The sequence below is a fragment of the Escherichia sp. WS1451 genome, from assembly GCF_046487365.1.
In the GTDB taxonomy this organism is placed as follows: Bacteria; Pseudomonadota; Gammaproteobacteria; order Enterobacterales; family Enterobacteriaceae; genus Escherichia; species Escherichia coli.
In genome coordinates, this window is record NZ_JBJQJP010000003.1 from 230,686 (window position 1) to 286,841 (window position 56,156).

Here is a 56,156-nt window from a genome sequence, read left to right on the forward strand (position 1 = left end):
GTGTATGAAGATCAGAGCATTGGCGCGGAGCTGACGAAAAAAGATATCAACCGCGTCGCCTGGCGTTCCATGTTGTTACAGGCTTCTTTCAACTACGAACGTATGCAGGCTTCCGGCTGGCTGTACGGCCTGCTGCCAGCACTGAAAAAGATCCACACTAATAAACGCGACCTGGCGCGCGCTATGAAGGGGCATATGGGTTTCTTCAATACCCATCCGTTTCTGGTGACGTTTGTTATCGGCATTATCCTTGCGATGGAGCGTTCTAAGCAGGACGTTAACAGTATTCAGAGCACCAAAATTGCCGTCGGTGCGCCGCTCGGCGGGATTGGCGATGCGATGTTCTGGCTAACGCTACTGCCGATTTGTGGCGGGATAGGTGCAAGCCTCGCGCTACAAGGCTCTATTCTTGGCGCTGTCGTCTTTATTGTGCTGTTCAACGTGGTGCACCTGGGGCTGCGTTTTGGTCTGGCGCATTATGCTTACCGCATGGGCGTGGCGGCGATTCCACTCATTAAAGCAAATACCAAAAAAGTCGGCCATGCGGCATCTATCGTTGGGATGACGGTAATCGGCGCGCTGGTGGCAACCTATGTTCGTTTAAGCACCACGCTGGAAATCACCGCGGGCGACGCAGTGGTTAAGTTACAGGCTGATGTTATCGACAAACTGATGCCAGCCTTCTTACCGCTGGTCTACACCCTGACCATGTTCTGGCTGGTACGCCGCGGCTGGAGTCCGCTGCGCCTGATTGCGGTTACCGTGGTTCTCGGCATCGTCGGTAAATTCTGCCATTTCCTTTAAATACAATGAGGTATTAGATGTTAAGTATTATTTTGACAGGGCATGGCGGATTTGCCAGCGGCATGGAAAAAGCAATGAAGCAAATTCTCGGTGAGCAATCGCAGTTTATCGCCATCGATTTTCCGGAAACCTCAAGCACCGCGCTGCTTACATCGCAGCTTGAAGAGGCCATCGCCCAACTGGATTGTGAAGACGGCATTGTTTTTCTGACGGATTTGCTGGGCGGCACGCCGTTTCGCGTAGCTTCAACGCTGGCGATGCAAAAACCGGGCTGTGAAGTGATCACCGGCACAAATTTGCAACTATTACTGGAAATGGTGCTGGAACGCGAAGGGTTAAGCGGTGAAGAGTTCCGTGTGCAGGCGCTGGAGTGTGGACACCGTGGGCTGACCAGTCTGGTGGACGAACTTGGTCGCTGCCATGAGGAATGTCCGGTCGAGGAAGGAATATGACACACGTTCTGCGCGCCAGAAGGCTGCTGACTGAAGAGGGATGGCTCGATGACCATCAGTTGCGTATTGCTGACGGTGTAATCGCAGCAATCGAACCGATTCCAGTGGGCGTGACTGAACGCGATGCGGAACTGCTCTGTCCCGCTTACATCGACACCCATGTACACGGTGGTGCGGGCGTTGATGTAATGGATGACGCGCCGGATGCGCTCGACAAGCTGGCAATGCACAAGGCACGCGAAGGTGTCGGCAGTTGGTTACCGACCACCGTAACCGCGCCGCTTAATACCATTCATGCGGCGCTGAAACGTATTGCTCTACGCTGCCAGCGTGGCGGACCTGGTGCGCAAGTGCTGGGGAGTTATCTCGAAGGACCGTACTTCACGCCGCAGAATAAAGGCGCGCATCCGCCGGAGCTGTTTCGCGAGCTGGAAATTGCCGAGCTGGATCAATTGATTGCCGTTTCTCAGCACACCTTGCGCGTAGTAGCGCTGGCACCAGAAAAAGAAGGGGCATTGCAGGCCATCCGCCATCTTAAACAGCAAAACGTACGGGTGATGCTGGGGCATAGCGCGGCGACCTGGCAACAAACCCGTGCCGCGTTTGACGCTGGTGCCGACGGCCTGGTGCATTGCTATAACGGGATGACAGGTTTACATCACCGCGAACCGGGGATGGTTGGCGCGGGATTAACGGACAAGCGCGCCTGGCTGGAACTGATAGCCGATGGTCATCATGTACATCCGGCGGCGATGTCGCTGTGTTGTTGCTGTGCGAAAGAGAGAATCGTGCTGATCACCGACGCGATGCAGGCAGCCGGGATGCCGGATGGTCGCTATACGTTATGTGGTGAAGAAGTGCAGATGCACGGTGGCGTTGTCCGTACCGCGTCCGGTGGGCTGGCGGGCAGTACGCTGTCTGTCGATGCGGCAGTGCGCAACATGGTCGAGTTGACGGGCGTAACGCCTGCGGAAGCCATCCATATGGCATCGCTGCATCCGGCGCGTATGCTGGGTGTTGATGGTGTTCTGGGATCGCTTAAACCGGGCAAACGCGCCAGCGTCGTTGCGCTGGATAGCGGGCTGCATGTGCAACAAATCTGGATTCAGGGTCAATTAGCTTCGTTTTGATGGTTTGCTCCTTTATTGGGCCTTCACTTCCCCCGTAAGGCCTTTCTTTTTCTTTCGTTGTGCTCTGTGCAGGGTGTCGGATGCGACGCTGACGCGTCTTCTTCGACCTACGGTACGCCGCATCCGGCAATCGGTGAACATAGCGACGTTATCACGCAATCCTTTAATCTTCCCTTGTCTTTTCTTTCAATGATCACAAATTTCGTTTTATTTCTTTTTTCTCCATTGAACTTTCAATTTCTTTTCTATAGATTTTAATCAACGAAAGACATCACCAAGTGAAATGAAACGAAAGGTAAGCGAAAGCGACAACGCCCGACGTCAAGTTCATCAGACTAAGGATTGAGTTATGCCAGAAAATTACACCCCTGCTGCTGCCGCAACCGGTACATGGACTGAAGAAGAGATCCGCCATCAGCCTCGCGCATGGATCCGTTCACTCACCAACATCGACGCGCTACGTTCCGCGCTCAATAACTTCCTTGAACCGTTACTGCGCAAAGAAAATCTGCGGGTAATCCTGACCGGAGCCGGAACCTCGGCATTTATCGGTGACATCATCGCGCCGTGGCTCGCCAGCCATACCGGTAAAAACTTCAGCGCCGTACCGACCACCGATCTGGTCACTAATCCGATGGACTACCTGAATCCAGCTCATCCGCTACTGTTGATCTCCTTCGGTCGATCCGGCAACAGCCCGGAAAGCGTCGCCGCCGTGGAACTGGCGAATCAGTTTGTACCGGAATGCTATCACCTGCCGATCACCTGCAACGAAGCGGGCGCTCTTTACCAAAACGCGATCAACAGCGACAACGCGTTTGCCCTGCTGATGCCCGCAGAAACGCACGATCGCGGCTTTGCGATGACCAGCAGCATTACCACCATGATGGCCAGCTGCCTCGCGGTTTTCGCACCTGAGACGATCAATAGCCAGAGCTTCCGCGACGTGGCGAATCGTTGCCAGGCGATCCTGACCTCACTGGGCGATTTCAGCGAAGGTGTGTTTGGTTACGCACCGTGGAAACGGATCGTTTATCTCGGCAGCGGTGGCTTACAGGGCGCAGCACGCGAGTCGGCGCTGAAAGTACTGGAACTGACGGCGGGTAAACTGGCGGCCTTTTATGATTCCCCGACCGGATTCCGCCATGGACCAAAATCGCTGGTCGATAACGAAACGCTGGTGGTGGTATTTGTCTCCAGCCACCCTTACACCCGTCAGTATGATCTTGATCTGCTGGCTGAACTTCGCCGCGATAACCAGGCGATGCGCGTAATCGCTATCGCCGCGGAAAGCAACGACGTTATTACCGCCGGTCCACATATCATCCTGCCGCCGTCCCGTCACTTTATCGACGTTGAGCAGGCATTTTGCTTCCTGATGTACGCCCAGACGTTTGCACTGATGCAGTCGCTGCACATGGGCAATACGCCGGATACCCCATCAGCCAGCGGCACCGTTAACCGCGTGGTGCAAGGCGTAATCATTCATCCGTGGCAGGCATAAGAGGATCGCATTATGAGCATTATCTCCACCAAATATCTGTTACAGGACGCCCAGGCCAATGGCTACGCGGTGCCTGCCTTTAACATTCATAACGCCGAGACGATCCAGGCGATCCTCGAAGTGTGCAGTGAAATGCGATCGCCGGTGATCCTCGCCGGGACGCCGGGGACCTTTAAACATATCGCGCTGGAAGAGATCTACGCCCTGTGTAGTGCCTATTCCACAACCTACAACATGCCACTGGCGCTGCATCTCGACCACCACGAATCGTTGGATGATATTCGCCGTAAAGTCCACGCAGGCGTGCGCAGTGCGATGATCGACGGCAGCCACTTCCCGTTTGACGAGAACGTGAAGCTGGTGAAATCGGTTGTCGACTTCTGCCACTCACAGGATTGCAGCGTGGAAGCAGAACTGGGCCGCCTGGGCGGTGTTGAAGATGACATGAGCGTTGACGCCGAAAGTGCATTCCTGACCGATCCACAAGAAGCTAAACGCTTTGTCGAACTGACTGGCGTCGACAGCCTGGCGGTAGCGATTGGTACGGCGCACGGCTTATACAGCAAAACGCCGAAGATTGATTTCCAGCGGCTGGCGGAAATTCGTGAAGTGGTGGATGTTCCTCTGGTGCTGCATGGTGCCAGCGATGTCCCGGATGAATTTGTCCGTCGCACTATTGAACTTGGCGTCACAAAAGTGAACGTTGCCACAGAATTAAAAATAGCCTTCGCTGGCGCGGTTAAAGCCTGGTTTGCGGAAAATCCGCAGGGTAATGATCCTCGTTATTATATGCGCGTCGGAATGGATGCGATGAAAGAAGTTGTCAGAAATAAAATTAATGTCTGTGGTTCAGCGAATCGAATTTCAGCATAATCATTAGTTTTTTATGATTTATCCCAATGTACTTCCCGATTAATATCGGGGAGTGCCTTAATGGAAAAGGAGATGACTAAACCTTAATAAATACATCAGTACAATATCGCAACAATAATATATTTAAAAAAATTATATTATTCAACTTTATGGTGAGGATTACACAATGAGCAGTCCAAATATTCTCTTAACCCGTATTGATAACCGTCTGGTTCACGGTCAGGTTGGCGTGACCTGGACATCCACCATCGGTGCGAATCTGTTGGTAGTCGTGGATGATGTTGTCGCTAACGATGATATTCAACAGAAATTAATGGGTATTACCGCAGAAACCTACGGCTTTGGCATTCGTTTCTTTACTATCGAAAAAACCATTAACGTCATCGGCAAAGCTGCACCGCATCAGAAGATCTTCCTGATTTGCCGTACGCCACAAACGGTACGTAAATTGGTAGAAGGTGGTATTGACCTGAAAGATGTCAACGTCGGCAATATGCATTTCTCGGAAGGGAAAAAGCAAATCAGCAGTAAAGTTTATGTCGATGACCAGGATCTCGCGGACTTACGTTTTATTAAACAACGTGGCGTGAATGTTTTCATTCAGGACGTCCCTGGCGATCAAAAAGAACAAATCCCTGACTAAATCTAAAATCGCCTTAATATTGGTTTGAGGTAATAAAAATGCATGAAATAACCCTACTCCAGGGATTATCCCTGGCGGCGTTAGTTTTCTTTCTGGGGATTGATTTTTGGCTGGAAGCCTTATTTTTATTCCGCCCGATAATCGTTTGTACCCTTACAGGTGCTATTCTCGGTGATATTCAGACTGGCTTAATTACCGGTGGCCTGACAGAGTTGGCTTTCGCCGGATTAACCCCTGCAGGTGGTGTTCAGCCGCCCAACCCTATTATGGCGGGTCTGATGACCACTGTCATTGCATGGTCTACGGGCGTTGATGCCAAAACGGCAATTGGTCTTGGCCTGCCGTTTAGTTTGTTAATGCAGTACGTCATTCTGTTCTTCTATTCCGCTTTCTCATTATTTATGACCAAAGCCGATAAATGCGCAAAAGAGGCGGATACGGCAGCATTTTCCCGACTTAACTGGACAACGATGCTCATCGTCGCTTCAGCGTATGCGGTGATTGCTTTCCTCTGTACTTACCTGGCACAAGGGGCGATGCAGGCGCTGGTGAAAGCGATGCCCGCCTGGCTGACCCACGGCTTTGAAGTGGCTGGCGGTATTCTGCCTGCCGTTGGTTTTGGCTTGCTGCTGCGCGTGATGTTCAAAGCGCAATATATCCCTTACCTGATCGCCGGCTTCCTGTTCGTTTGCTACATCCAGGTCAGCAACCTGTTGCCGGTTGCCGTGCTGGGTGCAGGCTTTGCGGTGTATGAGTTTTTCAATGCGAAATCCCGGCAGCAAGCGCAACCGCAGCCCGTTGCCAGTAAAAATGAAGAAGAGGACTACAGCAATGGGATCTGAAATCAGTAAAAAAGATATCACCCGTCTGGGCTTTCGTTCGTCACTGCTGCAAGCGAGCTTTAACTACGAAAGGATGCAGGCGGGCGGTTTTACCTGGGCGATGTTGCCGATCCTGAAAAAGATTTATAAGGACGACAAACCGGGCCTAAGCGCGGCGATGAAAGATAACCTCGAATTTATTAATACCCACCCGAATCTGGTCGGATTCCTGATGGGGTTATTAATTTCGATGGAAGAAAAAGGAGAAAACCGCGACACCATTAAAGGCCTCAAAGTGGCACTGTTTGGCCCAATCGCCGGGATTGGCGATGCGATTTTCTGGTTTACCTTATTGCCGATTATGGCGGGAATTTGCTCATCATTTGCCAGCCAGGGAAACTTGCTGGGGCCGATTCTATTTTTCGCCGTTTACCTGCTTATCTTCTTCCTGCGCGTCGGCTGGACCCACGTCGGTTATTCAGTCGGCGTGAAGGCTATTGATAAAGTGCGAGAGAACTCGCAGATGATTGCTCGTTCGGCAACCATCCTCGGGATCACGGTAATCGGCGGGCTGATCGCTTCGTATGTGCATATTAACGTGGTGACATCGTTTGCCATCGACAGTACCCACAGCGTCGCACTGCAGCAGGATTTCTTCGATAAAGTCTTCCCGAACATTTTACCGATGGCCTACACCCTGCTGATGTATTACTTCCTGCGGGTGAAAAAAGCGCATCCGGTGCTGTTAATCGGCGTGACTTTTGTGCTCTCTATTGTTTGTTCCGCATTCGGCATTTTGTAAATGGAACGAGGCACTGCGTCTGGCGGTGCCTCTTTACTTAAGGAATTTCATCCTGTGCAAACCCTTCAACAAGTTGAAAACTATACGGCGTTAAGTGAACGTGCCAGCGAATATTTATTGGCCGTGATCCGTAGCAAACCGGATGCCGTGATTTGCCTGGCGACCGGAGCCACACCATTACTGACGTATCATTATTTGGTAGAAAAAATCCACCAGCAGCAGGTTGATGTCAGCCAGCTTACCTTCGTGAAGCTCGACGAATGGGTGGATCTGCCATTAACGATGCCTGGTACCTGCGAAACTTTCCTACAACAGCATATCGTGCAGCCGCTGGGGCTGCGTGAAGACCAGCTCATCAGCTTTCGCTCTGAAGAGATAAATGAGACAGAGTGCGAACGGGTAACGAACCTGATTGCGCGCAAAGGCGGTCTGGATTTATGCGTTCTCGGATTGGGGAAAAACGGTCATCTTGGGCTGAACGAACCGGGAGAAAGCCTGCAACCGGCCTGCCATATCAGTCAACTTGATGCCAGAACACAGCAACATGAGATGTTAAAAACCGCGGGCCGTCCTGTGACTCGTGGGATCACCTTAGGCCTGAAGGATATTCTCAATGCCCGCGAAGTTTTGCTACTGGTGACTGGCGAAGGAAAGCAGGATGCGACAGAACGTTTTCTCACGGCTAAAGTCTCTACCGCTATCCCGGCTTCATTTTTATGGCTGCATAACCATTTCACATGCATGATTGATGAGATGTGTCGTCGTTAACTCGCCTGCTACAGGCGTTGTAGCGCTATTCCTGCTGCAACGCCTGTAATCACTCTCCCTGCTGCTCCAGTGCATACTTATACAGCGCATTTTTCTTCACGCCGTGAATTTCTGCTGCCAGCGCCGCCGCTTTTTTCAGTGGCAGTTCTGCCTGCAACAGCGCCAGCGTGCGCAGGGCATCGGCGGGTAAGTCTTCTTCCTGTGCTTTATGGCCTTCGACAATCAGTACCATTTCGCCTTTGCGACGGTTTTCATCTTCTTTGACCCACGCCAGCAGCTCGCCAACGGGCGCGCCGTGAATGGTTTCCCAGGTTTTGGTCAGCTCACGCGCCAGAACGACGTAGCGGGATTCGCCTAATACCGCAACGATATCTTCCAGGCTATCTAACAGACGGTGGGTAGATTCATAAAAAATCAGCGTGCGCGGCTCCGCTTCAATGGCTTTTAGCGCATCACGGCGGCCTTTTGATTTGGCAGGTAAAAAGCCTTCATAACAAAAACGATCGGATGGTAAACCCGCGGCGCTTAACGCAGTGATAGCAGCACACGGCCCGGGTAGCGGCACCACGCGAATCCCCGCTTCACGGCAGGTACGCACCAGATGGTAGCCAGGATCGTTAATTAGCGGCGTTCCGGCATCGGAAACCAGCGCAATGTTTTGCCCCTCTTGCAGCTTCGCCAGCAGCGTTTCGGCTTTTTGTTGTTCGTTATGGTCGTGCAGCGCAAACAACCGGGCATTAATCCCAAAATGTTGCAGCAATAAACCGGTGTGACGCGTATCCTCGGCGGCAATCAGATCAACGGCCTGTAATACCTCCAACGCACGCTGGGTGATATCCGCCAGATTGCCGATTGGCGTCGGTACAATGTAAAGCTGGCCCTGAGAATTATCCGCCGATTGGTGTTGTTTCATTGTGTCGTCCGTATTGCCGATTTAATATTGAGCATTGCGTAAAAAAAATATCACTGGATACATTATGGTACCCTCAACATTTTCTCGTTTGAAAGCCGCGCGTTGTCTGCCTGTTGTTCTGGCAGCCCTGATTTTCGCCGGTTGTGGCACCCATACTCCCGATCAGTCCACTGCTTATATGCAGGGCACGGCGCAGGCTGATTCTGCCTTTTACCTGCAACAGATGCAGCAAAGTTCTGATGATACCAGGATCAACTGGCAATTACTCGCCATTCGTGCACTGGTGAAAGAAGGTAAAACCGGACAGGCGGTGGAGTTGTTTAACCAACTACCGCAAGAACTGAACGATTCTCAGCGTCGCGAGAAAACACTGCTGGCGGCAGAGATTAAACTGGCGCAGAAAGATTTTGCTGGCGCGCAAAACTTGCTGGCGAAAATCACACCTGCAGATTTAGAACAAAACCAGCAAGCGCGTTACTGGCAGGCAAAAATCGATGCCAGCCAGGGGCGTCCTTCCATTGATTTACTGCGCGCGTTAATTGCTCAGGAACCGCTGCTCGGCGCGAAAGAAAAGCAGCAGAATATTGACGCCACCTGGCAGGCGCTCTCCTCCATGACTCAGGAACAGGCGAATACGCTGGTGATCAATGCCGACGAAAATATTCTGCAAGGCTGGTTGGATCTGCAGCGCATCTGGTTTGATAACCGTAACGATCCCGACATGATGAAAGCCGGGATCGCCGACTGGCAGAAACGTTATCCGAACAACCCGGGCGCGAAAATGCTGCCAACGCAGTTGGTTAACGTAAAAGCGTTTAAACCCGCATCGACCAACAAAATCGCCCTGCTGTTGCCACTGAATGGCCAGGCAGCGGTATTTGGTCGCACTATTCAGCAAGGCTTTGAAGCGGCGAAAAATATCGGCACTCAGCCAGTGGCGGCCCAGGTAGCTGCCGCACCTGCCGCAGACGTAGCAGAACAACCTCTGCCGCAAACCGTGGATGGCGTTGCCAGCCCGGCACAAGCCTCGGTTAGCGATCTGACCGGTGAACAACCTGCGGCCCAGCCGGTGCCTGTAAGCGCCCCGGCGGCAACCACCGCAGCGGTAAGCGCACCCGCGAATCCATCCGCAGAGCTGAAAATCTACGATACATCATCACAACCACTTAGCCAGATCCTCAACCAGGTTCAACAGGATGGCGCGAGTATTGTGGTCGGTCCGTTGCTGAAAAATAACGTTGAAGAGTTGCTGAAGAGCAACACCCCGCTGAACGTGCTGGCACTGAACCAGCCGGAGAATATCGAAAACCGCGTCAATATTTGTTACTTCGCGCTTTCACCGGAAGACGAAGCGCGCGATGCAGCGCGTCATATTCGTGACCAGGGTAAACAAGCGCCGCTGGTGCTGATCCCACGCAGTTCATTGGGCGATCGCGTAGCCAATGCGTTTGCGCAAGAGTGGCAGAAACTGGGTGGCGGCACCGTTCTGCAACAAAAATTTGGTTCCACCAGCGAATTACGCGCAGGTGTTAACGGCGGTTCGGGTATTGCTTTAACGGGTAGCCCGATTACTCCCAGAGCGACAACCGACTCCGGCATGACGACCAACAATCCAACGCTGCAAACCACGCCAACCGATGACCAGTTCACCAATAATGGCGGCCGTGTCGATGCGGTGTACATTGTGGCAACGCCGGGCGAAATCGCTTTTATCAAACCGATGATCGCCATGCGTAACGGTAGCCAGAGCGGTGCAACGCTGTACGCAAGCTCCCGAAGCGCACAAGGCACCGCGGGTCCGGATTTCCGTCTGGAAATGGAAGGTTTGCAATATAGCGAAATCCCGATGCTGGCGGGCGGTAATCTGCCATTAATGCAGCAGGCGCTCAGCGCGGTGAACAACGATTATTCGCTGGCTCGCATGTATGCGATGGGCGTTGATGCCTGGTCGTTGGCAAATCATTTCTCACAAATGCGCCAGGTTCAGGGTTTCGAAATCAACGGTAATACCGGAAGTCTGACGGCTAACCCGGATTGCGTGATTAACAGGAAGTTATCATGGCTACAGTACCAACAAGGTCAGGTAGTCCCCGCCAGTTAACCACCAAACAGACCGGCGATGCGTGGGAAGCACAAGCGCGTCGCTGGCTGGAAGGCAAAGGACTGCGGTTTATCGCCGCTAACGTGAACGAGCGTGGCGGCGAGATCGATCTGATAATGCGTGAAGGCCGGACCACCGTTTTTGTCGAGGTGCGTTACCGCCGCTCTGCGCTTTATGGCGGCGCGGCTGCCAGTGTGACCCGCAGCAAACAACACAAATTATTACAGACTGCCCGCTTGTGGCTCGCGCGTCATAATGGGAGTTTTGATACTGTGGATTGCCGGTTCGATGTGGTAGCCTTCACCGGGAATGAGGTTGAGTGGATTAAGGATGCCTTTAATGACCACTCATAATTAAGGTTTAAGGATTAGCGTGCAAGAAAGAATTAAAGCTTGCTTCACTGAAAGCATTCAAACTCAAATTGCGGCGGCAGAGGCGCTTCCGGATGCCATCTCGCGTGCAGCTATGACGCTGGTTCAGTCTCTGCTCAATGGCAACAAAATCCTCTGTTGTGGTAATGGAACTTCCGCTGCCAATGCACAGCATTTTGCTGCCAGCATGATCAACCGTTTCGAAACGGAGCGGCCCAGCTTACCTGCCATTGCACTAAATACTGATAATGTTGTCTTAACGGCAATTGCCAACGATCGCTTACATGATGAAGTGTATGCAAAACAGGTGCGGGCGCTGGGTCATGCGGGAGATGTATTGTTAGCCATTTCCACCCGTGGCAACAGCCGCGATATTGTAAAAGCGGTAGAAGCTGCCGTTACGCGTGATATGACCATTGTGGCATTAACCGGCTATGACGGCGGTGAACTTGCAGGTTTGTTAGGGCCACAGGATGTGGAGATCCGCATTCCTTCGCATCGTAGTGCTCGCATTCAGGAGATGCATATGCTGACGGTAAATTGCCTGTGCGATCTGATCGATAACACGCTTTTCCCTCACCAGGATGTTTAAGGAGAATACATGAAGGCATTATCGCCAATCGCAGTCCTTATTTCCGCGCTGCTGTTGCAAGGTTGTGTTGCTGCTGCCGTAGTGGGTACTGCTGCTGTGGGTACCAAAGCCGCAACTGACCCACGCAGTGTCGGCACCCAGGTAGACGATGGTACCCTGGAAGTGCGCGTGAACAGCGCATTGTCGAAAGACGAACAAATTAAGAAAGAAGCGCGCATTAATGTAACGGCCTATCAGGGCAAAGTGCTGCTAGTTGGGCAGTCACCAAACGCTGAACTTTCGGCTCGCGCTAAACAAATTGCGATGGGCGTAGACGGTGCCAACGAAGTGTATAACGAGATTCGTCAGGGCCAGCCGATTGGTCTGGGCGAAGCGTCTAACGATACGTGGATCACCACCAAAGTGCGTTCGCAGCTCTTAACCAGCGATCTGGTGAAATCGTCCAACGTGAAAGTGACCACCGAAAACGGTGAAGTGTTCCTGATGGGGCTGGTGACTGAACGTGAAGCGAAAGCGGCGGCAGATATTGCCAGCCGGGTAAGCGGCGTGAAGCGGGTAACCACGGCGTTTACGTTTATTAAATAAGCCATTGATCGGTCGTTGAAGTAAATATTCACACCTTAGCCGACCTGTTCCCCTCACCCTAACCCTCTCCCCAAAGGGGAGAGGGGACCGTCCAGTGCTGTATTCAGGAGCATCCAACATCTTAGGCCAACAGCGCCAACCCGCCGACAATCACACCAGACACTGCCACCATCGCCCCTGTCAGCCATAAGGCTTTCGCCGGGAACGCTTTGCGCAGCATAATCAGTGACGGCAAACTCACCGCCGGGAGCGTCATCAACAATGCCAGCGCCGGAGCGGTTCCCATGCCTGCCAGTATCATCGTTTGTACAATCGGAATTTCTGCTGCCGTGGGAATGACAAACAAGCATCCTGCCACCGCCATCGCCACCACCCACATCAGGCTGTTATCGACAGCACCATCGGCATGGGGGAATAGCCAGACGCGAGCGGCACCCAACACCAGTACTGCAAGGATGTAAACCGGGATTGTACTCCAGAAAAGCGTCCATAGCGCCCTGCCCCAGCGGCTAAAAAATCCTCCCTGTGCTTCCGGTATGTCAATTTCGACCGGTGCCTGCGTTTGCGGTGTTTCACGCACCCATTTTTGCACCAGCGTCGCAATCAGCAACACCATCACCAGCCCCGCCACCAGACGAATCGCCGCAAAACCCCAGCCGAGGACGAACCCCATAAACACCAGCGTCGCCGGGTTTAACAACGGATTCCCCATCCAGAATGCCAGCGCACCGCCCATCGACACCTGTTGGCGACGCATTCCCGCCGCGACCGGAGCCGCACAGCAGGTACACATCATGCCCGGCAGCGAAAACAGCGTTCCCAGCAGCGTGCCGCGAAAGCGCGATTGCCCAAGCGTACGCAATAACCAGTCACGCGGGATCAGCACCTGAATCAACGACCCGAGCAGTACGCCCAGCACCGCCGCTTTCCATACCGCGAGGAAATAGATCATCGCGTAATCCAACGCCGCCTGCCACGGATTAGCATCCGCCTGCGCAAGGATAGATTTACCGATACTGTGGGTTTCGGCAGCAGTAAACGCTTTGCCGTAGTAAGGTTGCCATTTCACATACCAGAGACCAGCAATGACAACGAGAAAGAAAAGCGCGGGTTTCCACCACTGAATGGGCGTTGCCGCCTGAGATGAAGACTGACCAGTCATAGCATTCCCCAGGAATAAGATATGATAATTGAGCGCGTGAATATTACGCTCACTATCATTTCTTGGGAATAATTATTCAGCTCTTTTGCGTAATTCTGAAGAGCTTAAAATCGTCACGCCTTCATGCTCAGGCCGCATCGCCTCTGCCAACATGACCCGCGCCACGTCTCTCGCATCAATGGATTTCCAGTTACCTGGTAACAAACGGAACAGCGGCGCAAAAAGCGTTTCGTTCATCCGCTGTTTGCTACGATCGCCCAGTAACATCGACGGGCGAGCAATGGTCAATTTCGGCCAGTTCTGGGCGATTAATGCTTCTTCCATCTCCCCTTTGACGCGGTTATAGAAAAACGGCGAGTGGGCATTGGCACCCATCGCACTGACTACCAACATATGCTGCGCACCGAGCCGCCGCCCGGTTAAGGCGGTATCCACCACCAGCGTGTAATCGGCATGAATAAACGCCTCTTTGCTCCCCGCTTCTCGCCGCGTGGTGCCGAGACAACAAAACACAATGTCGATGGGATCGGTGACCTGCGCCAGCGCGTCAGTCAGTTGCGGATCATGGGGATTAAACACCCCGGGCATATCGCCCAACGGACGTCGCGTCGGCGCAGCAATGGCGTTAACTTTCGGTTCATTAATCAACATCCGCAGCAGGTGACCGCCCACCAGCCCCGTTGCGCCTGTAATCAGTACCTGACTCATCTTCGCTCCTTTACAGAATTGTCTGCCTTGCGCTCCCCGGCTCATGCACCAGGCTTAATAGACCATGAGGTAATTATCCCCGATTGTGGAAAATTCGCCTCATCCAATGCAACAACGCGGAGGAAGCATGAGTAAGAAAATCGCCGTTTTAATCACTGATGAATTTGAGGATTCAGAATTTACTTCACCCGCAGACGAGTTCCGTAAAGCCGGACACGAAGTGATTACCATTGAAAAACAAGCGGGTAAAACGGTGAAAGGCAAAAAAGGAGAAGCCAGCATGGCCATCGATAAATCCATCGATGAAGTGACGCCCGCAGAGTTCGATGCCCTGCTGCTACCGGGCGGTCATTCACCAGATTATCTGCGTGGCGACAACCGTTTTGTCACCTTCACCCGCGATTTTGTGAACAGCGGCAAACCTGTTTTCGCCATCTGTCACGGTCCCCAGTTGCTGATCAGCGCCGATGTGATCCGTGGTCGTAAGCTGACCGCCGTTAAACCAATCATTATTGATGTTAAAAACGCGGGCGCGGAATTTTACGATCAGGAAGTGGTGGTCGATAAAGATCAGCTGGTTACCAGCCGGACGCCGGACGATCTGCCAGCGTTTAACCGCGAGGCGTTACGCCTGCTCGGTGCCTGAGCCGCGTAGCCATACCAGTTTTTTACCAAAGCCCAGCGTGTTGTCGGTGAATTTGATTTCATCGAGCCGGATTTCCCACACCGGTGCCGACAGCATTCTGGCAACCGGAAAGCGACGATTGTACGCCTGGCGCGCAAGGTCGCTTTCCTCACCTTCAAGCCTGCGGATCTCGCCTTTAAATTGCACGCCGCGAATTAACGCTACCGTTTTCAGCTGACCGTTTACCGTTCCGGCAACTGCCGCCTGCGGCCCACTCATCTGCGCGTGGCGCGTTTTTTCTTCCGTCAAAATGTAGAAGGCGACTTTCTGCGCATCAAAAAGATAAAAGGCATTAGCGCACCACAGTTCCCCTTCCTGCTGCACACACCAGGTGACAACATGTTGTTTTGCCAGCCAACGGCTGATGGCGGTGAGTGTTTCCATTGCTGTTCTCTTTTATACTGTGGGCCTGACCTTAACATGCGACGCAGACGATGACACCCTGGTTTCTTTACTTGATCCGTACCGCCGACAATAAGCTTTATACCGGGATCACCACAGATGTCGAACGCCGCTATCAGCAGCACCAAAGCGGCAAAGGGGCGAAAGCACTGCGCGGGAAAGGAGAACTAACGCTGGCGTTTTCCGCGCCAGTGGGCGATCGTTCGCTGGCACTACGGGCGGAATATCGCGTTAAGCAACTGACCAAACGGCAAAAAGAGCGTCTGGTAGCGGAAGGCGCAGGGTTTGCAGAACTGTTGAGCAGCCTGCAAACCCCAAAGATTAAAAGCGATTGAAGTGCTCGTGATACTCAACCAGACCAGTTACACCGTTCAGCGCGTCATCCGCTAAACGATGTACCTGGAAGGCACTTTCAGTGCCCGGCCAGCGGCAACGCAGATCGTGATGTGCCGCCAGTTCAAAGCCGAAACGGCTGTACAGCGCCGGATCGCCCAGCGTCACCACTGCGGCATAGCCGAACTCATTAAGCGAATCGAGTCCTTCATAGACCAGTTGGCGTGCCAGCCCCTGTCCACGGTATTTTTCATCTACCGCCAGCGGTGCCATGCCGACCCATTGCAGGTCTTCGCCCTGCACATCAACCGGACTAAATGCCACATAGCCAATGACCTGACCTTCGTCATCTGTCGCCACCAGCCCCAGCGTCAGAAAGCCATCTTCACGCAGATCGTGAACCAGCTTCGCTTCCGCATCACTTTCGAATGAACGACGCAGCAGGGCATCAATACCCGGCGCATCAATGGGAATTTCTACTCGAATTAGCATGGTTCACCTACCGATGTCTGTTTGGTTTCAGGCGCGGTTTTCATTCCCGCCTCAACAAAATCCGCCAGTTGCAGCAGCATCATGCGTAAGGCTTTCGGCATTTGCTCCAGTTCAATGGCGTCCATCAGGTTTTTCACATACAGCCCCAGCTCCGTATCGCCTTCAATCACCAGCCGACGCTGGAAGAAGAGCGTATCCGGATCTTGTTTACGCGCCGCAATCATCAGCAGATCGCTGGCGTCGGCACTAAAACTCACATCAGCTTGCGCGTTCTGGCTAACGACCAGTTTGCCATTCACCACCGAGGTAAACCATTGCAGGTCAATATCACGCACATGAATACTTAACCAGCGGCCTTCAAGAAACTCCAGCTCGCCATCATCCAACGCCTGGCGGAATTGCCAGCTTAAGACCTGCTCAAGAACCTGGCGTTTTAGCGCAAATGGCGTCAGTTTTACCGGTACACTCAACAGAGATGGCCCCAAATGCACAATACGGGAACGCAGTTTATCCAACACGAGTTTTACTCCCTGTTTCAACAATCATCCTATTTTGCCATATCAGAAAAATAACATAGCGGTATAAATCAACAATTCCATATGAAATTGCTGCTACCACCAATACAACTTTAACTGCCTTAAATCAAAAATTGTCGCAGCAAGGTTAACTAAAATCCCAGTTCGTTAACATTTTTGCGTTTTGATAGCGCAACCTTCAGGAAAAATTATGGAGCTGCTCTGCCCTGCCGGAAATCTCCCGGCGCTTAAGGCGGCCATCGAAAACGGCGCAGATGCTGTTTATATCGGGCTAAAAGATGATACCAATGCCCGTCACTTCGCCGGCCTTAACTTTACCGAGAAAAAATTGCAGGAAGCGGTGAGTTTTGTCCATCAACATCGCCGCAAACTTCACATCGCGATTAACACTTTTGCGCATCCGGACGGTTACGCCCGCTGGCAGCGCGCCGTGGATATGGCGGCGCAGCTGGGTGCCGACGCGCTGATCCTCGCCGACCTCGCCATGCTGGAGTACGCCGCCGAGCGTTACCCGCATATTGAGCGTCATGTGTCAGTGCAGGCTTCGGCGACCAATGAAGAGGCGATTAACTTTTATCATCGCCATTTTGACGTTGCCCGCGTGGTGCTGCCGCGCGTGTTGTCGATTCATCAGGTGAAACAACTGGCACGGGTCACACCTGTACCACTGGAAGTCTTTGCTTTCGGCAGCCTGTGCATTATGTCGGAAGGTCGTTGCTATCTGTCGTCGTATTTGACGGGTGAGTCTCCCAACACCGTGGGCGCGTGTTCTCCGGCCCGTTTCGTGCGCTGGCAGCAAACGCCGCAGGGGCTGGAATCCCGCCTGAACGAAGTGCTGATCGACCGTTATCAGGACGGCGAAAACGCAGGTTATCCGACGCTGTGTAAAGGGCGTTATCTGGTGGACGGCGAGCGCTATCACGCGCTGGAAGAACCCACCAGTCTCAATACCCTGGAACTGCTGCCGGAGTTAATGGCAGCGAATATTGCTTCGGTGAAAATTGAAGGCCGCCAGCGTAGCCCGGCGTATGTCAGCCAGGTGGCGAAAGTCTGGCGTCAGGCTATCGACCGTTGTAAGGCCGATCCGCAAAACTTCATACCGCAAAGCGCGTGGATGGAGACGCTCGGGTCGATGTCCGAAGGCACGCAGACCACCCTTGGCGCGTATCACCGTAAATGGCAGTGAGAAAAGCAATGAAATATTCCTTAGGGCCAGTGCTGTGGTACTGGCCAAAAGAGACGCTGGAAGAATTTTATCAGCAGGCCGCCGCCAGCAGCGCCGACGTGATTTATCTCGGTGAAGCGGTCTGTAGCAAACGCCGGGCAACCAAAGTTGGCGACTGGCTGGAGATGGCAAAATCGCTCGCCGGAAGTGGCAAGCAGATTGTGCTCTCCACGCTGGCGCTGGTGCAGGCATCCTCCGAACTGGGCGAACTGAAACGCTATGTTGAGAACGGTGAGTTTCTGATTGAAGCCAGCGATCTCGGCGTGGTGAATATGTGCGCTGAACGCAAACTGCCGTTCGTCGCCGGGCACGCGCTGAACTGCTACAACGCGGTGACACTGAAAATATTGCTCAAACAGGGCATGATGCGCTGGTGTATGCCGGTGGAGCTTTCCCGCGACTGGTTGGTGAATCTGCTTAATCAGTGCGATGAGCTGGGCATTCGCAACCAGTTTGAAGTGGAAGTCCTGAGCTACGGTCATCTGCCGCTGGCCTACTCCGCCCGCTGCTTTACCGCGCGTTCGGAAGACCGCCCGAAAGATGAGTGTGAAACCTGCTGCATTAAGTATCCGAACGGGCGCAACGTGCTATCGCAGGAAAACCAACAAGTGTTTGTACTCAATGGCATTCAGACCATGAGCGGCTACGTTTACAACCTCGGTAACGAGCTGACATCCATGCAGGGGCTGGTCGATGTGGTCCGCCTGTCACCGCAGGGTACTGACACTTTCGCAATGCTCGATGCCTTCCGCGCTAATGAAAATGGCGCTGCGCCACTACCGTTGACGGCAAACAGCGACTGTAACGGCTACTGGCGGCGGCTGGCCGGGCTGGAGCTGCAAGCGTAAGTATATAGCTCACTTTGTTAACAACTTTAACTACTCTTTAATGCAGTATTAAAGATCAATCGGTAACAAAGTGAGCTGTTATGACTGATAAAACCATTGCGTTTTCGCTACTCGATCTGGCCCCCATCCCCGAAGGCTCTTCAGCGCAGGAAGCGTTCTCCCACTCTCTCGACCTCGCCCGTCTGGCTGAAAAGCGCGGCTATCATCGCTACTGGCTGGCGGAACACCACAATATGACCGGCATTGCCAGTGCTGCAACGTCGGTGTTAATTGGCTATCTGGCGGCGAATACCACCACGCTGCATCTGGGGTCTGGCGGCGTGATGTTGCCTAACCACTCACCGTTGGTGATCGCCGAACAATTCGGCACGCTCAATACGCTCTATCCGGGGCGAATCGATTTGGGGCTGGGCCGCGCGCCGGGTAGCGATCAGCGAACCATGATGGCGCTGCGTCGTCATATGAGCGGCGATATTGATAATTTCCCCCGCGATGTCGCGGAACTGGTGGACTGGTTTGACGCCCGCGATCCCAATCCGCATGTGCGCCCGGTACCAGGCTATGGCGAGAAAATCCCCGTGTGGTTGTTAGGCTCCAGCCTTTACAGCGCGCAACTGGCGGCGCAGCTTGGTCTGCCGTTTGCGTTTGCCTCACACTTCGCGCCGGATATGTTGTTCCAGGCGCTGCATCTTTATCGCAGCAACTTCAAACCGTCGGCACGGTTGGAGAAACCGTATGCGATGGTGTGCATCAATATTATCGCCGCCGACAGCAACCGCGATGCCGAATTCCTGTTTACCTCAATGCAGCAAGCCTTTGTGAAGCTGCGCCGCGGCGAAACCGGGCAACTGCCGCCACCGATTCAAAATATGGATCAGTTCTGGTCGCCGTCCGAACAGTATGGTGTGCAGCAGGCGCTGAGTATGTCGCTGGTGGGCGATAAAGCGAAAGTGCGTCATGGCTTGCAGTCGATCCTGCGCGAAACCGACGCCGATGAAATTATGGTTAACGGGCAGATTTTCGACCACCAGGCGCGCCTGCATTCGTTTGAGCTGGTGATGGATGTGAAGGAAGAATTATTGGGGTAGTGTGTTTTAACGTAGGAAGCCTTATCCGAGATGGCAACGCTGTCCTACACAATGCCTGATAAGCGAAGCGCATCAGGCATTGTGTAGGCAGCAGAAATGTCGGATAAGGCACCGCTGATTACTGATACACCGGCAGCAAATTAAAGCTCGATAAGATATGGACCAGTGCGTTGCCAACGCCAAATACCAGAATCAGCATAATCATCGGCTTGCCGCCCCAGACGCGGAATTTCGGGCTACCAAAGCGTTTACGCGATGCGCGGGCCAACAGCGCCGGAACAATTGCCGCCCAGATGGTAGCCGCTAAGCCAGCATAACCAATGGCGTACAGGAATCCGTTAGGAAACAGCAGGCCACCCACAACAGGCGGGGCAAAGGTCAGCAACGCTGTTTTCAAGCGGCCCATAGCCGAGTCATCGAAACCAAACAGATCTGCCAGATAGTCAAACAAACCCAGCGTAACGCCGAGGAACGAACTCGCTACCGCAAAGTTTGAGAACACAACCAGCAGCAGATCCAGGCTACGGCTGTTCAGCACGCCGCTTAACGCCTGTACCAGCACATCAATATTACCGCCCTTCTCGGCGATGCCGATAAACTCCGGACGAGGGATGTTGCCCATCGTCGCCAGCAACCAGATGGTATACAGCGCCAGCGCCATCAGCGTACCGTACACCAGGCATTTCACGATGGTTTTCGGATCTTTGCCGTAATACTTCATCAGGCTCGGCACGTTACCGTGATAACCAAAAGATGCCAGACAGAATGGCAGTGTCATCAGCAGATACGGCGCATAAGACGCATTGCTTTCGGCAACGTTGAACAAGGTCGTTGGCTGCACATGTCCCAGCAGGCTACCGAAGGTGAGGAAAAACGTAATGACTTTCGCCCCCAGCACAATCGCCGTCATCCGGCTGACCGCTTTGGTGCTCAACCACACCACAAACGCCACCAGTAGTGCAAAACCAAATCCAGCTGCCCGTGCAGGGACGTTCAGCGACATCTCCGCGAAGGTGTGATGCAGAATCGAACCGCTGGCAGAAATATAGGCGTAAGTCAGGATATAGAGCACAAAGGCAATGGAAATGCCGTTGACTACGTTCCAGCCTTTGCCGAGCAGGTCTTTGGTGATGGTGTCAAAGCTCGAACCGATTCGATAATTCAGGTTAGCTTCCAGAATCATCAAGCCGGAATGCAGCATACAGAACCAGGTAAAGATCAGCGCCGCCATTGACCAGAAGAACCACGCCCCGGACATGACCACTGGCAGAGAAAACATCCCTGCGCCAATAATGGTGCCGCCGATAATCACCACGCCGCCAAGCAGCGACGGTGACGTTTGGGTGGTGGTTAGTGTTGCCATGAGGGCTTCTCTCCAGTGAAAAATAGTGCGACTGCGTTGTTATGCATTGCACTGTACCAGTACACGAGTACAAAAGACAGAAAAAAAGCCCCGATTATTAAAATCGGGGCTGTATATATTATTTTACAGACTGTATTCGCTGTTCAGCGATGATTACGCATCGCCACCGAAACGACGACGACCGGTAGAGTCATCACGACGCGGTGCGCGGCCTTCACGACGTTCGCCGCTAAAACGACGACCATCACCACGGCCACCTTCACGGCGTTCACCGCTGAAGTTACGACCGCCTTCACGACGTTCGCCACCGAAACCACGACCACCGCCACGACGCTCACCGCCAGTATGCGGCTGTGCATCGCCCAGTAACTGCATATTCATCGGCTTGTTGAGAATGCGAGTACGCGTAAAGTGTTGCAGCACTTCACCCGGCATACCTTTCGGCAGTTCGATGGTGGAGTGAGAAGCAAACAGCTTGATGTTACCGATGTAACGGCTGCTGATGTCGCCTTCGTTAGCAATCGCACCAACGATATGACGAACTTCAACACCATCATCGCGGCCCACTTCAATGCGGTACAGCTGCATATCGCCAACATCACGACGTTCACGACGCGGACGATCTTCACGGTCACCACGCGGGCCACGGTCGTTACGATCGCGCGGACCACGGTCATCACGGTCACGGAATTCACGTTTCGGACGCATCGGCGCATCTGGCGGAACAATCAGAGTACGTTCACCCTGTGCCATTTTCAGCAGTGCGGCGGCCAGAGTTTCGAGATCCAGCTCTTCACCTTCTGCCGTCGGCTGAATTTTGCTCAGCAGTGCACGGTATTGATCCAGATCGCTGCTTTCCAGCTGCTGCTGTACTTTAGCGGCGAATTTTTCCAGACGACGTTTGCCCAGCAGTTCTGCGTTCGGCAGTTCAACTTCCGGAATGGTCAGCTTCATGGTGCGTTCAATGTTACGCAGCAGACGACGCTCACGGTTCTCAACGAACAGCAGCGCACGGCCAGCACGGCCCGCACGACCAGTACGACCGATACGGTGAACGTAAGACTCAGAATCCATCGGGATATCGTAGTTAACTACCAGGCTGATACGCTCAACGTCCAGGCCACGGGCCGCAACGTCGGTCGCAATCAGGATGTCCAGACGACCATCTTTCAGTCGTTCCAGTGTCTGCTCACGCAGCGCCTGGTTCATGTCACCGTTCAGCGCGGCGCTGTTGTAGCCGTTACGCTCAAGGGCTTCTGCCACTTCCAGAGTCGCGTTTTTGGTACGAACGAAGATAATCGCCGCATCAAAATCTTCCGCTTCCAGGAAACGTACCAGTGCTTCGTTTTTACGCATACCCCAGACAGTCCAGTAGCTCTGGCTGATGTCAGGACGGGTAGTCACGCTGGACTGAATGCGCACTTCCTGCGGCTCTTTCATAAAGCGGCGGGTAATGCGACGAATCGCTTCCGGCATGGTTGCAGAGAACAGAGCGGTCTGATGACCTTCCGGGATCTGCGCCATAATAGTTTCAACGTCTTCGATGAAGCCCATGCGCAGCATTTCGTCAGCTTCATCCAGAACCAGACCGCTCAGTTTAGAAAGGTCCAGAGTGCCACGTTTCAGGTGATCCAGCAGACGGCCCGGAGTACCGACAACGATCTGCGGCCCCTGACGCAGGGCGCGTAATTGCACGTCATAACGCTGGCCGCCGTACAGGGCAACCACATTTACGCCGCGCATGTGTTTAGAGAAATCCGTCATTGCCTCAGCAACCTGTACCGCCAGTTCGCGGGTCGGTGCCAGCACCAGAATCTGTGGTGCTTTCAGCTCAGGATCAAGATTCTGCAGCAGAGGTAAAGAGAATGCTGCAGTTTTTCCGCTCCCCGTCTGGGCCATACCCAGAACGTCGCGGCCATTCAGCAGATGTGGAATACACTCTGCCTGAATTGGAGATGGTTTTTCGTAACCCAGATCGTTAAGGGCTTCAAGGATAGGAGCCTTCAGGCCCAGATCTGCAAAAGTGGTTTCGAATTCAGCCATGTAGTACGTGTGCCTCAAAATTAATGGCGGCCAGTCTACATAACTCATCATGAAATTGATCAGCAATTTTCATTGAAAAGTGTGAACCGGCTCAAAGTAGGTGTATTAACGAACAACAACGCCCTCACCCGTTAAGGTGATGGCAATCAAAAAAGATTACGGGCTGATGTGTACGTCAGCTATTGCTGGTCCGATTCTGCCAGGTCATCTTGGTCCTGGCCCAGGAGCGATAATTCCAACAATGCGTATCGGTGCTCAACAAAGTTATGAACGTTGTTGGCAACCGCCAGTTTGAACAGTGCCGTGGCGCTGTCCAAATCCCCCAGACTTAGGTAGTACTTACCTAAATAGAAGTTGGTTTCACTGAGATGCTCAGCGAGCGAGGTGTTATCCGTTGCGTCCGCCTTGAGCCTTTCCATTAACGTTTGTTCGCTAATGTTGCCCAGGTAGAACTCGACAATGTTCCATCCCCACTGTTCCTTATCCGATTTTTCGAAGTGCTGTTTCAACACTTCTTTAGCCTGCTTCTCATCGAGCTTCTGCTCGGCGAGATAAAGCCACAGACTACGGAAAGGATCATTGGGATCGTCTTGATAAAACGCCAGCAGATCATCTTGCGCTAACTTGTCACGACCGCCGTAATATAAGGCGATCCCGCGATTCAAGTGCGCGTAGTTGTAAGTTGGATCAAGCTCAAGTACAGAATCAAACGCTTCATAGGCAGCATCAAAATTGCCTGCCTGCGTTAAATATATGCCTAAGTAATTGAATACTTCAGGCATATCCGGTCGGATTGCCAGCGCTTGCGAAAAATCGTTACGCGCTAATGCCCTCAGACCGAGACTATCATACAACACTCCGCGCTCATATAAAAGCTGTGCGCGTTCGTCATCGGTTAAAGCCCGACTGGCAAGGATTTGTTCCATACGTGCCAGAATCACTTCCTGCTGTAAAGTCGGTTGCAATGGTACCGCGAGGACTTCACTTTTACGCCAGGAAGTATTACTGCATCCTGCAAGCGTAAGTGCTGTCGCAACGAAACACCAGCGCAAAAAAGGCTTCATTTCCCACTCCCGAAGACCACGGTTGAATGAACGTCCTGTTCCCGGTTGCTAACAAGGCGTCCTGCCCGGTTAAAAGCCCCCCGCCGCAGCGGAGGGCAAATGGCAACCTTACTCGCCCTGTTCAGCAGCCGGAGCTTCCGGTGCTGCAGCAGGTTGAGACTGCTCAGTCGCTTCTTTAATGCTCAGACGGATACGGCCCTGGCGATCAACTTCCAGAACTTTCACCGGTACTTCCTGACCCATCTGCAGGTAATCGGTCACTTTCTCAACGCGTTTGTCAGCGATCTGAGAGATGTGTACCAGACCTTCTTTACCGCCGCCGATGGCAACAAATGCGCCAAAGTCAACGATACGGGTCACTTTACCATTGTAGACGCGGCCCACTTCGATTTCTGCAGTGATCTCTTCGATACGACGAATAGCATGTTTCGCTTTCTCGCCGTCGGTCGCTGCGATTTTCACAGTACCGTCATCTTCGATTTCGATGGTGGTGCCAGTTTCTTCGGTCAGAGCACGGATAACAGAACCGCCTTTACCGATAACGTCTTTGATCTTGTCCGGGTTGATCTTGATGGTATGGATACGCGGAGCGAACTCAGAGATATCGCCGCGCGGCGCGTTGATCGCCTGTTCCATTACGCCCAGGATATGCAGACGCGCACCTTTAGCCTGGTTCAGTGCAACCTGCATGATCTCTTTGGTGATACCTTCAATTTTGATATCCATCTGCAATGCAGAGATACCGTCGCGGGAACCCGCAACTTTGAAGTCCATATCGCCCAGGTGATCTTCGTCGCCCAAAATGTCAGACAGTACAACGTAGTTGTCGCCTTCTTTCACCAGCCCCATTGCGATACCCGCAACAGCAGCTTTGATCGGCACACCTGCGTCCATCAGCGCCAGAGACGCGCCGCACACGGAAGCCATAGAAGAAGAACCGTTGGATTCGGTGATTTCAGACACCACACGTACGGTGTACGGGAATTTGTCCATATCCGGCATGACTGCCAGCACGCCGCGCTTCGCCAGACGACCGTGACCAATTTCACGACGCTTCGGAGAACCGACCATGCCGGTTTCGCCTACGGAGTACGGAGGGAAGTTGTAGTGGAACAGGAAGGTGTCAGTACGTTCGCCCATCAGTTCATCAAGAACCTGCGCGTCACGTGCAGTACCCAGCGTTGCGGTAACCAGCGCCTGAGTTTCACCACGGGTGAACAGCGCAGAACCGTGAGTACGCGGCAGCACGCCAGTACGCACATCCAGACCACGAATCATATCTTTTTCACGACCGTCGATACGCGGTTCGCCTGCCAGTACGCGGCTACGAACAACGTTTTTCTCGATAGCGTGCAGAATTTCACCCAGTTCGTTTTCGTCCAGGGTTTCATCTTCAGCAAGCAGCGTCGCGATGGTTTCAGATTTGATGACATCAACCTGCGCATAACGCTCTTGTTTGTCGGTGATGCGGTAAGCATCGCTCAGACGAGCTTCAGCCAGTGCAGCAACGCGCGCGTTCAGCGCTTCGTTTACCGGCTCCGGCTGCCAGTCCCAACGCGGTTTACCGGCTTCTTTCACCAGTTCATTGATGTTCTGAATGACAACCTGCTGTTGTTCATGACCGAACACTACTGCGCCCAACATCTGGTCTTCGCTCAGCAGTTCAGCTTCAGATTCAACCATCAGTACAGCGGCTTCAGTACCCGCAACAACCAGATCCAGTTTGCTCTCTTTCAGCTCGTCCTGAGTCGGGTTCAGTACGTACTGGTCATTGATGTAACCTACGCGGGCAGCACCAATCGGACCATTGAACGGAATACCAGACAGAGACAGTGCTGCGGAAGCACCAATCATCGCGACGATATCCGGGTTAACTTGCGGGTTAACAGAAACCACGGTGGCGATAACCTGAACTTCGTTGACGAAGCCTTCCGGGAACAGCGGGCGAATCGGGCGGTCAATCAGACGCGCGATCAGGGTTTCGCCTTCGCTTGGGCGGCCTTCACGACGGAAGAAGCTACCCGGGATACGACCAGCAGCGTAGGTACGCTCCTGATAGTTAACGGTCAGTGGGAAGAAGTCCTGACCTGGTTTGGCTTTTTTCTGGCCAACAACGGTAACGAATACCGCGGTGTCATCCATGCTAACCATAACAGCGGCAGTAGCCTGACGAGCCATCATGCCGGTTTCCAGAGTCACGGTGTGTTGACCGTACTGGAATTTACGAACGATCGGATTAAGCAATGTAATATCCTTTCTCTTTCTTAGACAGTACCTTACGGCACTGGTGTTAATACCCGATCTTCTGCGCATCCTCGCGACTAATGACAACCCTAACCCAGCTCTATGTGGGTAAAGCCTCTCATTAGCCGCGCGAACCTCTGCAACGGAAGATCATTCATAGCAACAATACATTAGTTTCCAGTGAATTGCTGCCGTCAGCTTGAAAAAAGGGGCCACTCAGGCCCCCTTTTCTGAAACTCGCAAGAATTAGCGACGCAGACCCAGGCGCTCGATGAGCTGGGTGTAACGTGCTACGTCTTTACGTTTCAGGTAGTCGAGCAGTTTACGACGCTGAGAAACCATGCGCAGCAGACCACGACGGCTGTGGTGATCTTTTTTGTGCTCTGCAAAGTGGCCCTGCAGGTGGTTGATCTGTGCAGTCAGCAGTGCTACCTGAACTTCGGTAGAACCGGTGTCGTTTGCGTCACGACCAAACTCAGAAACGATTTTAGCTGTTGCTTCAGTACTTAGAGACATTTTAAAACTCCAAAGTATATAGAATGAAAGGACGCCGATCTCTAATTCAGCGATCCCAGTGTACGTTACGCAAAGTGTTAAACAATTTACGCGACGTTAAGCGGCAGTATTCTACTCGTAGCGACCTGTTATCGCAAGACGGTTAACATTACGCCGGGTATTCAACCACCAGGCGACGAGGCGCGACGCGGCCTTCATCGTCAATTTCGCCCATACCGATAAACTTGCCGTTCTCACCTTCTGTAACGCGAACCAGTCCTTCCAGCGGCGCACCGGATGTACGAACCGGGTTACCATTTTTGAAGTAAACAGAAGACGTTAACGGAAGATTCACCACCGGGTAGTCCGAAGCTGGACTGTCCATTGGCATCAGTAATGGATCAAGTAACTCCGCGGCTGGAATATCCTGCTGTTCGGCTTGTTCAACCAGTTCACGCAGATGTTCCAGGGTCACCATCCGTTCAACCGGATATTTACTTACCGCCAGACGACGCAGGTAAATAACATGCGCGCCACAACCGAGTTTTTCACCCAGGTCATCAATGATGGTGCGGATATAAGTGCCTTTTGAGCAGTGAATTTCCAGCTCCAGCTCATTGCCTTCGTGGCGAATAAACAGCAATTCATAAACGGTAATCGGGCGCGCTTCACGCGGAACTTCAATGCCCTGACGCGCATATTCGTACAGTTTTTTGCCCTGGTATTTCAGTGCTGAATACATCGATGGGATCTGTTCGATATCGCCACGGAAAGTATCCAGTGCCGCCGCCAGTTGCTCTGCGCTAAAGGTTACCGGACGTTCTTCAACGATTTGTCCGTCGGCATCAGAAGTATCGGTACGCTGCCCAAGACGCGCAATGACCCGATAGCGTTTGTCGGAGTCCAGCAGATACTGGGAAAACTTCGTCGCTTCCCCGAGGCAAATCGGCAACATGCCGGTCGCCAGCGGGTCCAGCGCACCGGTATGCCCGGCACGGTTGGCGTTATAAATCCGTTTCACTTTTTGCAGCGCATCGTTGCTGGACATCCCCTGCGGTTTATCCAGCAACAAAACGCCGTTAATGTCGCGACCGCGACGACGAGGACGACTCATTAGTCCTCCTTGCTGTCGTCCGGGTTAACACGACGTTCTTCGTCATGTTTGACCACGCTGGTCACCAGGTTTGACATGCGCATCCCTTCAACCAGAGAGTTGTCGTAGAAGAAGGACAGTTCCGGCACGATACGCAGGCGCATCGCTTTCCCCAGCAGGCTGCGGATGAAACCAGAAGCTTCCTGCAACGCTTTGATGCCCGCTTTAACCGCGTCTTCATCTTTGTCGTTGAGGAACGTCACATATACTTTGGCATACGCCAGGTCGCGAGACATTTCGACACCGGAAACGGTGGTCATCATGCCCAGACGAGGATCTTTAATTTCACGCTGCAGGATGAGAGCGATCTCTTTTTGCATTTCCTGCGCTACGCGCTGCGGGCGACCAAATTCTTTCGCCATAATAAATTCTCCTGACAAAAAAGGGGCTGTTAGCCCCTTTTTAAAATTAATTTCAGGTGGAAGGGCTGTTCACGTTGGCCTGATAAGACGCGCCATCGTCGCATCAGGCAATCCATGCCGGATGCGGCGTAAACGCCTTATCCCGCATGGAACCCTAAAAACCTTAAGCGATGGTACGTTGGATTTCGATGATTTCGAATACTTCGATCACATCGCCAGTGCGGACGTCGTTGTAGTTCTTAACGCCGATACCACATTCCATACCGTTACGGACTTCGTTAACGTCATCTTTGAAGCGGCGCAGGGACTCCAGCTCGCCTTCGTAGATAACCACGTTGTCGCGCAGAACGCGGATCGGGTTGTGACGTTTAACCACACCTTCGGTAACCATACAGCCTGCGATGGCACCAAATTTCGGTGATTTGAATACGTCACGAACTTCCGCCAGACCGATAATCTGTTGTTTCAGTTCCGGAGACAGCATACCGCTCATTGCCGCTTTCACTTCGTCGATCAGGTTATAGATGACGGAGTAGTAACGCAGATCCAGGCTTTCCGCTTCAATTACTTTACGTGCAGAGGCATCAGCACGTACGTTGAAGCCAACCAGGATGGCGTTGGACGCCGCAGCCAGGGTAGCGTCGGTTTCGGTGATACCACCTACGCCAGAACCGATGATCTTCACTTTAACTTCGTCAGTAGACAGTTTCAGCAAGGAGTCGGAGATAGCTTCCACAGAACCCTGTACGTCTGCCTTCAGGACGATATTCACTTCGTGAACTTCGCCTTCGGTCATGTTGGCGAACATGTTCTCGAGTTTAGATTTCTGCTGACGCGCCAGTTTAACTTCGCGGAATTTACCCTGACGATAGAGTGCAACTTCACGCGCTTTCTTCTCGTCACGTACAACGGTAACTTCATCACCCGCAGCCGGAACGCCGGACAGGCCGAGGATTTCCACCGGAATGGACGGACCCGCTTCCAGCACTTCCTGACCCAGTTCGTTACGCATCGCACGAACACGACCGTATTCGAAGCCACACAGAACGATATCGCCCTTGTGCAGAGTACCTTCACGTACCAGAACGGTAGCAACCGGACCACGACCTTTATCGAGGAAGGATTCGATAACCGCACCGCTCGCCATGCCTTTACGTACCGCTTTCAGTTCCAGAACTTCCGCCTGCAGCAGGATAGCGTCCAGCAGCTCATCGATACCAGTACCCGCTTTCGCAGACACATGTACGAACTGGCTTTCACCGCCCCACTCTTCCGGCAGGATGCCATACTGGGAGAGTTCGTTCTTAACACGATCCGGATCGGCTTCTGGTTTATCGATCTTGTTCACTGCAACGACCACCGGAACCTGCGCCGCTTTCGCGTGCTGGATTGCTTCGATGGTCTGCGGCATTACGCCGTCGTCGGCAGCAACAACCAGGACTACGATGTCCGTTGCCTGCGCACCACGAGCACGCATTGAAGTAAACGCGGCGTGCCCCGGGGTGTCCAGGAAGGTGATCATGCCGTTTTCAGTTTCAACGTGGTATGCACCAATGTGCTGGGTAATGCCGCCCGCTTCGCCAGAGGCCACTTTCGTTGAACGAATGTAGTCCAGCAGAGAGGTTTTACCGTGGTCAACGTGACCCATGATGGTCACAACCGGCGCACGCGGTTCAGCCGCAGCACCCGTGTCACGGTCGCTCATTACCGCCTCTTCCAGCTCGTTTTCACGACGCAGGATAACTTTGTGGCCCATCTCTTCAGCAACCAGCTGTGCGGTTTCCTGATCGATAACCTGGTTGATGGTTGCCATTGCGCCCAGTTTCATCATCGCTTTGATGACCTGAGAGCCTTTAACCGCCATCTTGTTCGCCAGTTCGCCAACGGTGATGGTTTCACCGATCACAACGTCACGGTTAACGGCCTGAGCAGGCTTCTGGAAGCCTTGCTGCAGCGAAGAACCTTTACGTTTTCCGCCTTTACCGCCACGTACTGCTGCGCGTGCTTCTTCACGATCAGCTTTTGATTCAGCGTGTTTGTTGCCTTTCTTCGGACGCGCAGCTTTCGCGTTACGACCACGGCCACGGCCGCCTTCGACTTCACGATCGCTTTCGTCTTCTGCCTGGCGAGCATGTTGAGAAGTAGTGACGTGATAATCGCTGGAATCTTCAGTCGGTTCCGCGTTATCAGTCCATTTGTTTTCTTCCGCCATACGACGTGCTTCTTCAGCAACGCGACGTGCTTCTTCTTCGAGTTTACGACGCGCTTCTTCTTCGGCTTTACGCTTGAGCTCTGCAGCTTCCTGCTCACGGCGGGCTTTTTCAGCCTGGGCGTTTTTAGTCATATCGTCTTGTTGATTGCTCACTTTGTCTTTTTCCGCAGCTTCACGTTTCGCTTGTTCAGCAGCTTCACGCTTAGCTTGTTCTGCGGCCTCACGTTCAGCTTTTTGTTGCGCCTCACGTTTGGCCGATTCTTCTGCCTCACGACGGGCTTGCTCTTCCGCTTCACGCTGCGCTTGCTCTTCCGCAGCAAGGCGTTCAGCCTCTTGCGGATCGCGTTTCACAAAGGTGCGTTTCTTGCGGACTTCGATTTGTACCGATTTGCTTTTTCCACCGGTACCAGGAATGTTAAGGGTGCTGCGTGTTTTACGTTGCAGCGTCAATTTGTCCGGGCCTGAATTTTTCTGATTCAGGTGGTCAATCAAAGTCTGTTTCTCTTGTGCAGACACAGAGTCGTCAGCAGACTTCCGGATACCTGCATCAGCAAATTGCTGTACCAGGCGTTCCACGGAGGTCTGTCGCTCTGCGGCCAGCGTTTTAATCGTTACATCTGTCATGCTGTTCCTTCCTGCTACAGTTTATTACGCTTCGTCACCGAACCAGCAAATATTACGGGCAGCCATAATCAGTGCTCCGGCTTTTTCGTCGGTCAACCCTTCGATATCAGCCAGATCATCAATGCCCTGTTCGGCGAGATCTTCCAGCGTACAAACGCCACGGGCGGCCAGTTTGAATGCCAAATCACGATCTATCCCTTCAAGGTTCAGCAGATCGTCAGCCGGTTTGTTATCACCGAGGCTTTCTTCCTGGGCCTGTGCAATGGTGGCCAGTGCATTTTTAGCACGCTCGCGCAGTGCTTCAACGGTCGGCTCATCAAGGCCTTCGATTTCCAACAGCTCTTTCATCGGCACATAGGCCAGTTCTTCCAGCGTCGAGAAGCCTTCTTCTACCAGAACAGTCGCGAAGTCTTCGTCGATGTCGAGATATTTGGTGAAGGTGTCGATCGCTGCGTGCGCTTCCGCCTGATGCTTAGCCTGCAGGTCGTCAACGGTCATTACGTTGAGTTCCCAACCGCTCAGCTGCGAAGCCAGACGCACGTTCTGACCGTTACGGCCAATCGCCTGCGCCAGGTTACCGGCTTCAACGGCGATATCCATGGTGTGTTTATCTTCATCCACCACGATAGAAGCAACGTCTGCCGGTGCCATTGCGTTAATCACGAACTGCGCCGGGTTATCATCCCACAGGACGATATCGATACGCTCGCCGCCCAGTTCAGTAGAAACCGCCTGAACACGCGCGCCACGCATACCTACGCAAGCACCTACCGGATCGATACGTTTATCGTTGGTTTTCACCGCGATTTTCGCACGAGAACCCGGATCGCGAGCCGCTGCTTTAATTTCAATCACTTCTTCGCCGATTTCCGGCACTTCAATGCGGAACAGTTCGATCAGCATTTCCGGCTTGGAACGGGTGACGAACAGTTGAGCGCCACGCGCTTCCGGGCGAACGGAATAGAGCACGCCACGAACGCGGTCGCCAGGACGGAAGTTTTCACGCGGCAGCATATCTTCGCGCAGGATCACGGCTTCAGCGTTGTTGCCCAGATCCAGAGAGATGTTGTCGCGGTTTACTTTTTTCACCACGCCGGTGATGATTTCACCTTCGTGTTCACGGAACTGATCAACCACCATCGCACGTTCGGCTTCACGCACTTTCTGCACGATAACCTGTTTTGCCGTCTGGGTAGTGATACGGTCAAAGGTAACAGACTCAATCTGATCTTCAACGTAATCGCCCAGGTTCAGGCTTTCATCTTCATAACGTGCGGCTTCAAGGGTGATTTCCTTGGTCGGCTGGGTGACTTCATCAACAACTAACCAGCGACGGAAGGTGTCAAAATCACCGCTTTTGCGATCGATCTGTACGCGGACGTCGATCTCTTGTTCATATTTTTTCTTTGTTGCTGTCGCCAGCGCGCTTTCCAATGCTTCGAAAATCTTCTCGCGAGGTAGCGCCTTTTCATTGGATACGGCTTCAACTACAGCCAAAATTTCTTTGTTCATCGCGGGCTTTTCACCTCATCCAGACTATTAAAAGTGGGGAACCAGGTTCGCCTTCTGGATATTACTCAGCGCGAACACTTCATCTTTACCTTCGACGGTAACTGTGATCATTTCACCGTCTACCGCTTTGATAACGCCCTGCCATTTACGACGGTTTTGTACCGCCATGCGGAGAACCAGAGTCACCTCTTCTCCGACGAAACGGGCGTAGTGTTCAGCCGTGAACAGTGGGCGATCGAGACCCGGTGAGGAGACTTCCAGGTTATAAGCAACGGTGATGGGATCTTCAACATCCAGCACAGCACTTACCTGGTGGCTCACATCAGCACAATCATCAACATTGATGCCATCTTCACTATCAATATAGATGCGCAGTGTGGATGTGCGACCGCGAATAAATTCGATGCCAACCAGTTCAAAACCCAGGGCCTCAACTGGCGCAGTAATCATCTCTGTTAATTTTTGCTCTAATGTGGACAAGCCCACCCCCAAGACATAAAAAAAGGGCCTAAAGCCCAGTTATTCTGTAGTCAGATAACAAAAAACCCCGATAAATCGGGGCTTTATATAACTGAACCCTATAACCGCAACTGCGGTCTGGAGCACTTTCCAGAAGGATTTTTTCAAATCCCACTACGAAGGCCGAAGTCTTCACAGTATATTTGAAAAAGGACTCTAAGGGAAAGTGGTTGCGGGGGCCGGATTTGAACCGACGACCTTCGGGTTATGAGCCCGACGAGCTACCAGGCTGCTCCACCCCGCGCCTGAAACTTGGCAAATTCTACTCGTTTTGGGTAAAAAATGCAAATACTGCTGGGATTTGGTGTACCGAGACGGGACGTAAAATCTGCAGGCATTATAGTGATCCACGCCACATTTTGTCAACGTTTATTGCTAATCACGTGAATGAATATCCAGTTCACTTTCATTTGTTGAATACTTTTGCCTTCTCCTGCTCTCCCTTAAGCGCATTATTTTACAAAAAACACACTAAACTCTTCCTGTCTCGGATAAAAGATGATTAAATGAAAACTCATTTATTTTGCATAAAAATTCAGTGAGAGCGGAAATCCAGGCTCATCATCAGTTAATTAAGCAGGGTGTTATTTTATGACGACGATTCTCAAGCATCTCCCGGTAGGTCAACGTATTGGTATCGCTTTTTCCGGCGGTCTGGACACCAGTGCCGCACTGCTGTGGATGCGACAAAAGGGAGCGGTTCCTTATGCATATACTGCAAACCTGGGCCAGCCAGACGAAGAGGATTATGATGCGATCCCTCGTCGTGCCATGGAATACGGCGCGGAGAACGCACGTCTGATCGACTGCCGCAAACAACTGGTGGCCGAAGGTATTGCCGCTATTCAGTGTGGCGCATTTCATAACACCACTGGTGGACTGACCTATTTCAACACGACGCCGCTGGGCCGCGCCGTGACCGGCACCATGCTGGTTGCTGCTATGAAAGAAGATGGCGTGAATATCTGGGGTGACGGCAGCACCTATAAAGGAAACGATATCGAACGTTTCTACCGTTACGGTCTGCTGACCAATGCTGAACTGCAGATTTACAAACCGTGGCTTGATACTGACTTTATTGATGAACTGGGCGGCCGTCATGAGATGTCTGAATTTATGATTGCCTGCGGTTTCGACTACAAAATGTCTGTCGAAAAAGCCTACTCCACAGACTCCAACATGCTTGGTGCAACGCATGAAGCGAAGGATCTGGAATACCTCAACTCCAGCGTCAAAATCGTCAACCCCATTATGGGCGTGAAGTTTTGGGATGAGAGCGTGAAAATCCCGGCAGAAGAAGTCACAGTACGCTTTGAGCAAGGTCATCCGGTGGCGCTGAACGGTAAAACCTTTAGCGACGACATAGAAATGATGCTGGAAGCTAACCGCATCGGCGGTCGTCACGGCCTGGGCATGAGCGACCAGATTGAAAACCGTATCATCGAAGCGAAAAGCCGTGGTATTTACGAGGCTCCGGGGATGGCGCTGCTGCACATTGCGTATGAACGCCTGTTGACCGGTATTCACAACGAAGACACCATTGAGCAGTATCACGCGCATGGTCGTCAGTTGGGCCGTCTGCTGTACCAGGGGCGTTGGTTTGACTCCCAGGCGCTGATGCTGCGTGACTCTCTGCAACGCTGGGTTGCCAGCCAGATCACTGGTGAAGTTACCCTGGAGCTGCGCCGTGGGAACGATTATTCAATCCTGAATACCGTCTCAGAGAACCTGACCTACAAGCCAGAGCGTCTGACAATGGAAAAAGGCGACTCGGTGTTCTCGCCAGATGATCGTATCGGTCAACTGACCATGCGCAACCTGGATATCACCGATACCCGCGAGAAACTTTTCGGTTATGCCAAAACTGGCCTCCTCTCCTCCTCTGCCGCTTCGGGCGTGCCGCAGGTGGAGAATCTGGAAAATAAAGGCCAGTAATTCGACATCAACCCTGCCCTTCAGGGGTGGGGTTACCTTGCTTATCCTCAGTAAACTCCTTTCTTAGCATCACAAAATCGAAAACATCATGGTTTGCATCTACAACCCGTGAGTCTCCTTTATAGTGTGCAATCACTTCCTCCAGCGTTTGCGGCTGTTCCGGCTTTGTTACCCCCATCCACGCATTAATAAGGTAATTATTGTACGCAGTGGAAAAGATATCGTTTTCCGTTGTGCGATCCACGCCATCCCCAAGAACGGGGCTATACCAGATAAACATCGGGACATGATATGCCTGCTGGCTGGCCTCCCTGCCTCCATGAAAATAGACGTTCTTCTTCGTAGGGTCGCGTTCCAGGCCGTGGTCGGCAAAATACATGACCGAGGCGCGGCGATCTTTTAATAATTCAAAAACCTGACCTAGCAAACTATCTGTGTAATGAATGGAGTTGTCATAGCAGGCATCCTGATCGTCCTGCGGTTGAAACACGGCGCTGGATTGCGGATAGGCGCTACAAGCCGGTTCATGGCTTCCATTTAAATGAAGAACAATCAGTTTCTTTTGCTGCGTCTTTTGCTGTAACGCTTGCGATAAATGCGGCAACAACAATTCATCAAATCCTCTGACATAGACTGTTTCCATGGCGCGCATGGCGATACTGGTAACTGCTGTACCATTCTGCCGAAAAGCGGATTGCGAGCTTAGCCAGAAAGTCTGAAATCCTGCTTGATTAGCCATATTAATAATGTTGTCGGGGTAATTATGAATGTCATGACTCAAAACGGAATCAGCAGTTAAAGAAAGGGGAACCGACAGCGCAGTGTAAGGTGCACCGCTTATTGCTTGATTAAACAGTTTGATCTGTTTTCTTTGTGCTTCGACTTGCGGTGTCGTAGAGCGTGTATATCCATACAAAGACATATTGTCGACACGTACAGACTCCCCCACAATCAACACGTAGGTATCAATACCTGTATCCCTGACTGATAGTTGAAAATACGGCACCGTGTTTGCAATTGAGAGTAATCTTTGATGCTCTTTCGCTGCTAAAGCAAAATAATTGAGATTGAAAAACGGCGTATAGGTAGCAAATCGCGACGCTAGTATATATGGACTGAACGCCTCTTTATTTTTTGCATCTTTATAAGCAAATTGACAAGCGGAAAATAAACTTCCCGAAATGACAATCAGCAATAATATTCCTGTCACTTTTTTTGTCGGCAAGGAAACATCATATTTTATTATTACTGCAAAAAAAAGAAGGGATAAAAAGGCAAAAGCACATAGATAAGGGATATACATTCCCAGCATTTTGACAACTTCATCCGGATCACTCTGCAGCACACTAATCGCAAATCCATCATTGAAAGTTGTACCAAAGGTACACCATGAATAGAGGCTAATACTCATATCTGCCGCTGTCAGTAACACAAATGGTGCGGCAACAAGCAGGCGAAGCGGAAGGGATGATATACGTTTAACAACCAGGATGGTCAGAACGAAAAACAGCAATCGCTGAACCATATGCGCTCCGGAAGAGGCGACTAAGTTCGTAATACCAAAAACAATAACACAAAGATACAACAACCAATGAGATTTAAAACTTCTAACAAATTTGTTGAATACTGTCATCCAGAAATCCAAGTTCACAACCAATATAAACAATTATCAACAATGTTCAATTTTATATCAGACATGTTTTTCAACTCTGATCCATATCAGACCGAAACACTGTTAGTTTTTTCTTTTTAAATGATGCGGCCATTGTTCTCAGTAATTAAATAACATTATCAATGCGTCTCTAAACATTACGCAGAACGTAGCCATCAGTAGTTATACTGACAGGAGCAGGATGGTTTATCGAGAAGTAAACATATCCGTATTCGTACCGGAACTGGAGTTGACACAATAAAGTGCCAATTATGTCAGCAGAAGGGAAAAGTTTATAACTAAGGCGTACCGGCACCATCGTTTCAAAGTACCAGCTACGAGTAAAGCAACTGGACGAGATACAGATACCTGACAACCATTCCTCAGACCAGGACCAAAACGAAAAAAGACGCTTTTCAGCGTCTCTTTTCTGGAATTTGGTACCGAGGACGGGACTTGAACCCGTAAGCCCTATTGGGCACTACCACCTCAAGGTAGCGTGTCTACCAATTCCACCACCTCGGCACGGATACTACTTTTTAGTTCGGGATATCGCTGGTCGGCTTAGCCGGAGCAGCTGACTGAGTTTGTTCGGTTTTCGCCGGCGCACTCAGGTTTTCCCATTCGCTACCTTTATTGGTTTTATTGCTATTGATGTTACCCAGCACCAGACTGATGATGAAGAATAACGTTGCCAGCAGCGCCGTCATGCGGGTCATGAAGTTACCAGAACCACTTGAACCAAACAGCGTAGCGGAAGCGCCTGCTCCGAAGGAGGCTCCCATATCAGCGCCTTTACCTTGCTGCAGCATGATCAGACCAACAAGGCCAATTGCCACAATAAGGAAAACTACTAAAAGAGCTTCGTACATAATCAACCTGTTCCTTGCGGAGTTGCCGCGTACCAATGCTTCAACCAATAAAGCGGGAGTTTTTAATCTTTCCCACTGAAGCGGGTGTGAATACTAACCAAAGCGAATGACCTTCGCAAGGGCAATTTTATCGCATTGTATCAACTGCGGAAAAAAACAGCAAAACCGATGTATTCGCCGAGAAAAAAGGCGACAATCGCCGCCTTTTTAGCCAGTTATCTAACGCTTTAAACGGCTTTTACTGCATCGGCGATACGGTGTGCAAATTCAGTAACCTGCGCTTCATCTTCACCTTCTACCATCACGCGAATTAACGGTTCGGTGCCGGATTTACGCAACAGCACACGTCCACGGCTACCCAGCGCCGCTTCAACTTCTGCGGTCACAGCTTTGACTGATTCATGCTCCAGCGGATCGCCGCTACCTGCGGTGTAACGCACGTTAACCAGAATCTGCGGGAACATTTTCATGCCGCTGCAAAGGTCGTGCAGGCTCATATGGTTACGTGCCATCGCCGCCAGCACCTGCAAGCCAGCAACGATGCCGTCACCGGTAGTGGTTTTATCCAGCAGGATCACATGACCGGAGTTCTCTGCACCGATACGCCAGCCTTTCTCCTGCATTTTTTCCAGTACGTAGCGGTCACCCACTTTCGCGCGCGCAAATGGAATACCTAACTGTTTCAGCGCCAGTTCAAGCCCCATGTTGCTCATCAATGTACCCACAGCACCTCCACGCAGCTGGCCCTGACGAAGCCCCTCACGCGCGATGATATACATGATCTGATCGCCATCGACTTTATTGCCTTCATGGTCAACCATAATCACGCGATCGCCATCGCCGTCGAAGGCAATACCGAGATCCGCTTTTTCAGCCAGCACACGAGCCTGGAGCGCGCGAACGTCGGTAGCCCCCACTTCGGCATTGATATTTACACCGTTCGGCTCACAACCGATAGCGATAACGTTCGCCCCCAGTTCACGCAGCACGTTCGGCGCGATGTGGTAAGTCGCACCGTTTGCACAATCCACCACAATCTTCAGTTCACTGAGGCTAAGTTCGTTCGGGAACGTGGCTTTGCAAAACTCGATATAACGACCCGCGGCATCAACGATACGGCTGGCTTTACCCAGTTCTGCCGAATCAACACAGCTGATCTCTTTTTCCATTTCCGCTTCGATGGCCTCTTCTACTGCATCCGGTAGTTTGGTGCCGTCGATAGAGAAAAATTTAATGCCATTATCGTAGAACGGGTTATGCGATGCAGATATCACAATTCCGGCCTCTGCGCGGAAGGTACGCGTCAGATAAGCCACGGCCGGTGTTGGCATCGGACCAGTGAAGAGTGCGGAAAGGCCCGCAGCCGCCAGACCCGCTTCCAGTGCTGACTCCAGCATATAGCCAGAAATACGCGTGTCTTTACCAATGATGATCTTACGGGAGCCGTGGCGCGCCAGCACTTTACCCGCGGCCCAACCCAGCTTAAGCACAAAATCAGGGGTGATCGGCGCATCCCCTACACGACCACGAATCCCATCGGTACCGAAATATTTACGATTACTCATAGCGTTTGTTTTCCTTTGCAGACAGAGTGGCTTCCACCACCCGCATCGCTTCTACGGTTTCTTTGACGTCATGAACACGAATGATGTGCGCGCCTTGCATTGCGGCAATGACCGCACAGGCCAGACTACCGCTCAAACGCTCGGACGGCCCCACGTTCAGCAGCTGTCCAATCATCGATTTTCGTGACATACCCACCAACAGCGGCAGGTTGAAATGGTGAAATTCAGCCAGGCGCGCCAGTAATGAATAGTTATGGGAGAGATTTTTACCGAAACCGAATCCGGGGTCGAGCAACAATTTCTCTTTTGCGATACCCGCCTGCTCGCAACGTGCTATTTGCTCAATAAAGTAGCGATTCACTTCTGCAAAGACATCGTCATACTTCGGCGCTTCCTGCATGGTTTTTGGATTTCCCTGCATATGCATCAGACAAACCGGTAAACCGGTTTCTGCAGCCGCCTCCAGAGCGCCAGGTTCGGAAAGGGAGCGGATATCGTTAATAATGTGAGCGCCAACTTTCGCTGACTCACGGATGACTTCTGGTTTGGATGTATCTACCGAGATCCAGACTTCGAAGCGTTGAGCAATTGCCTCAACCACAGGAATAACACGTTGCAACTCTTCTTCAACGCTAACTTCCGCCGCTCCTGGGCGCGTGGACTCGCCACCAACGTCAATGATCGTCGCGCCAGCGTTGATCATCAGATTCGCATGTTTCACGGCATCTATCAGCGAGTTATGCGTGCCGCCATCCGAAAAGGAATCAGGCGTGACGTTGAGGATCCCCATTACGTGAGGATGGCTAAGGTCCAGTGAAGTGCCCTGGGCAAAGAGTTTCATGGTGTTATCCCTGGTATGAATTGATAAGAAAAAACCCCGGAGCACGCCCCGGGGTTTTCGGTACAAATACAGTCATCTGATGCGGGAACTTACTTGTCGCCTAACTGCTCTGACATGGTGTTACCCGGGTTCGGCGTACGCGGTTCATCAACCGGACGTGGAGCCTTTGGACTACCATTGTCGCCAGAATTGTTAGAAGCGCCTGGTTCTTCCCAGCCCGCTGGCGGACGTACATCGCGACGTGCCATCAGGTCATCAATCTGCGGTGCGTCGATAGTCTCATATTTCATGAGAGCATCTTTCATCGCATGCAGAATATCCATATTGTCGGTCAGAAGCTGACGCGCACGATTATAGTTACGCTCAATCAGTGCTTTCACTTCCTGGTCGATGATACGTGCAGTTTCATCGGACATATGTTTCGCTTTCGCTACGCTACGGCCGAGGAACACTTCACCTTCTTCTTCCGCGTACAGCAGTGGACCCAATTTCTCAGAGAAGCCCCACTGAGTCACCATGTTACGTGCCAGGTTGGTCGCAACTTTAATATCGTTGGACGCACCGGTAGAAACATGTTCCGGCCCGTAGATGATCTCTTCTGCCAGACGACCACCGTACAGCGTAGAAATCTGGCTTTCCAGTTTCTGACGGCTGGCGCTGATTGCGTCGCCCTCAGGCAAGAAGAAAGTCACACCCAGCGCACGACCGCGTGGGATAATCGTCACTTTGTGCACCGGATCGTGCTCCGGCACCAGGCGACCGATAATCGCATGACCCGCTTCGTGGTAAGCCGTCGATTCTTTCTGTGCTTCCGTCATCACCATGGAGCGACGTTCCGCACCCATCATGATTTTGTCTTTCGCTTTCTCGAACTCAACCATCGACACAACGCGTTTGTTGCCACGAGCAGCGAACAGTGCCGCTTCGTTCACCAGGTTCGCCAGGTCAGCACCGGAGAAACCAGGAGTACCACGGGCAATGATTGCCGCGTCGATATCGGGTGCCAATGGTACGCGACGCATGTGAACTTTCAGGATCTGCTCACGACCGCGAACATCTGGCAAGCCAACCACAACCTGACGGTCGAAACGGCCAGGACGCAGCAGGGCTGGGTCGAGAACGTCTGGACGGTTAGTCGCAGCGATAACGATGATACCTTCGTTACCTTCAAAACCATCCATCTCAACCAGCATCTGGTTCAAAGTCTGTTCACGTTCATCGTGACCACCGCCCAGACCTGCGCCACGCTGGCGGCCTACGGCGTCGATTTCATCGATAAAGATGATGCACGGTGCTGCTTTCTTCGCCTGTTCGAACATATCACGAACACGGGATGCACCCACACCGACGAACATTTCTACGAAGTCAGAACCGGAGATAGTAAAGAACGGAACTTTTGCTTCGCCTGCAATCGCTTTCGCCAGCAGCGTTTTACCGGTACCCGGAGGACCGACCATCAGGACGCCTTTCGGGATCTTACCGCCGAGTTTCTGGAAGCGGCTCGGCTCGCGCAGATACTCAACCAGTTCAGCAACTTCTTCTTTTGCTTCGTCGCAGCCCGCAACGTCAGCAAAGGTCGTTTTGATCTGATCTTCCGTCAGCATGCGCGCTTTGCTCTTACCAAACGACATGGCACCTTTGCCACCGCCGCCCTGCATTTGACGCATGAAGAAGATCCAGACACCAATCAGCAACAGCATCGGGAACCAGGAGATGAAGATAGAAGCCAGCAGACTTGGTTCTTCAGGCGGTTCACCGACAACCTTGACGTTCTTGGTCAACAGGTTATCCAGTAATTTCGGATCCTGAACCGGAATGTAAGTGGTATAACGGTTACTATCTTTCTTGGTAACGTTGATTTCACGTCCGTTGATACGCGCTTCACGAACCTGGTCGTTATTGACCTCTTGTAGGAAGGTAGAGTAATCCACCTTACGGCCATTAGACTCGCTGGGCCCAAAGCTCTGGAATACTGACATCAGCACAACGGCAATGACCAGCCAGAGTATTAGGTTTTTCGCCATGTCACTCAAGGGATTAACCTCTTATTACAACTGTGTTAAAAACAGCGTCAGGATACTCTATATCCAGCATCTTTCAAACTTTCGTCTGAAATCTCCCGGTTAGGGTTTACGCCCGGTCGCTACAATATACACTTCCCGCGAACGTGCACGAGAAGAGTCCGGCTTACGAACTTTGACCTTCGTAAACAGGGAGCGAATTTCCCTTAGATACTCATCGAAACCTTCGCCCTGGAACACCTTCACAACAAAACTGCCACCTGGAGCTAATACATCACGACACATTTCTAGCGCCAGTTCCACCAGATACATGGCACGGGGGATATCCACCGCCGGTGTTCCGCTCATGTTTGGTGCCATATCGGACATGACAACCTGGACTTTGCTGTCGCCAACGCGCTCCAGCAGTGCTTTCATCACCAGTTCATCACGAAAATCGCCCTGAAGAAAGTCCACACCAACGATAGGATCCATAGGTAAAAGATCGCAAGCGATGATGCGGCCTTTGCCGCCAATTTGGGTGACCACATATTGTGACCAACCACCCGGAGCAGCACCAAGGTCGACAACCGTCATTCCCGGTTTAAAGAGTTTGTCACTTTGCTGTATTTCATCAAGTTTAAACCAGGCACGGGAACGTAACCCCTTTTTCTGTGCCTGTTGAACATATTTATCGCTAAAGTGTTCCTGAAGCCAGCGGCTGGAGCTGGCAGAACGCTTCTTACCTGTCATTTAACTTTCCCATTGGGATAACTCATCGTAACCAATTGCGTAAATTTTTACGCGCCTATTTGGTGATATATGGGAGATGGCGGTAGAATGACCCGTTTTCAATCCCAACGTAAGCAAAAAATACGATGAATCTGAGTACTAAACAAAAACAGCACCTGAAAGGTCTGGCACATCCGCTCAAGCCAGTTGTTCTGCTTGGCAGTAATGGTTTGACCGAAGGGGTGCTGGCCGAGATTGAACAAGCGTTAGAGCACCATGAACTCATCAAGGTGAAAATCGCCACCGAAGATCGCGAAACTAAAACCTTGATCGTGGAAGCTATCGTGCGCGAAACCGGCGCCTGTAATGTACAGGTCATCGGTAAAACGCTGGTGCTTTATCGCCCAACTAAAGAACGTAAAATCTCGCTGCCACGCTAAGATTATCCTAAAGTTACACACATTTGCTGTGTAAAACGAGGGGTTTTCCGCAGGCAGGAGAGCAAAATGCCACGCTCTGTTCGTTGATAAAAGGCCGCATAGCGGCCTTTTTCCTTTCTTTACAATACATCAACATCTTGAGTATTGGGTAATTCTTACAGGTATTCCACCTTAATTACTTCAAATTCTACTTCGCCGCCCGGCGTTTTGATGACCACAACATCATCTTCTTCTTTGCCGATCAGGCCACGAGCAATAGGCGAGTTTACAGAAATCAGGTTTTGTTTAAAGTCAGCTTCGTCATCGCCAACGATGCGATAAGTCTGTTCTTCGTCAGAATCGAGATTCAGCACCGTTACGGTAGCACCAAAAATAACGCGCCCATTGTTGGGCATTTTGGTGACATCAATCACCTGCGCGTTCGACAGCTTGGCTTCGATGTCTTTGATACGGCCTTCGCAAAAGCCCTGCTGTTCACGAGCTGCGTGGTATTCGGCGTTTTCTTTCAGGTCGCCATGCTCACGCGCTTCCGCGATAGCAGCAATGATTTCAGGACGGCGCACAGATTTCAGAAAATCCAGCTCTTCGCGTAATTTTTCAGCGCCGCGTAAGGTCATCGGAATAGCTTGCATTTGTTATACCTCTTGAATATTCCTGATGGGGCAAGTCTTCACCCACCCCGGCTGTTCGGCCTGCCCGGCATAACTCCTCACCGGGACCAGAAGCAAAAAAAATACCGACCCGGGTACAGGTCCCAGGTCAGCTACAATTCACATTTTGATAGTCATTTTACCCTGAAGTTCCCGAAGGGTCATCGTTTACTTTATAGGGCGTTGCGCCGTAGTATGACGGCTCGATTCCAGGTTGTTAGCGCGAGATTATGCGATTTTCCAGATTTATCATCGGATTGACCAGCTGTATAGCGTTCAGTGTTCAGGCCGCAAATGTTGATGAGTACATTACTCAACTCCCCGCGGGTGCCAACCTTGCCCTGATGGTGCAAAAAGTCGGCGCGTCGGCCCCCGCTATTGATTACCACAGTCAGCAGATGGCGCTGCCCGCCAGTACGCAGAAAGTGATTACTGCGCTGGCGGCGTTGATTCAACTCGGCCCCGATTTTCGTTTTACCACGACGCTTGAAACCAAAGGTAATGTGGAAAACGGTGTACTTAAGGGTGACTTAGTAGCGCGATTTGGTGCCGATCCGACGTTAAAACGTCAGGATATTCGCAATATGGTCGCGACTTTGAAAAAATCTGGCGTCAACCAAATCGATGGCAATGTGTTGATAGATACCTCCATTTTCGCCAGCCACGATAAAGCCCCCGGCTGGCCATGGAATGACATGACACAATGCTTTAGCGCTCCGCCTGCCGCCGCCATAGTTGACCGCAACTGTTTCTCCGTCTCGCTCTATAGTGCCCCAAAACCTGGTGATATGGCTTTTATACGCGTGGCATCTTATTACCCCGTTACGATGTTCAGCCAGGTACGCACCCTCCCCCGTGGTTCTGCCGAAGCGCAATACTGCGAGCTGGATGTGGTGCCAGGCGACCTGAACCGCTTTACGCTGACCGGATGCCTGCCACAACGTTCTGAGCCGCTCCCGTTGGCTTTTGCCGTGCAGGATGGTGCCAGCTATGCTGGGGCAATTCTGAAAGATGAGTTAAAACAGGCAGGTATCACCTGGAGCGGAACACTGCTACGCCAGACTCAGGTTAACGAACCTGGAACGGTAGTTGCCAGTAAACAGTCGGCCCCGCTGCACGATCTGCTTAAGATTATGCTGAAAAAGTCGGACAACATGATTGCCGATACGGTTTTCCGCATGATCGGCCATGCGCGCTTCAATGTGCCTGGAACATGGCGGGCCGGGTCGGACGCCGTGCGTCAGATCCTGCGCCAGCAAGCCGGTGTCGATATTGGTAACACCATTATTGCCGATGGTTCAGGGCTTTCGCGGCATAACCTGATTGCCCCCGCCACCATGATGCAGGTGCTGCAATACATTGCCCAACACGACAATGAACTTAACTTTATCTCTATGCTGCCGCTGGCGGGCTATGACGGCTCTTTGCAGTACCGTGCAGGTCTGCATCAGGCGGGCGTGGATGGCAAAGTCTCAGCGAAAACCGGCTCGTTGCAGGGGGTATATAACCTGGCGGGATTCATTACCACGGCGAGCGGGCAACGAATGGCGTTTGTGCAATATCTTTCTGGCTATGCAGTAGAACCGGCGGATCAGCGTAATCGCCGTATTCCGTTAGTGCGTTTTGAAAGCCGTTTGTATAAAGATATTTATCAGAACAATTAGTCAAAAAGAAACCCCGGCACATGGCCGGGGTTTTGCTGATTAACGCTTGTAAATGAACTCAACGCCTTCTTCGTCGTCTTCGTCCCAGTCGTCATCCCAGTCCTCATCATCCTCTTCAGCAATCTCTTCAAGCTGCTGGCGATGATAATCATCCCACATGAATTCGACTTTCTCTGGCTGTTTCGCTTCTTCAGCCTGCACGACCGGGTTTTCAATGATAAAGGTCATCACATCCCAGCAGAGATCTTTCACGCCCAGTCCACTCGCCGCAGAGATCAGATAATATTTATCTTCCCAGCCCAGCGCCTCAGCGATCGCTTTCGCTTTCTCTTCGGCTTCTGCCTTATCCAGCAGATCGATCTTGTTGAAGACTAACCAACGCGGTTTCGCCGCCAGATCCTGGCTGTATTTTTCCAGCTCGCTGATAATAATACGCGCGTTTTCAACCGGATCGGTGCCGTCAATCGGATCGATATCGATGAGGTGCAACAGGACGCGGCAACGTTCCAGGTGCTTCAGGAAGCGAATGCCCAGACCTGCGCCTTCCGCAGCGCCTTCAATCAGTCCTGGAATATCGGCAACAACGAAGCTCTTTTCGTTGTCCATTCGTACCACACCCAGACTTGGCACCAGAGTGGTAAACGGATAATCCGCCACTTTCGGTTTAGCCGCCGATACCGCACGAATAAAGGTCGATTTACCCGCGTTTGGCATCCCCAACATACCGACGTCAGCCAGCAGCATCAGCTCCAGCAGCAGCTCACGTTTATCGCCCGGCGTACCGTTAGTTTTCTGCCGTGGTGTACGGTTAACTGACGATTTGAAACGGGTATTGCCCAGACCGTGCCAGCCGCCCTTAGCAACCAGCAGACGCTGACCGTGTTTGGTCATATCGCCCATGGTTTCACCAGTACCCTGGTCGATTACACGCGTACCTACCGGCACTTTAATTGTGACGTCTTTACCGCGCTTACCGGTACAGTCGCGGCTTGCGCCATTCTGACCGCGCTCTGCACGGAAAGATTTTTCAAAACGATAATCGATAAGCGTGTTCAGGTTCTCGTCGGCTTCCATCCATACGTCACCACCATCACCGCCGTCGCCGCCATCCGGGCCGCCTTTCGGAATATACTTTTCGCGGCGGAAGCTCACGCAACCATTACCGCCATCACCTGCAACGACCAGAATCGATGCTTCATCAACAAACTTCATTTTATTCTCCGTAAATCATTCGCCTGCGCGGGGTTGCGATACCACCGTTGTATGCTTACGTAATCCGCCCCAAATACGATGACCAATGGCGGAATACATCGCGCCCGCAACCACGACAAACGCACCGAGATAACCTAAAAGGTTTAACATCGGTCTGGCGAAGAAATCGGGCCAGGCCAGTGATAAAAGATCTGAAAAAAACAGCGTAAACAGTGGGGTGAGCGTGATGATCGCGCTCACCTGCGCTGCCTGCCAGCGAGCCATCGCTTCCGCCAGGGCGCCATATCCTACCAAGGTATTCAGTCCGCAAAAAATTAAACATGCGAGCTGCCAGTGGCTAAGCTGCGCTATCACTCCAGGCTTTGCCAGAGGGAAGAGCGCAGTTGTACATAAAGTGTACAGTAAAAACAGGATCTGCGGTGAGGCCAGCCGACGCAATAAAACCTTTTGCGCCACGCCATAACTCACCCACACCGTCGCCGCACCGACCCCAAAGATTACTCCCCAGGTGTAATCGGTGAGCTTTGTAAATATCTCGACCAGACTGGTGTTAAAAAACATCACCAGGCCGCTCAGGAGCATCAATGCCCCTACAACCTGAGTGCTGCGCATTTTCTCTTTCAGGATAAATACGCTGGCAACCATCATGCCAACTGGCGAGAGTTGCCCAATCACCTGCGAAGCGGTCGGACTCAGGTATTGCAAGGATGAGCTGAACAGGATGAAGTTCCCAAACAGCCCGGCGGTCGCCACTGCCAACAAAATCAACCAGCGTGGCTTACGAAACACGCGTAATGGCGGCAACCTCTTCTTCACCGCAAGAATGGCACCAAGGCCAATACTCGCCATCAAGAAACGGTAAAACACGATTGTCGGAGGTTCCATCACCTCCAGCACCTGCTTCATTGCGATTGGCAACGCCCCCCAGCAAATTGCTGTGGTGAGCGCCAAAAGAATGCCAATGCCTGCCTGCTGCTTCATACCGTATTCCCTGCAAAGCGCATTTGCGGATTAACGTCGCACCATGCGCATTTTTACCGGTTATCGAATGTAAAAAGCCCCGCAACGTATTGCGGGGCTTTCATCCGTTACCGGGACGCGAAAAACTTATTCAGCTTCGATGCTGATAAATTTACGGTTTTTCGGGCCTTTAACTTCGAATTTCACTTTACCGTCTGCTTTAGCAAACAGAGTGTGGTCACGACCGCAACCTACGTTAGCGCCAGCGTGGAATTTGGTACCACGTTGACGAACGATGATGCTACCCGCCAGAACGGATTCGCCACCGAAACGCTTAACGCCCAGGCGTTTAGCTTCTGAATCGCGACCGTTACGTGTGGAGCCGCCAGCCTTTTTATGTGCCATTTGAAATCTCTCCTCAGGTCTTAGGCGCTGATGCCAGTAATTTTCACATCAGTGAACCACTGACGATGGCCCTGCTGCTTACGATAGTGTTTACGACGACGAAACTTAACGATTTTAACTTTCTCGCCACGACCGTGAGCAACAACTTCAGCTTTGATTACGCCGCCATCAACGAAAGGAACGCCGATTTTGACTTCTTCACCGTTTGCGATCATCAGCACTTCAGCGAACTCAACAGTTTCGCCAGTTGCGATGTCCAGCTTTTCCAGGCGAACGGTCTGACCTTCGCTTACTCGGTGTTGTTTACCACCACTTTGGAAAACCGCGTACATATAAAACTCCGCTTCCGCGCACACCTTTTCAATGATTCAGAGTGCGCTATAAATATTCACAATAGGGCGCGAATATTACGCAAAACGCACGCCTTTGACAAGTGCTACAGTCAATACACGAAGAAAAAAAACACAACTTGTACGGTAACGTTTATCTGTGCCATTTTTTCAGTACAATCACCCTATATTCCTAACCATAAACCCTAAGTTGCCTTTGTTCACAGTAAGGTAATCGGGGCGAAAAGCCCGGCTTTTGCGATGAATTTAGAAAAAATCAATGAGTTAACCGCGCAAGATATGGCGGGTGTTAATGCGGCAATCCTTGAGCAGCTTAATTCCGACGTCCAACTGATCAATCAGTTAGGCTATTACATCGTCAGCGGCGGCGGTAAACGTATTCGTCCGATGATTGCTGTACTGGCTGCACGAGCTGTTGGCTATGAGGGAAATGCGCATGTCACCATTGCTGCCCTGATCGAGTTTATCCACACGGCGACTCTGCTGCACGACGACGTTGTGGATGAATCAGATATGCGCAGGGGTAAAGCTACCGCCAACGCCGCATTTGGCAATGCCGCCAGCGTGCTGGTAGGCGATTTTATTTATACCCGCGCGTTCCAGATGATGACCAGCCTCGGCTCGCTCAAAGTGCTGGAAGTCATGTCAGAAGCCGTAAACGTCATCGCAGAAGGTGAAGTTCTGCAACTGATGAATGTTAACGATCCGGACATCACTGAAGAAAACTACATGCGCGTTATCTATAGCAAAACCGCGCGTCTGTTTGAGGCTGCCGCGCAGTGTTCCGGGATTCTGGCTGGCTGTACGCCGGAGGAGGAGAAAGGCCTGCAGGATTATGGGCGCTATCTCGGCACTGCTTTCCAGTTGATCGACGATTTACTCGATTACAATGCCGATGGCGAACAGTTAGGTAAAAACGTCGGCGACGATCTGAACGAAGGTAAACCGACGCTGCCGCTGCTGCATGCAATGCATCATGGCACACCAGAACAGGCACAGATGATTCGTACCGCCATCGAACAGGGTAACGGTCGCCATCTTCTGGAACCGGTTCTGGAAGCAATGAACGCTTGTGGATCTCTTGAATGGACGCGTCAGCGTGCTGAGGAAGAAGCAGACAAAGCCATCGCAGCGTTACAGGTGCTCCCGGACACCCCTTGGCGAGAAGCACTCATCGGCCTCGCGCACATCGCTGTTCAACGCGATCGTTAATCCCCTCCCCTCATCCCGCGCAGCGCGCGGGATGATTCCAGTAAATTCCATAAAAAACACTTATTCAGCTCTATAACACCTGAAAAATAGGGCTGTACATCTTTATATATTCTGAATATTCACACTCTTTACAGGAACTTTTTAGAGCAATAGGCCATCAGGAGTATAGTGATGCTCGACAGAAGAAGTGTTCTGAATGAAAGCGACTAACTTAAGGAGTGAGGAAAGATGGAAAGTAATTTCATTGACTGGCATCCCGCTGACATCATTGCGGGTTTGCGCAAGAAGGGAACGTCAATGGCGGCGGAATCTCGCAGAAATGGTTTGAGTTCCTCAACGCTGGCGAACGCATTATCGCGCCCCTGGCCGAAAGGAGAGATGATTATTGCGAAAGCCCTGGGAACTGACCCCTGGATTATCTGGCCATCTCGCTACCATGATCCGCAGACCCATGAGTTTATCGACAGAACGCAGTTGATGCGTAGCTACACTAAACCGAAAAAATGAGTGGTCTGGCGGTAGCCCCGCGAACGGGGCTGCCAGCTCTCAGACAATTACTCGCCTTTCACACGCTCAATATTTGCACCTAAAGCGCGCAGTTTGTCTTCAATGCGTTCGTAGCCACGATCGATGTGATAAATACGATCAACTACCGTCGTCCCTTCCGCAATACAGCCAGCCAGCACCAGGCTTGCTGATGCACGTAGATCGGTTGCCATAACCTGTGCGCCAGAAAGTTTTTCAACACCGTGACAAATAACGGTATTGCTTTCGATTTCGGCATGCGCGCCCATACGGCTCAGCTCTGGCACATGCATAAAGCGGTTTTCAAAGACCGTTTCGGTGATGAACCCGGTCCCTTCTGCCACCAGGTTCAACAGCGTGAACTGGGCCTGCATATCGGTCGGGAATGCCGGATGCGGCGCGGTACGTACGTTAACAGCCTTCGGACGTTTGCCATGCATATCCAGGCTAATCCAGTCTTCGCCGACTTCGATGTCCGCTCCAGCGTCACGCAGTTTCGCCAGCACGGCGTCCAGAGTATCTGGCTGCGCGTTACGGCAGATAATTTTGCCGCGAGAGATCGCCGCCGCCACCAGGAAAGTACCGGTTTCGATACGATCCGGCAGCACGCGATAGACACCGCCGCCTAAACGTTCCACACCTTCAATGACGATACGATCGGTGCCCTGACCGCTAATTTTCGCACCCAGCGTAATCAGGAAGTTCGCGGTATCGACGATTTCCGGTTCACGCGCTGCGTTTTCAATAATCGTGGTGCCTTCGGCCAGGGTTGCAGCACACATGATGGTCACCGTTGCGCCAACGCTGACTTTATCCATCACGATATGTGCGCCTTTCAAACGACCATCGACGGAAGCTTTAACGTAACCTTCTTCCAGTTTGATGGTCGCGCCTAATTGTTCGAGACCAGAAATGTGTAGATCAACCGGACGTGCACCAATCGTACAACCGCCAGGCAGTGAAACTTGCCCCTGACCAAAGCGCGCTACCAGCGGCCCCAGCGCCCAGATAGAAGCACGCATGGTTTTAACCAGATCGTAAGGTGCGCAGAATACATTAACGTCGCGGGCATCAATGTGCACAGAACCATTACGTTCTACTTTCGCACCCAGCTGGCTTAGCAGCTTCATTGATGTATCGACGTCTTTTAGTTTCGGGACGTTCTGGATCTCTACCGGTTCTTCCGCCAGTAGTGCGGCAAAAAGGATAGGCAGAGCAGCATTTTTAGCGCCGGAAATTGTGACTTCGCCCTGGAGCTTCGTTGGCCCCTGAACACGAAATTTATCCATTTAGTTTGTTCTCAGTTAACAATTCATATCCGCTACCGGCGAATCGCCCATAGCTCAAAAGCCGTTCAGTTTGCGATCGCGCGCCCACTCCGCAGGGGTATACGCTTTGATCGACACAGCATGAATGCGGTTATCCGCAATATATTCCATCAGCGGGCCATAGACCGTCTGCTGTTTTTTTACCCGACTCATGCCGTCAAACAACTCACCCACGGCAATAACCTGAAAGTGGCTGCCATCGCCGGAAACGTGGACTTCCTGGAGGGAGAGAGCGTTCATCAACACGCTCTGAATTTCATTATTTTCCATGGGATCTTCAATCATCAGTTAATAAATCAGCGAAACATCTTAGAGCAAAGTTGCGCTGGCATAAATAAGCAAAAAGCCTCGCTGATAAATCAGACAAGGCTCGACTTGCAGGCAGGTTTGCCGGACAGGCGGTTAACGCCATATCCGGCCTGAAAAAATTTAACGAGGCAGAACATCAGCAGGCAAATTATACAATTTCGCCAGGGTATACACTTTGTCGTTTACCCCCTGAAGCGTCACATTGTTGCCCTGCTTTTTCGCCAGATCGATAAGATGGAGCAGCAGTGCCAGTCCACCCGTATCCACGCGAGACACACGGCTAAGATCGATGCTGGTAATCCCCTTCACCGCTTCCTCACGTATTTCCCAAAGCGGTAGCAGAACGTCCTGATCCAGCTCTCCGGATAACGCCAGCGTGTCACCCGTCTGCATCCAGCTCAGTGACTCGCTCATTATTTTTTCTCTTCCAGAGTGATTTTCTGTTGAGAAATCGATTTCAGTTGTGCAGTCAGGCCGTCGATACCTTTGGTACGCAGCAGCGTTCCCCACTCGTTTTGTTTGGTGGTGATCATACTGACGCCTTCAGCAATCATGTCGTAAGCCTGCCAGTTGCCCGTCTGGGAGTTTTTACGCCATTGGAAGTCCAGACGCACCGGCGGGCGGCCATTTGGGTCAATAATGGTAACGCGAATAGGCACAATGGTTTTATCGCCCAGCGGCTGTTCTGGCGCAATCTGATAGGTTTGACCGTGATACATCGCCAGCGCCTGACCGTAAGCCTGCTTCAGGTACTCACGGAAAGCGGCAAAGTAAGCATCACGTTGAGCAGGGGTCGCACTCTTGTAATACTGGCCCAGCACCAGCGCACCGGCGTATTTCACCTGTACGTATGGCAGCAGTTCCTGATCGACAATGGTACGCAGATAATCCGGGTTGGCCCGAATTTGCGGTTGCTCATTCTTCAGGCGATCGAACGTTTTCTGCGCCGCCTCGTCCATCAGCTTATACGGATTGGTCTGGTCTGCCGCGGTTGCCGCACTCAGCGGTGCAATCACCAGCAAAGCGACCATCATTAAACGTTTAAACATGCGTCGGTTCTCCTGAAATTATTTCGTTGTACCCACAGGTTCAGTGGTTTCATTATTACCTGGCGCAGCAGCTGGCGCATCGCCACTATTCTTATTGTCATCGCCTTTACTACCGTAAAGGAACTGACCAATGAGATCTTCCAGCACCATCGCAGACTTGGTGTCCTGAATTGTATCGCCATCCTTCAGGATAGCAGTCCCCAGTTCCGGGTCTTCAAAACCGACGTTTAATGCCAGATATTGTTCCCCCAGCAGGCCGGAAGTACGAATGCTCAGCGAACTGGTATCAGGAATGTGGTTATAACGTTGTTCAATTTCCAGCGTTACGCGCGGCAGATAGGTTTTCGGGTCCAGCGTAATATCCGCCACCCGGCCCACAACAACGCCACCAATGCTGACCGGAGAGCGCGCTTTCAGGCCGCCAATGTTATCGAACGTCGCATAAAGCGTATAGGTCGGTTCAGTACGTATGGACGTCACGTTCGCCGCCTTCAGGCAAACAAACAGCGCCGCCAGTAGTGCTGCTAATAAAAAGATACCCACCCAAATTTCATTTTTTTTCGTTTGCATGAACTCAATTCCCAAACATCAATGCGGTCAGCACAAAATCCAGCCCCAGAACAGCCAGAGACGAGTGGACAACGGTGCGAGTGGTTGCCCGGCTAATCCCGGCAGACGTCGGGATGGCGTCGTAGCCGTTAAACAACGAAATCCACGTCACCGTGATGGCAAACACCACGCTCTTAATCAGACAGTTGACCAGATCCATACGCCAGTCGACGGCATTTTGCATTGCCGACCAGAAGAACCCGCTATCAATGCCTTTCCAACTGACGCCGACCAGAGATCCGCCCCAGATCCCCACGGCGACGAAAATAACCGTCAACAGTGGTAATGAAATAACCCCAGCCCAGAAACGGGGAGAAATAACCCGACGCAACGGATCCACCGCCATCATCTCCATACTGGAGAGTTGCTCTGTAGCGCGCATCAGGCCGATTTCTGCGGTTAGCGCCGAACCAGCACGCCCGGCAAACAACAACGCGGCAACCACCGGCCCCAGTTCACGCAGTAGCGATAACGCCACCAGCATACCCAGACTGGTTTCCGCACTATAAGTGGTCAGAACCAGATAACCTTGCAGCCCCAACACCATTCCGATGAACACGCCAGAAACTACAATAATCAGCATCGACAGGACGCCGACATTATAGAGCTGGCGCACCAGCAGCGGCGCATGTTTGCGAAATTCCGGTTTGCCGACCAGCGCATTGAATAACATTAACCCGGCCCGCCCGAACGTTCTCAGGGTTTTAATCCCTTTATGTCCGAGCGACGCCAGCGCATTTAACAGCATGAGTGGCTTAACTCCCTGGTAAAAGATCAGCGTGATAATCGCCGGCAGGATAGCGGAACGGAACAGGCCCGTCAGCTATCCCGTCCAGAAACTGACGTACGCGCGGATCAGGATTCGCCTGCAACGCCTGGGCACTGCCATGAGCGACAATTTTTTTGTCCGCCAGGATCCAGGCGTGATCCGCAATACTTAACACTTCCGGCACATCGTGAGAAACCACCACACAAGTCACGCCCAGCGCGCTGTTCAGCTCAGAAATCAGCTTCACCAGTACGCCCATGGTGATGGGATCTTGCCCAACAAAGGGTTCATCAAACATGATGAGATCCGGCTCCAGCGCAATCGCACGCGCCAGAGCTGCACGCCGCGCCATCCCACCGGAAAGTTCAGAAGGCATAAGTTTAGCCGCTCCACGCAGCCCCACGGCCTCCAGCTTCATCATCACCGTACTATGCAACAATGGCGCGGGAAGTTGGGTATGTTCGCGCAGTGGATAGGCGACGTTGTCAAATACGTTCATATCAGTGAACAACGCCCCGGACTGAAATAACATGCTCATCCGTTTGCGCACTGTATACAGGCGCGAACGAGACATCGCCGGAATATTCTCACCATCGAAAAGGATCTCACCATGATCTGGTGCGATTTGCCCGCCAATCAGACGGAGTAGCGTCGTTTTACCGATGCCCGATGGCCCCATGATCGCCGTGATCTTCCCTCGCGGCACGGTCAGGGAAATATTATCGAAGATGCAGCGATTTCCACGCGTAAAACTGACATCGCGCATATCGACTAAATTCGCCACAGACTGCTCCATAATTCACCCTTCGTCTTGCGTTGATTTTCTAAGCATGGCGCTCAATTTAACCTTGAACCCAACATATTTACAGAATATTACCCGCCGTGGTTAGCGAAAGCTGGCATTTGTTTTACTTTTTAGCCGCATAAAGTCAAAATTAAGAATCCGTTACGGCTTTCTGAAAATCTTCAGCGGACCGGCGAGTATACCTGAAGAAAGGACGTTAGATGCTTTTAGCTACGGCACTGTTAATTGTTGGTTTACTTTTGGTCGTTTACAGTGCCGACCGCCTGGTTTTTGCCGCGTCTATTCTTTGCCGAACCTTTGGCATCCCGCCGCTAATCATCGGCATGACGGTGGTCAGTATTGGTACATCGTTACCAGAAATCATCGTCTCGCTTGCCGCGTCTTTGCACGAACAACGCGATTTAGCCGTTGGTACAGCCCTCGGCTCAAACATTATCAATATATTGCTGATCCTCGGTCTTGCTGCGCTGGTTCGTCCTTTTACCGTCCATTCTGATGTTCTACGCCGTGAATTACCCTTAATGTTGTTGGTCAGCGTGGTGGCCGGTTCCGTACTCTATGACGGACAACTTAGTCGCAGCGATGGTATCTTTCTCCTCTTTCTGGCTGTGCTATGGCTGCTGTTCATTGTTAAACTTGCACGTCAGGCTGAACGTCAGGGGACTGACAGCCTGACCAGAGAGCAGCTTGCAGAGTTGCCGCGTGACGGTGGATTGCCCGTCGCGTTTTTATGGCTCGGCATTGCGCTTATCATCATGCCAGTGGCCACGCGGATGGTGGTTGATAACGCCACGGTGCTGGCGAATTACTTTGCCATCAGCGAGTTGACGATGGGTCTGACGGC

59 protein-coding genes and 2 tRNA genes (2 of these 61 only partly in view) are annotated in these 56,156 nt (G+C 52.0%); 24 read left to right on the forward strand and 37 right to left on the reverse strand.

The window, feature by feature from the left end:
• From agaE to ACJHX7_RS06465, 9 genes are all read left to right on the forward strand, one after another.
• Positions 1–804, forward strand: partial view of a PTS N-acetylgalactosamine transporter subunit IID gene (gene agaE / locus ACJHX7_RS06425; protein ID WP_001295548.1) — the 3' portion only. The gene continues 75 nt to the left of window position 1, outside the view; only the last 804 of its 879 coding nucleotides appear in the window; its start codon lies beyond the left edge, outside the window; it ends in the stop codon at positions 802–804.
• A 17-nt stretch (positions 805–821) separates the two neighbouring features.
• Positions 822–1,256, forward strand: coding sequence for a PTS galactosamine/N-acetylgalactosamine transporter subunit IIA (gene agaF / locus ACJHX7_RS06430; RefSeq protein WP_000948824.1), 435 nt, complete (start codon positions 822–824; stop codon positions 1,254–1,256).
• The gene (gene nagA, locus ACJHX7_RS06435; RefSeq protein WP_001346706.1) at positions 1,253–2,386 is read left to right on the forward strand and encodes an N-acetylglucosamine-6-phosphate deacetylase; all 1,134 of its coding nucleotides are present in this window, start codon (positions 1,253–1,255) and stop codon (positions 2,384–2,386) included. Before agaF ends, nagA begins: the two co-directional genes overlap by 4 nt.
• A 349-nt stretch (positions 2,387–2,735) precedes the next feature.
• On the forward strand, positions 2,736–3,890 hold the full coding sequence (locus ACJHX7_RS06440; protein ID WP_094029905.1) for an AgaS family sugar isomerase: 1,155 nt from the start codon (positions 2,736–2,738) through the stop codon (positions 3,888–3,890).
• A 12-nt stretch (positions 3,891–3,902) separates the two neighbouring features.
• A complete protein-coding gene (gene kbaY / locus ACJHX7_RS06445) occupies positions 3,903–4,763 on the forward strand; it encodes a tagatose-bisphosphate aldolase subunit KbaY (protein ID WP_000022773.1) in 861 nt (286 codons plus the stop codon).
• A 166-nt stretch (positions 4,764–4,929) separates the two neighbouring features.
• Complete coding sequence (agaB, locus tag ACJHX7_RS06450; RefSeq protein ID WP_000098022.1) at positions 4,930–5,406, forward strand: PTS galactosamine transporter subunit IIB; 477 nt, start codon at positions 4,930–4,932, stop codon at positions 5,404–5,406.
• Positions 5,407–5,444: 38 nt separating this feature from the next.
• Positions 5,445–6,248, forward strand: coding sequence for a PTS galactosamine transporter subunit IIC (gene agaC / locus ACJHX7_RS06455; RefSeq protein WP_000544474.1), 804 nt, complete (start codon positions 5,445–5,447; stop codon positions 6,246–6,248).
• A complete protein-coding gene (agaD, locus tag ACJHX7_RS06460) occupies positions 6,238–7,029 on the forward strand; it encodes a PTS galactosamine transporter subunit IID (RefSeq protein ID WP_000534351.1) in 792 nt (263 codons plus the stop codon). Before agaC ends, agaD begins: the two co-directional genes overlap by 11 nt.
• The gene (locus ACJHX7_RS06465; protein ID WP_094029904.1) at positions 7,030–7,797 is read left to right on the forward strand and encodes a galactosamine-6-phosphate isomerase; all 768 of its coding nucleotides are present in this window, start codon (positions 7,030–7,032) and stop codon (positions 7,795–7,797) included.
• A 49-nt stretch (positions 7,798–7,846) separates the two neighbouring features.
• Here ACJHX7_RS06465 and rsmI read toward each other — a convergent pair whose 3' ends face one another.
• A complete protein-coding gene (gene rsmI, locus ACJHX7_RS06470) occupies positions 7,847–8,710 on the reverse strand; it encodes a 16S rRNA (cytidine(1402)-2'-O)-methyltransferase (RefSeq protein WP_000809263.1) in 864 nt (287 codons plus the stop codon).
• Between the two features lie 64 nt (positions 8,711–8,774).
• Between rsmI and lpoA the strand changes: the two genes are divergently transcribed.
• From lpoA to dolP, 4 genes are read left to right on the forward strand one after another with little or no spacing between them, the layout of a single operon-like run.
• A complete protein-coding gene (gene lpoA, locus ACJHX7_RS06475; RefSeq protein WP_094029903.1) occupies positions 8,775–10,811 on the forward strand; it encodes a penicillin-binding protein activator LpoA in 2,037 nt (678 codons plus the stop codon).
• On the forward strand, positions 10,769–11,164 hold the full coding sequence (locus ACJHX7_RS06480) for a YraN family protein (protein WP_000246837.1): 396 nt from the start codon (positions 10,769–10,771) through the stop codon (positions 11,162–11,164). Before lpoA ends, ACJHX7_RS06480 begins: the two co-directional genes overlap by 43 nt.
• Positions 11,165–11,183: 19 nt before the next feature.
• Positions 11,184–11,774: a DnaA initiator-associating protein DiaA gene (diaA, locus tag ACJHX7_RS06485; protein WP_001158035.1), complete on the forward strand. Its 591-nt coding sequence runs from the start codon at positions 11,184–11,186 to the stop codon at positions 11,772–11,774.
• A gap of 9 nt (positions 11,775–11,783) precedes the next feature.
• Positions 11,784–12,359: a division/outer membrane stress-associated lipid-binding lipoprotein gene (dolP, locus tag ACJHX7_RS06490; protein ID WP_000646033.1), complete on the forward strand. Its 576-nt coding sequence runs from the start codon at positions 11,784–11,786 to the stop codon at positions 12,357–12,359.
• A gap of 121 nt (positions 12,360–12,480) precedes the next feature.
• On the opposite strand, the gene ACJHX7_RS06495 is transcribed toward dolP, so the two are convergent.
• Together ACJHX7_RS06495 and ACJHX7_RS06500 are read right to left on the reverse strand one after the other, a co-directional pair.
• Entirely contained in the window at positions 12,481–13,521 is a 1,041-nt protein-coding gene (locus ACJHX7_RS06495) for a permease (RefSeq protein WP_000147631.1), read from the reverse strand.
• A gap of 72 nt (positions 13,522–13,593) precedes the next feature.
• Complete coding sequence (locus ACJHX7_RS06500; RefSeq protein ID WP_000084526.1) at positions 13,594–14,229, reverse strand: NAD(P)H-binding protein; 636 nt, start codon at positions 14,227–14,229, stop codon at positions 13,594–13,596.
• A gap of 127 nt (positions 14,230–14,356) precedes the next feature.
• Here ACJHX7_RS06500 and yhbO point away from each other — a divergent pair, with 127 nt between their 5' ends.
• Positions 14,357–14,875 (forward strand): protein/nucleic acid deglycase, encoded by a 519-nt coding sequence (gene yhbO / locus ACJHX7_RS06505; protein WP_001571959.1) that lies wholly within the window; start codon positions 14,357–14,359, stop codon positions 14,873–14,875.
• Here the strand turns inward: yhbO and ACJHX7_RS06510 are convergent.
• Positions 14,855–15,298, reverse strand: a complete 444-nt coding sequence (locus ACJHX7_RS06510) for a YhbP family protein (RefSeq protein ID WP_094029902.1) — start codon at positions 15,296–15,298, stop codon at positions 14,855–14,857. The two genes, yhbO and ACJHX7_RS06510, sit on opposite strands and share 21 nt — an antisense overlap.
• Positions 15,299–15,348: 50 nt before the next feature.
• Between ACJHX7_RS06510 and yhbQ the strand changes: the two genes are divergently transcribed.
• Positions 15,349–15,651, forward strand: a complete 303-nt coding sequence (yhbQ, locus tag ACJHX7_RS06515; protein ID WP_000189315.1) for a DNA damage response exodeoxyribonuclease YhbQ — start codon at positions 15,349–15,351, stop codon at positions 15,649–15,651.
• Here the strand turns inward: yhbQ and ACJHX7_RS06520 are convergent.
• Together ACJHX7_RS06520 and ACJHX7_RS06525 are read right to left on the reverse strand one after the other, a co-directional pair.
• Entirely contained in the window at positions 15,638–16,141 is a 504-nt protein-coding gene (locus ACJHX7_RS06520) for a GNAT family N-acetyltransferase (protein ID WP_000908554.1), read from the reverse strand. The two genes, yhbQ and ACJHX7_RS06520, sit on opposite strands and share 14 nt — an antisense overlap.
• Positions 16,135–16,659 carry an SCP2 domain-containing protein gene (locus ACJHX7_RS06525; RefSeq protein WP_001295552.1) on the reverse strand — a complete coding sequence of 175 codons (525 nt, stop codon included), beginning with the start codon at positions 16,657–16,659 and terminating at the stop codon, positions 16,135–16,137. Before ACJHX7_RS06525 ends, ACJHX7_RS06520 begins: the two co-directional genes overlap by 7 nt.
• Before the next feature lie 208 nt (positions 16,660–16,867).
• On the opposite strand from ACJHX7_RS06525, the gene ACJHX7_RS06530 reads away from it, so the two are divergent.
• From ACJHX7_RS06530 to ACJHX7_RS06540, 3 genes are all read left to right on the forward strand, one after another.
• Complete coding sequence (locus tag ACJHX7_RS06530; protein WP_001298771.1) at positions 16,868–17,863, forward strand: peptidase U32 family protein; 996 nt, start codon at positions 16,868–16,870, stop codon at positions 17,861–17,863.
• Between the two features lie 8 nt (positions 17,864–17,871).
• The gene (locus ACJHX7_RS06535; protein ID WP_001361201.1) at positions 17,872–18,750 is read left to right on the forward strand and encodes a U32 family peptidase; all 879 of its coding nucleotides are present in this window, start codon (positions 17,872–17,874) and stop codon (positions 18,748–18,750) included.
• Positions 18,751–18,830: 80 nt separating this feature from the next.
• Positions 18,831–19,838 (forward strand): luciferase-like monooxygenase, encoded by a 1,008-nt coding sequence (locus ACJHX7_RS06540; RefSeq protein ID WP_094029901.1) that lies wholly within the window; start codon positions 18,831–18,833, stop codon positions 19,836–19,838.
• A 118-nt stretch (positions 19,839–19,956) separates the two neighbouring features.
• On the opposite strand, the gene mtr is transcribed toward ACJHX7_RS06540, so the two are convergent.
• From mtr to ACJHX7_RS06600, 12 genes are all read right to left on the reverse strand, one after another.
• Positions 19,957–21,201 (reverse strand): tryptophan permease, encoded by a 1,245-nt coding sequence (mtr, locus tag ACJHX7_RS06545; protein ID WP_000224361.1) that lies wholly within the window; start codon positions 21,199–21,201, stop codon positions 19,957–19,959.
• A gap of 153 nt (positions 21,202–21,354) precedes the next feature.
• Complete coding sequence (gene deaD, locus ACJHX7_RS06550; protein ID WP_001295553.1) at positions 21,355–23,244, reverse strand: ATP-dependent RNA helicase DeaD; 1,890 nt, start codon at positions 23,242–23,244, stop codon at positions 21,355–21,357.
• Positions 23,237–23,317, reverse strand: a complete 81-nt coding sequence (yrbN, locus tag ACJHX7_RS06555) for a protein YrbN (RefSeq protein ID WP_010723222.1) — start codon at positions 23,315–23,317, stop codon at positions 23,237–23,239. Before yrbN ends, deaD begins: the two co-directional genes overlap by 8 nt.
• 106 nt (positions 23,318–23,423) lie before the next feature.
• Positions 23,424–24,308, reverse strand: coding sequence for a lipoprotein NlpI (nlpI, locus tag ACJHX7_RS06560; RefSeq protein ID WP_000802080.1), 885 nt, complete (start codon positions 24,306–24,308; stop codon positions 23,424–23,426).
• A 108-nt stretch (positions 24,309–24,416) separates the two neighbouring features.
• Complete coding sequence (gene pnp / locus ACJHX7_RS06565) at positions 24,417–26,552, reverse strand: polyribonucleotide nucleotidyltransferase (protein ID WP_001298330.1); 2,136 nt, start codon at positions 26,550–26,552, stop codon at positions 24,417–24,419.
• A 246-nt stretch (positions 26,553–26,798) separates the two neighbouring features.
• Entirely contained in the window at positions 26,799–27,068 is a 270-nt protein-coding gene (gene rpsO / locus ACJHX7_RS06570; protein ID WP_000059466.1) for a 30S ribosomal protein S15, read from the reverse strand.
• A 148-nt stretch (positions 27,069–27,216) separates the two neighbouring features.
• The gene (gene truB / locus ACJHX7_RS06575; protein ID WP_000089698.1) at positions 27,217–28,161 is read right to left on the reverse strand and encodes a tRNA pseudouridine(55) synthase TruB; all 945 of its coding nucleotides are present in this window, start codon (positions 28,159–28,161) and stop codon (positions 27,217–27,219) included.
• Positions 28,161–28,562, reverse strand: a complete 402-nt coding sequence (rbfA, locus tag ACJHX7_RS06580) for a 30S ribosome-binding factor RbfA (protein WP_094029900.1) — start codon at positions 28,560–28,562, stop codon at positions 28,161–28,163. The genes truB and rbfA overlap by 1 nt, the downstream gene beginning before the upstream one ends.
• A 163-nt stretch (positions 28,563–28,725) precedes the next feature.
• A complete protein-coding gene (gene infB, locus ACJHX7_RS06585) occupies positions 28,726–31,398 on the reverse strand; it encodes a translation initiation factor IF-2 (RefSeq protein ID WP_000133044.1) in 2,673 nt (890 codons plus the stop codon).
• A gap of 24 nt (positions 31,399–31,422) precedes the next feature.
• The gene (gene nusA, locus ACJHX7_RS06590; protein ID WP_001031055.1) at positions 31,423–32,910 is read right to left on the reverse strand and encodes a transcription termination factor NusA; all 1,488 of its coding nucleotides are present in this window, start codon (positions 32,908–32,910) and stop codon (positions 31,423–31,425) included.
• Positions 32,911–32,937: 27 nt separating this feature from the next.
• On the reverse strand, positions 32,938–33,390 hold the full coding sequence (gene rimP, locus ACJHX7_RS06595) for a ribosome maturation factor RimP (RefSeq protein WP_001300397.1): 453 nt from the start codon (positions 33,388–33,390) through the stop codon (positions 32,938–32,940).
• 206 nt (positions 33,391–33,596) lie between these two features.
• A tRNA-Met gene (locus tag ACJHX7_RS06600) sits at positions 33,597–33,673 on the reverse strand.
• Positions 33,674–34,020: 347 nt separating this feature from the next.
• Between ACJHX7_RS06600 and argG the strand changes: the two genes are divergently transcribed.
• Entirely contained in the window at positions 34,021–35,364 is a 1,344-nt protein-coding gene (argG, locus tag ACJHX7_RS06605) for an argininosuccinate synthase (protein WP_000207669.1), read from the forward strand.
• A 7-nt stretch (positions 35,365–35,371) separates the two neighbouring features.
• Here argG and ACJHX7_RS06610 read toward each other — a convergent pair whose 3' ends face one another.
• The 7 genes from ACJHX7_RS06610 to rlmE all read right to left on the reverse strand — a co-directional run bounded on the left by ACJHX7_RS06610 (position 35,372) and on the right by rlmE (position 43,046).
• Entirely contained in the window at positions 35,372–36,997 is a 1,626-nt protein-coding gene (locus ACJHX7_RS06610; protein WP_077770329.1) for a phosphoethanolamine transferase, read from the reverse strand.
• Between the two features lie 456 nt (positions 36,998–37,453).
• Positions 37,454–37,540: transfer RNA gene (locus tag ACJHX7_RS06615), tRNA-Leu, on the reverse strand.
• A gap of 14 nt (positions 37,541–37,554) precedes the next feature.
• Complete coding sequence (gene secG, locus ACJHX7_RS06620; protein WP_012311652.1) at positions 37,555–37,887, reverse strand: preprotein translocase subunit SecG; 333 nt, start codon at positions 37,885–37,887, stop codon at positions 37,555–37,557.
• 227 nt (positions 37,888–38,114) lie between these two features.
• Positions 38,115–39,452 carry a phosphoglucosamine mutase gene (glmM, locus tag ACJHX7_RS06625; RefSeq protein ID WP_000071137.1) on the reverse strand — a complete coding sequence of 446 codons (1,338 nt, stop codon included), beginning with the start codon at positions 39,450–39,452 and terminating at the stop codon, positions 38,115–38,117.
• Positions 39,445–40,293: a dihydropteroate synthase gene (folP, locus tag ACJHX7_RS06630; RefSeq protein WP_000764731.1), complete on the reverse strand. Its 849-nt coding sequence runs from the start codon at positions 40,291–40,293 to the stop codon at positions 39,445–39,447. Before folP ends, glmM begins: the two co-directional genes overlap by 8 nt.
• Positions 40,294–40,382: 89 nt before the next feature.
• A complete protein-coding gene (gene ftsH, locus ACJHX7_RS06635) occupies positions 40,383–42,317 on the reverse strand; it encodes an ATP-dependent zinc metalloprotease FtsH (RefSeq protein ID WP_001107467.1) in 1,935 nt (644 codons plus the stop codon).
• Positions 42,318–42,416: 99 nt separating this feature from the next.
• Positions 42,417–43,046, reverse strand: a complete 630-nt coding sequence (rlmE, locus tag ACJHX7_RS06640) for a 23S rRNA (uridine(2552)-2'-O)-methyltransferase RlmE (RefSeq protein WP_000145975.1) — start codon at positions 43,044–43,046, stop codon at positions 42,417–42,419.
• A gap of 125 nt (positions 43,047–43,171) precedes the next feature.
• Between rlmE and yhbY the strand changes: the two genes are divergently transcribed.
• Positions 43,172–43,465: a ribosome assembly RNA-binding protein YhbY gene (gene yhbY / locus ACJHX7_RS06645; protein WP_001054420.1), complete on the forward strand. Its 294-nt coding sequence runs from the start codon at positions 43,172–43,174 to the stop codon at positions 43,463–43,465.
• A 155-nt stretch (positions 43,466–43,620) separates the two neighbouring features.
• Here the strand turns inward: yhbY and greA are convergent, their stop codons facing one another.
• On the reverse strand, positions 43,621–44,097 hold the full coding sequence (greA, locus tag ACJHX7_RS06650; RefSeq protein ID WP_001148001.1) for a transcription elongation factor GreA: 477 nt from the start codon (positions 44,095–44,097) through the stop codon (positions 43,621–43,623).
• A 248-nt stretch (positions 44,098–44,345) separates the two neighbouring features.
• Here greA and dacB point away from each other — a divergent pair, with 248 nt between their 5' ends.
• Positions 44,346–45,779 carry a serine-type D-Ala-D-Ala carboxypeptidase gene (gene dacB / locus ACJHX7_RS06655; protein WP_001212619.1) on the forward strand — a complete coding sequence of 478 codons (1,434 nt, stop codon included), beginning with the start codon at positions 44,346–44,348 and terminating at the stop codon, positions 45,777–45,779.
• Between the two features lie 39 nt (positions 45,780–45,818).
• Here the strand turns inward: dacB and cgtA are convergent, their stop codons facing one another.
• From cgtA to rplU, 4 genes are all read right to left on the reverse strand, one after another.
• The gene (cgtA, locus tag ACJHX7_RS06660) at positions 45,819–46,991 is read right to left on the reverse strand and encodes an Obg family GTPase CgtA (RefSeq protein ID WP_000673561.1); all 1,173 of its coding nucleotides are present in this window, start codon (positions 46,989–46,991) and stop codon (positions 45,819–45,821) included.
• Between the two features lie 15 nt (positions 46,992–47,006).
• Complete coding sequence (locus tag ACJHX7_RS06665; protein ID WP_052912202.1) at positions 47,007–47,972, reverse strand: DMT family transporter; 966 nt, start codon at positions 47,970–47,972, stop codon at positions 47,007–47,009.
• Between the two features lie 126 nt (positions 47,973–48,098).
• Positions 48,099–48,356 (reverse strand): 50S ribosomal protein L27, encoded by a 258-nt coding sequence (gene rpmA / locus ACJHX7_RS06670; protein WP_000940595.1) that lies wholly within the window; start codon positions 48,354–48,356, stop codon positions 48,099–48,101.
• Between the two features lie 20 nt (positions 48,357–48,376).
• Positions 48,377–48,688 carry a 50S ribosomal protein L21 gene (gene rplU, locus ACJHX7_RS06675; protein ID WP_000271401.1) on the reverse strand — a complete coding sequence of 104 codons (312 nt, stop codon included), beginning with the start codon at positions 48,686–48,688 and terminating at the stop codon, positions 48,377–48,379.
• A 258-nt stretch (positions 48,689–48,946) separates the two neighbouring features.
• Between rplU and ispB the strand changes: the two genes are divergently transcribed.
• Positions 48,947–49,918 (forward strand): octaprenyl diphosphate synthase, encoded by a 972-nt coding sequence (ispB, locus tag ACJHX7_RS06680; RefSeq protein ID WP_001047336.1) that lies wholly within the window; start codon positions 48,947–48,949, stop codon positions 49,916–49,918.
• A gap of 228 nt (positions 49,919–50,146) precedes the next feature.
• Positions 50,147–50,425, forward strand: a complete 279-nt coding sequence (gene sfsB / locus ACJHX7_RS06685) for a DNA-binding transcriptional regulator SfsB (protein ID WP_000445407.1) — start codon at positions 50,147–50,149, stop codon at positions 50,423–50,425.
• A gap of 47 nt (positions 50,426–50,472) precedes the next feature.
• On the opposite strand, the gene murA is transcribed toward sfsB, so the two are convergent.
• The 7 genes from murA to mlaF form a co-directional block, all read right to left on the reverse strand.
• Positions 50,473–51,732, reverse strand: a complete 1,260-nt coding sequence (murA, locus tag ACJHX7_RS06690) for a UDP-N-acetylglucosamine 1-carboxyvinyltransferase (protein ID WP_000357259.1) — start codon at positions 51,730–51,732, stop codon at positions 50,473–50,475.
• Between the two features lie 54 nt (positions 51,733–51,786).
• Positions 51,787–52,041 carry a BolA family iron metabolism protein IbaG gene (gene ibaG / locus ACJHX7_RS06695; RefSeq protein ID WP_000429656.1) on the reverse strand — a complete coding sequence of 85 codons (255 nt, stop codon included), beginning with the start codon at positions 52,039–52,041 and terminating at the stop codon, positions 51,787–51,789.
• A gap of 159 nt (positions 52,042–52,200) precedes the next feature.
• Entirely contained in the window at positions 52,201–52,494 is a 294-nt protein-coding gene (gene mlaB, locus ACJHX7_RS06700) for a lipid asymmetry maintenance protein MlaB (protein WP_000004487.1), read from the reverse strand.
• Complete coding sequence (mlaC, locus tag ACJHX7_RS06705; protein ID WP_000476484.1) at positions 52,494–53,129, reverse strand: phospholipid-binding protein MlaC; 636 nt, start codon at positions 53,127–53,129, stop codon at positions 52,494–52,496. The genes mlaB and mlaC overlap by 1 nt, the downstream gene beginning before the upstream one ends.
• A gap of 18 nt (positions 53,130–53,147) precedes the next feature.
• The gene (gene mlaD / locus ACJHX7_RS06710) at positions 53,148–53,699 is read right to left on the reverse strand and encodes an outer membrane lipid asymmetry maintenance protein MlaD (protein WP_001296448.1); all 552 of its coding nucleotides are present in this window, start codon (positions 53,697–53,699) and stop codon (positions 53,148–53,150) included.
• Between the two features lie 4 nt (positions 53,700–53,703).
• On the reverse strand, positions 53,704–54,486 hold the full coding sequence (mlaE, locus tag ACJHX7_RS06715) for a lipid asymmetry maintenance ABC transporter permease subunit MlaE (protein WP_000925795.1): 783 nt from the start codon (positions 54,484–54,486) through the stop codon (positions 53,704–53,706).
• A 7-nt stretch (positions 54,487–54,493) separates the two neighbouring features.
• Entirely contained in the window at positions 54,494–55,303 is an 810-nt protein-coding gene (gene mlaF, locus ACJHX7_RS06720) for a phospholipid ABC transporter ATP-binding protein MlaF (RefSeq protein WP_000438245.1), read from the reverse strand.
• 209 nt (positions 55,304–55,512) lie between these two features.
• Here mlaF and ACJHX7_RS06725 point away from each other — a divergent pair, with 209 nt between their 5' ends.
• Positions 55,513–56,156, forward strand: the 5' portion of a protein-coding gene (locus tag ACJHX7_RS06725; RefSeq protein ID WP_022646167.1) for a calcium/sodium antiporter. Its footprint extends 334 nt past the window's final position; only the first 644 of its 978 coding nucleotides appear in the window; the start codon lies at positions 55,513–55,515; the stop codon falls past the right edge of the window.

What these genes read in the sequence shown, in the direction of transcription:
- agaF (WP_000948824.1), top strand. Translation starts at nt 822, where the DNA reads ATGTTAAGTATTATTTTGACAGGGCATGGCGGATTTGCCAGCGGCATG.
- nagA (WP_001346706.1), top strand. Translation starts at nt 1,253, where the DNA reads ATGACACACGTTCTGCGCGCCAGAAGGCTGCTGACTGAAGAGGGATGG.
- ACJHX7_RS06440 (WP_094029905.1), top strand. Translation starts at nt 2,736, where the DNA reads ATGCCAGAAAATTACACCCCTGCTGCTGCCGCAACCGGTACATGGACT.
- kbaY (WP_000022773.1), top strand. Translation starts at nt 3,903, where the DNA reads ATGAGCATTATCTCCACCAAATATCTGTTACAGGACGCCCAGGCCAAT.
- agaB (WP_000098022.1), top strand. Translation starts at nt 4,930, where the DNA reads ATGAGCAGTCCAAATATTCTCTTAACCCGTATTGATAACCGTCTGGTT.
- agaC (WP_000544474.1), top strand. Translation starts at nt 5,445, where the DNA reads ATGCATGAAATAACCCTACTCCAGGGATTATCCCTGGCGGCGTTAGTT.
- agaD (WP_000534351.1), top strand. Translation starts at nt 6,238, where the DNA reads ATGGGATCTGAAATCAGTAAAAAAGATATCACCCGTCTGGGCTTTCGT.
- ACJHX7_RS06465 (WP_094029904.1), top strand. Translation starts at nt 7,030, where the DNA reads ATGGAACGAGGCACTGCGTCTGGCGGTGCCTCTTTACTTAAGGAATTT.
- rsmI (WP_000809263.1), bottom strand. Translation starts at nt 8,710, where the DNA reads ATGAAACAACACCAATCGGCGGATAATTCTCAGGGCCAGCTTTACATT.
- lpoA (WP_094029903.1), top strand. Translation starts at nt 8,775, where the DNA reads ATGGTACCCTCAACATTTTCTCGTTTGAAAGCCGCGCGTTGTCTGCCT.
- ACJHX7_RS06480 (WP_000246837.1), top strand. Translation starts at nt 10,769, where the DNA reads ATGGCTACAGTACCAACAAGGTCAGGTAGTCCCCGCCAGTTAACCACC.
- dolP (WP_000646033.1), top strand. Translation starts at nt 11,784, where the DNA reads ATGAAGGCATTATCGCCAATCGCAGTCCTTATTTCCGCGCTGCTGTTG.
- ACJHX7_RS06495 (WP_000147631.1), bottom strand. Translation starts at nt 13,521, where the DNA reads ATGACTGGTCAGTCTTCATCTCAGGCGGCAACGCCCATTCAGTGGTGG.
- ACJHX7_RS06500 (WP_000084526.1), bottom strand. Translation starts at nt 14,229, where the DNA reads ATGAGTCAGGTACTGATTACAGGCGCAACGGGGCTGGTGGGCGGTCAC.
- yhbO (WP_001571959.1), top strand. Translation starts at nt 14,357, where the DNA reads ATGAGTAAGAAAATCGCCGTTTTAATCACTGATGAATTTGAGGATTCA.
- ACJHX7_RS06510 (WP_094029902.1), bottom strand. Translation starts at nt 15,298, where the DNA reads ATGGAAACACTCACCGCCATCAGCCGTTGGCTGGCAAAACAACATGTT.
- yhbQ (WP_000189315.1), top strand. Translation starts at nt 15,349, where the DNA reads ATGACACCCTGGTTTCTTTACTTGATCCGTACCGCCGACAATAAGCTT.
- ACJHX7_RS06520 (WP_000908554.1), bottom strand. Translation starts at nt 16,141, where the DNA reads ATGCTAATTCGAGTAGAAATTCCCATTGATGCGCCGGGTATTGATGCC.
- ACJHX7_RS06530 (WP_001298771.1), top strand. Translation starts at nt 16,868, where the DNA reads ATGGAGCTGCTCTGCCCTGCCGGAAATCTCCCGGCGCTTAAGGCGGCC.
- ACJHX7_RS06535 (WP_001361201.1), top strand. Translation starts at nt 17,872, where the DNA reads ATGAAATATTCCTTAGGGCCAGTGCTGTGGTACTGGCCAAAAGAGACG.
- ACJHX7_RS06540 (WP_094029901.1), top strand. Translation starts at nt 18,831, where the DNA reads ATGACTGATAAAACCATTGCGTTTTCGCTACTCGATCTGGCCCCCATC.
- mtr (WP_000224361.1), bottom strand. Translation starts at nt 21,201, where the DNA reads ATGGCAACACTAACCACCACCCAAACGTCACCGTCGCTGCTTGGCGGC.
- deaD (WP_001295553.1), bottom strand. Translation starts at nt 23,244, where the DNA reads ATGGCTGAATTCGAAACCACTTTTGCAGATCTGGGCCTGAAGGCTCCT.
- yrbN (WP_010723222.1), bottom strand. Translation starts at nt 23,317, where the DNA reads ATGAAAATTGCTGATCAATTTCATGATGAGTTATGTAGACTGGCCGCC.
- nlpI (WP_000802080.1), bottom strand. Translation starts at nt 24,308, where the DNA reads ATGAAGCCTTTTTTGCGCTGGTGTTTCGTTGCGACAGCACTTACGCTT.
- rpsO (WP_000059466.1), bottom strand. Translation starts at nt 27,068, where the DNA reads ATGTCTCTAAGTACTGAAGCAACAGCTAAAATCGTTTCTGAGTTTGGT.
- truB (WP_000089698.1), bottom strand. Translation starts at nt 28,161, where the DNA reads ATGAGTCGTCCTCGTCGTCGCGGTCGCGACATTAACGGCGTTTTGTTG.
- rbfA (WP_094029900.1), bottom strand. Translation starts at nt 28,562, where the DNA reads ATGGCGAAAGAATTTGGTCGCCCGCAGCGCGTAGCGCAGGAAATGCAA.
- infB (WP_000133044.1), bottom strand. Translation starts at nt 31,398, where the DNA reads ATGACAGATGTAACGATTAAAACGCTGGCCGCAGAGCGACAGACCTCC.
- nusA (WP_001031055.1), bottom strand. Translation starts at nt 32,910, where the DNA reads ATGAACAAAGAAATTTTGGCTGTAGTTGAAGCCGTATCCAATGAAAAG.
- argG (WP_000207669.1), top strand. Translation starts at nt 34,021, where the DNA reads ATGACGACGATTCTCAAGCATCTCCCGGTAGGTCAACGTATTGGTATC.
- ACJHX7_RS06610 (WP_077770329.1), bottom strand. Translation starts at nt 36,997, where the DNA reads ATGACAGTATTCAACAAATTTGTTAGAAGTTTTAAATCTCATTGGTTG.
- secG (WP_012311652.1), bottom strand. Translation starts at nt 37,887, where the DNA reads ATGTACGAAGCTCTTTTAGTAGTTTTCCTTATTGTGGCAATTGGCCTT.
- glmM (WP_000071137.1), bottom strand. Translation starts at nt 39,452, where the DNA reads ATGAGTAATCGTAAATATTTCGGTACCGATGGGATTCGTGGTCGTGTA.
- folP (WP_000764731.1), bottom strand. Translation starts at nt 40,293, where the DNA reads ATGAAACTCTTTGCCCAGGGCACTTCACTGGACCTTAGCCATCCTCAC.
- ftsH (WP_001107467.1), bottom strand. Translation starts at nt 42,317, where the DNA reads ATGGCGAAAAACCTAATACTCTGGCTGGTCATTGCCGTTGTGCTGATG.
- rlmE (WP_000145975.1), bottom strand. Translation starts at nt 43,046, where the DNA reads ATGACAGGTAAGAAGCGTTCTGCCAGCTCCAGCCGCTGGCTTCAGGAA.
- yhbY (WP_001054420.1), top strand. Translation starts at nt 43,172, where the DNA reads ATGAATCTGAGTACTAAACAAAAACAGCACCTGAAAGGTCTGGCACAT.
- greA (WP_001148001.1), bottom strand. Translation starts at nt 44,097, where the DNA reads ATGCAAGCTATTCCGATGACCTTACGCGGCGCTGAAAAATTACGCGAA.
- dacB (WP_001212619.1), top strand. Translation starts at nt 44,346, where the DNA reads ATGCGATTTTCCAGATTTATCATCGGATTGACCAGCTGTATAGCGTTC.
- cgtA (WP_000673561.1), bottom strand. Translation starts at nt 46,991, where the DNA reads ATGAAGTTTGTTGATGAAGCATCGATTCTGGTCGTTGCAGGTGATGGC.
- ACJHX7_RS06665 (WP_052912202.1), bottom strand. Translation starts at nt 47,972, where the DNA reads ATGAAGCAGCAGGCAGGCATTGGCATTCTTTTGGCGCTCACCACAGCA.
- rpmA (WP_000940595.1), bottom strand. Translation starts at nt 48,356, where the DNA reads ATGGCACATAAAAAGGCTGGCGGCTCCACACGTAACGGTCGCGATTCA.
- rplU (WP_000271401.1), bottom strand. Translation starts at nt 48,688, where the DNA reads ATGTACGCGGTTTTCCAAAGTGGTGGTAAACAACACCGAGTAAGCGAA.
- ispB (WP_001047336.1), top strand. Translation starts at nt 48,947, where the DNA reads ATGAATTTAGAAAAAATCAATGAGTTAACCGCGCAAGATATGGCGGGT.
- sfsB (WP_000445407.1), top strand. Translation starts at nt 50,147, where the DNA reads ATGGAAAGTAATTTCATTGACTGGCATCCCGCTGACATCATTGCGGGT.
- murA (WP_000357259.1), bottom strand. Translation starts at nt 51,732, where the DNA reads ATGGATAAATTTCGTGTTCAGGGGCCAACGAAGCTCCAGGGCGAAGTC.
- ibaG (WP_000429656.1), bottom strand. Translation starts at nt 52,041, where the DNA reads ATGGAAAATAATGAAATTCAGAGCGTGTTGATGAACGCTCTCTCCCTC.
- mlaB (WP_000004487.1), bottom strand. Translation starts at nt 52,494, where the DNA reads ATGAGCGAGTCACTGAGCTGGATGCAGACGGGTGACACGCTGGCGTTA.
- mlaC (WP_000476484.1), bottom strand. Translation starts at nt 53,129, where the DNA reads ATGTTTAAACGTTTAATGATGGTCGCTTTGCTGGTGATTGCACCGCTG.
- mlaD (WP_001296448.1), bottom strand. Translation starts at nt 53,699, where the DNA reads ATGCAAACGAAAAAAAATGAAATTTGGGTGGGTATCTTTTTATTAGCA.
- mlaE (WP_000925795.1), bottom strand. Translation starts at nt 54,486, where the DNA reads ATGCTGTTAAATGCGCTGGCGTCGCTCGGACATAAAGGGATTAAAACC.
- mlaF (WP_000438245.1), bottom strand. Translation starts at nt 55,303, where the DNA reads ATGGAGCAGTCTGTGGCGAATTTAGTCGATATGCGCGATGTCAGTTTT.